Source organism: Curtobacterium sp. MCLR17_051 (genome assembly GCF_003234395.1).
Lineage (GTDB): Bacteria > Actinomycetota > Actinomycetes > Actinomycetales > Microbacteriaceae > Curtobacterium > Curtobacterium flaccumfaciens.
The window spans coordinates 1-57,671 of sequence record NZ_QKTA01000021.1; the positions used below are offsets into that span (position 1 = coordinate 1).

Annotated in this window: 49 protein-coding genes and 1 tRNA gene (1 of these 50 running past the window's edge); 31 read left to right on the plus strand and 19 right to left on the minus strand. The window is 72.1% G+C overall.

Annotated elements, in window-relative coordinates:
- A partial coding sequence (locus DEJ06_RS15315; RefSeq protein ID WP_220036966.1) for a hypothetical protein occupies nucleotides 1-2,561 on the plus strand: 2,561 nt, incomplete at its 5' end.
- A 117-nt stretch (nucleotides 2,562-2,678) separates the two neighbouring features.
- Here DEJ06_RS15315 and DEJ06_RS15320 read toward each other — a convergent pair.
- Complete coding sequence (locus DEJ06_RS15320; protein ID WP_181437347.1) at nucleotides 2,679-3,965, minus strand: glycosyltransferase; 1,287 nt, start codon at nucleotides 3,963-3,965, stop codon at nucleotides 2,679-2,681.
- A gap of 138 nt (nucleotides 3,966-4,103) precedes the next feature.
- Between DEJ06_RS15320 and DEJ06_RS15325 the strand changes: the two genes are divergently transcribed.
- Nucleotides 4,104-6,590: a glycosyltransferase gene (locus tag DEJ06_RS15325; protein WP_071405761.1), complete on the plus strand. Its 2,487-nt coding sequence runs from the start codon at nucleotides 4,104-4,106 to the stop codon at nucleotides 6,588-6,590.
- Nucleotides 6,587-7,333 carry a polyprenol monophosphomannose synthase gene (locus DEJ06_RS15330; RefSeq protein WP_111029478.1) on the plus strand — a complete coding sequence of 249 codons (747 nt, stop codon included), beginning with the start codon at nucleotides 6,587-6,589 and terminating at the stop codon, nucleotides 7,331-7,333. Before DEJ06_RS15325 ends, DEJ06_RS15330 begins: the two co-directional genes overlap by 4 nt.
- 168 nt (nucleotides 7,334-7,501) lie before the next feature.
- Here DEJ06_RS15330 and DEJ06_RS15335 read toward each other — a convergent pair whose 3' ends face one another.
- The gene (locus tag DEJ06_RS15335) at nucleotides 7,502-8,788 is read right to left on the minus strand and encodes an O-antigen ligase (RefSeq protein WP_128780653.1); all 1,287 of its coding nucleotides are present in this window, start codon (nucleotides 8,786-8,788) and stop codon (nucleotides 7,502-7,504) included.
- A 107-nt stretch (nucleotides 8,789-8,895) separates the two neighbouring features.
- Between DEJ06_RS15335 and DEJ06_RS15340 the strand changes: the two genes are divergently transcribed.
- The gene (locus DEJ06_RS15340) at nucleotides 8,896-10,248 is read left to right on the plus strand and encodes a hypothetical protein (RefSeq protein WP_111039889.1); all 1,353 of its coding nucleotides are present in this window, start codon (nucleotides 8,896-8,898) and stop codon (nucleotides 10,246-10,248) included.
- 13 nt (nucleotides 10,249-10,261) lie between these two features.
- On the opposite strand, the gene DEJ06_RS15345 is transcribed toward DEJ06_RS15340, so the two are convergent.
- Entirely contained in the window at nucleotides 10,262-11,641 is a 1,380-nt protein-coding gene (locus tag DEJ06_RS15345; protein WP_111039890.1) for an O-antigen ligase, read from the minus strand.
- A 66-nt stretch (nucleotides 11,642-11,707) separates the two neighbouring features.
- Here DEJ06_RS15345 and manA point away from each other — a divergent pair, with 66 nt between their 5' ends.
- The 5 genes from manA to DEJ06_RS15370 all read left to right on the plus strand — a co-directional run bounded on the left by manA (nucleotide 11,708) and on the right by DEJ06_RS15370 (nucleotide 18,922).
- Nucleotides 11,708-12,916, plus strand: a complete 1,209-nt coding sequence (gene manA / locus DEJ06_RS15350; protein WP_111039891.1) for a mannose-6-phosphate isomerase, class I — start codon at nucleotides 11,708-11,710, stop codon at nucleotides 12,914-12,916.
- Between the two features lie 100 nt (nucleotides 12,917-13,016).
- Nucleotides 13,017-13,979 (plus strand): UDP-glucose 4-epimerase GalE, encoded by a 963-nt coding sequence (gene galE / locus DEJ06_RS15355; RefSeq protein ID WP_071405789.1) that lies wholly within the window; start codon nucleotides 13,017-13,019, stop codon nucleotides 13,977-13,979.
- A 188-nt stretch (nucleotides 13,980-14,167) separates the two neighbouring features.
- Nucleotides 14,168-14,500, plus strand: a complete 333-nt coding sequence (locus DEJ06_RS15360) for a WhiB family transcriptional regulator (RefSeq protein WP_081827389.1) — start codon at nucleotides 14,168-14,170, stop codon at nucleotides 14,498-14,500.
- Between the two features lie 178 nt (nucleotides 14,501-14,678).
- Entirely contained in the window at nucleotides 14,679-17,516 is a 2,838-nt protein-coding gene (locus tag DEJ06_RS15365) for a glycosyltransferase family 2 protein (protein WP_111039892.1), read from the plus strand.
- Complete coding sequence (locus tag DEJ06_RS15370) at nucleotides 17,513-18,922, plus strand: DUF5719 family protein (protein WP_071405767.1); 1,410 nt, start codon at nucleotides 17,513-17,515, stop codon at nucleotides 18,920-18,922. Before DEJ06_RS15365 ends, DEJ06_RS15370 begins: the two co-directional genes overlap by 4 nt.
- 58 nt (nucleotides 18,923-18,980) lie before the next feature.
- Here DEJ06_RS15370 and DEJ06_RS15375 read toward each other — a convergent pair whose 3' ends face one another.
- Nucleotides 18,981-19,421, minus strand: coding sequence for a metallopeptidase family protein (locus DEJ06_RS15375; RefSeq protein ID WP_071405768.1), 441 nt, complete (start codon nucleotides 19,419-19,421; stop codon nucleotides 18,981-18,983).
- Between the two features lie 59 nt (nucleotides 19,422-19,480).
- Here DEJ06_RS15375 and DEJ06_RS15380 point away from each other — a divergent pair, with 59 nt between their 5' ends.
- Together DEJ06_RS15380 and ahcY are read left to right on the plus strand one after the other, a co-directional pair.
- Complete coding sequence (locus DEJ06_RS15380; RefSeq protein WP_111039893.1) at nucleotides 19,481-19,696, plus strand: DUF3499 family protein; 216 nt, start codon at nucleotides 19,481-19,483, stop codon at nucleotides 19,694-19,696.
- 105 nt (nucleotides 19,697-19,801) lie between these two features.
- A complete protein-coding gene (gene ahcY, locus DEJ06_RS15385) occupies nucleotides 19,802-21,280 on the plus strand; it encodes an adenosylhomocysteinase (RefSeq protein WP_111039912.1) in 1,479 nt (492 codons plus the stop codon).
- A 119-nt stretch (nucleotides 21,281-21,399) separates the two neighbouring features.
- Here ahcY and DEJ06_RS15390 read toward each other — a convergent pair whose 3' ends face one another.
- Nucleotides 21,400-22,269: an RDD family protein gene (locus DEJ06_RS15390; protein WP_111039894.1), complete on the minus strand. Its 870-nt coding sequence runs from the start codon at nucleotides 22,267-22,269 to the stop codon at nucleotides 21,400-21,402.
- 42 nt (nucleotides 22,270-22,311) lie between these two features.
- Between DEJ06_RS15390 and DEJ06_RS15395 the strand changes: the two genes are divergently transcribed.
- Nucleotides 22,312-23,310, plus strand: coding sequence for a stage II sporulation protein M (locus DEJ06_RS15395; protein WP_111039895.1), 999 nt, complete (start codon nucleotides 22,312-22,314; stop codon nucleotides 23,308-23,310).
- 13 nt (nucleotides 23,311-23,323) lie between these two features.
- Here DEJ06_RS15395 and DEJ06_RS15400 read toward each other — a convergent pair whose 3' ends face one another.
- Genes DEJ06_RS15400 through DEJ06_RS15420 form a run of 5 tightly spaced genes read right to left on the minus strand, consistent with a single transcriptional unit; the run spans nucleotide 23,324 to nucleotide 28,896 of the window.
- Nucleotides 23,324-24,676 (minus strand): DUF58 domain-containing protein, encoded by a 1,353-nt coding sequence (locus DEJ06_RS15400; RefSeq protein WP_071405772.1) that lies wholly within the window; start codon nucleotides 24,674-24,676, stop codon nucleotides 23,324-23,326.
- Nucleotides 24,676-25,683, minus strand: a complete 1,008-nt coding sequence (locus tag DEJ06_RS15405) for an AAA family ATPase (protein WP_372440167.1) — start codon at nucleotides 25,681-25,683, stop codon at nucleotides 24,676-24,678. The genes DEJ06_RS15400 and DEJ06_RS15405 overlap by 1 nt, the downstream gene beginning before the upstream one ends.
- Before the next feature lie 5 nt (nucleotides 25,684-25,688).
- Entirely contained in the window at nucleotides 25,689-26,942 is a 1,254-nt protein-coding gene (locus tag DEJ06_RS15410) for a DUF4350 domain-containing protein (RefSeq protein ID WP_111039896.1), read from the minus strand.
- The gene (locus DEJ06_RS15415; protein WP_111039897.1) at nucleotides 26,939-27,580 is read right to left on the minus strand and encodes a DUF4129 domain-containing protein; all 642 of its coding nucleotides are present in this window, start codon (nucleotides 27,578-27,580) and stop codon (nucleotides 26,939-26,941) included. The genes DEJ06_RS15410 and DEJ06_RS15415 overlap by 4 nt, the downstream gene beginning before the upstream one ends.
- A complete protein-coding gene (locus DEJ06_RS15420; protein WP_181436879.1) occupies nucleotides 27,577-28,896 on the minus strand; it encodes a glycerophosphoryl diester phosphodiesterase membrane domain-containing protein in 1,320 nt (439 codons plus the stop codon). The genes DEJ06_RS15415 and DEJ06_RS15420 overlap by 4 nt, the downstream gene beginning before the upstream one ends.
- A 329-nt stretch (nucleotides 28,897-29,225) precedes the next feature.
- Between DEJ06_RS15420 and mtrA the strand changes: the two genes are divergently transcribed.
- The 6 genes from mtrA (at nucleotide 29,226) to secA (ending at nucleotide 37,940) form a co-directional block, all read left to right on the plus strand.
- Nucleotides 29,226-29,900, plus strand: a complete 675-nt coding sequence (mtrA, locus tag DEJ06_RS15425; RefSeq protein WP_017888813.1) for an MtrAB system response regulator MtrA — start codon at nucleotides 29,226-29,228, stop codon at nucleotides 29,898-29,900.
- A 5-nt stretch (nucleotides 29,901-29,905) separates the two neighbouring features.
- Nucleotides 29,906-31,672, plus strand: a complete 1,767-nt coding sequence (gene mtrB / locus DEJ06_RS15430; protein WP_253183753.1) for an MtrAB system histidine kinase MtrB — start codon at nucleotides 29,906-29,908, stop codon at nucleotides 31,670-31,672.
- Complete coding sequence (locus DEJ06_RS15435) at nucleotides 31,672-33,354, plus strand: GerMN domain-containing protein (RefSeq protein ID WP_111039899.1); 1,683 nt, start codon at nucleotides 31,672-31,674, stop codon at nucleotides 33,352-33,354. Before mtrB ends, DEJ06_RS15435 begins: the two co-directional genes overlap by 1 nt.
- Before the next feature lie 97 nt (nucleotides 33,355-33,451).
- A complete protein-coding gene (locus tag DEJ06_RS15440) occupies nucleotides 33,452-34,114 on the plus strand; it encodes a ComF family protein (protein ID WP_146245884.1) in 663 nt (220 codons plus the stop codon).
- Nucleotides 34,115-34,272: 158 nt separating this feature from the next.
- A complete protein-coding gene (gene hpf / locus DEJ06_RS15445) occupies nucleotides 34,273-34,983 on the plus strand; it encodes a ribosome hibernation-promoting factor, HPF/YfiA family (protein WP_071405776.1) in 711 nt (236 codons plus the stop codon).
- 170 nt (nucleotides 34,984-35,153) lie between these two features.
- Complete coding sequence (secA, locus tag DEJ06_RS15450) at nucleotides 35,154-37,940, plus strand: preprotein translocase subunit SecA (RefSeq protein WP_110865380.1); 2,787 nt, start codon at nucleotides 35,154-35,156, stop codon at nucleotides 37,938-37,940.
- A 143-nt stretch (nucleotides 37,941-38,083) separates the two neighbouring features.
- Here the strand turns inward: secA and DEJ06_RS15455 are convergent, their stop codons facing one another.
- Nucleotides 38,084-38,524, minus strand: a complete 441-nt coding sequence (locus DEJ06_RS15455) for an Rv3235 family protein (protein ID WP_111039901.1) — start codon at nucleotides 38,522-38,524, stop codon at nucleotides 38,084-38,086.
- A 118-nt stretch (nucleotides 38,525-38,642) separates the two neighbouring features.
- Here DEJ06_RS15455 and DEJ06_RS15460 point away from each other — a divergent pair, with 118 nt between their 5' ends.
- On the plus strand, nucleotides 38,643-40,145 hold the full coding sequence (locus DEJ06_RS15460) for a sensor histidine kinase (RefSeq protein WP_111039902.1): 1,503 nt from the start codon (nucleotides 38,643-38,645) through the stop codon (nucleotides 40,143-40,145).
- A gap of 169 nt (nucleotides 40,146-40,314) precedes the next feature.
- On the opposite strand, the gene DEJ06_RS15465 is transcribed toward DEJ06_RS15460, so the two are convergent.
- A complete protein-coding gene (locus DEJ06_RS15465) occupies nucleotides 40,315-40,563 on the minus strand; it encodes a WhiB family transcriptional regulator (protein ID WP_017888820.1) in 249 nt (82 codons plus the stop codon).
- Nucleotides 40,564-40,824: 261 nt separating this feature from the next.
- Here DEJ06_RS15465 and DEJ06_RS15470 point away from each other — a divergent pair, with 261 nt between their 5' ends.
- The gene (locus tag DEJ06_RS15470) at nucleotides 40,825-41,256 is read left to right on the plus strand and encodes a hypothetical protein (protein WP_084741237.1); all 432 of its coding nucleotides are present in this window, start codon (nucleotides 40,825-40,827) and stop codon (nucleotides 41,254-41,256) included.
- Nucleotides 41,257-41,335: 79 nt separating this feature from the next.
- Here the strand turns inward: DEJ06_RS15470 and bcp are convergent, their stop codons facing one another.
- Nucleotides 41,336-41,806 carry a thioredoxin-dependent thiol peroxidase gene (gene bcp / locus DEJ06_RS15475; RefSeq protein WP_027466512.1) on the minus strand — a complete coding sequence of 157 codons (471 nt, stop codon included), beginning with the start codon at nucleotides 41,804-41,806 and terminating at the stop codon, nucleotides 41,336-41,338.
- Between the two features lie 95 nt (nucleotides 41,807-41,901).
- Here bcp and DEJ06_RS15480 point away from each other — a divergent pair.
- Nucleotides 41,902-41,974, plus strand: a tRNA-Lys gene (locus DEJ06_RS15480).
- Nucleotides 41,975-42,079: 105 nt separating this feature from the next.
- Here the strand turns inward: DEJ06_RS15480 and DEJ06_RS15485 are convergent.
- Nucleotides 42,080-42,730 (minus strand): YigZ family protein, encoded by a 651-nt coding sequence (locus DEJ06_RS15485; RefSeq protein WP_375537729.1) that lies wholly within the window; start codon nucleotides 42,728-42,730, stop codon nucleotides 42,080-42,082.
- A gap of 101 nt (nucleotides 42,731-42,831) precedes the next feature.
- On the opposite strand from DEJ06_RS15485, the gene DEJ06_RS15490 reads away from it, so the two are divergent.
- From DEJ06_RS15490 to DEJ06_RS15520, 7 genes are all read left to right on the plus strand, one after another.
- Entirely contained in the window at nucleotides 42,832-43,272 is a 441-nt protein-coding gene (locus tag DEJ06_RS15490; RefSeq protein WP_051596928.1) for a hypothetical protein, read from the plus strand.
- Entirely contained in the window at nucleotides 43,269-43,730 is a 462-nt protein-coding gene (locus DEJ06_RS15495; RefSeq protein WP_111024367.1) for an ImmA/IrrE family metallo-endopeptidase, read from the plus strand. The genes DEJ06_RS15490 and DEJ06_RS15495 overlap by 4 nt, the downstream gene beginning before the upstream one ends.
- A complete protein-coding gene (locus DEJ06_RS15500; protein ID WP_111039903.1) occupies nucleotides 43,727-44,653 on the plus strand; it encodes a hypothetical protein in 927 nt (308 codons plus the stop codon). Before DEJ06_RS15495 ends, DEJ06_RS15500 begins: the two co-directional genes overlap by 4 nt.
- A 148-nt stretch (nucleotides 44,654-44,801) precedes the next feature.
- Nucleotides 44,802-45,014, plus strand: a complete 213-nt coding sequence (locus DEJ06_RS15505) for an SCO4848 family membrane protein (RefSeq protein ID WP_027466517.1) — start codon at nucleotides 44,802-44,804, stop codon at nucleotides 45,012-45,014.
- Between the two features lie 157 nt (nucleotides 45,015-45,171).
- Nucleotides 45,172-45,849: a response regulator transcription factor gene (locus DEJ06_RS15510; protein ID WP_111039904.1), complete on the plus strand. Its 678-nt coding sequence runs from the start codon at nucleotides 45,172-45,174 to the stop codon at nucleotides 45,847-45,849.
- On the plus strand, nucleotides 45,842-47,239 hold the full coding sequence (locus DEJ06_RS15515; protein ID WP_111039905.1) for a cell wall metabolism sensor histidine kinase WalK: 1,398 nt from the start codon (nucleotides 45,842-45,844) through the stop codon (nucleotides 47,237-47,239). The genes DEJ06_RS15510 and DEJ06_RS15515 overlap by 8 nt, the downstream gene beginning before the upstream one ends.
- Nucleotides 47,240-47,288: 49 nt before the next feature.
- The gene (locus tag DEJ06_RS15520; protein WP_146245543.1) at nucleotides 47,289-47,948 is read left to right on the plus strand and encodes a PepSY domain-containing protein; all 660 of its coding nucleotides are present in this window, start codon (nucleotides 47,289-47,291) and stop codon (nucleotides 47,946-47,948) included.
- Between the two features lie 79 nt (nucleotides 47,949-48,027).
- Here DEJ06_RS15520 and DEJ06_RS15525 read toward each other — a convergent pair whose 3' ends face one another.
- On the minus strand, nucleotides 48,028-48,327 hold the full coding sequence (locus tag DEJ06_RS15525; protein WP_146245099.1) for a hypothetical protein: 300 nt from the start codon (nucleotides 48,325-48,327) through the stop codon (nucleotides 48,028-48,030).
- 76 nt (nucleotides 48,328-48,403) lie between these two features.
- The gene (locus DEJ06_RS15530) at nucleotides 48,404-49,936 is read right to left on the minus strand and encodes an amino acid permease (protein ID WP_111039906.1); all 1,533 of its coding nucleotides are present in this window, start codon (nucleotides 49,934-49,936) and stop codon (nucleotides 48,404-48,406) included.
- 138 nt (nucleotides 49,937-50,074) lie between these two features.
- On the opposite strand from DEJ06_RS15530, the gene DEJ06_RS15535 reads away from it, so the two are divergent.
- Entirely contained in the window at nucleotides 50,075-51,238 is a 1,164-nt protein-coding gene (locus DEJ06_RS15535) for a mechanosensitive ion channel family protein (RefSeq protein WP_111039907.1), read from the plus strand.
- A gap of 123 nt (nucleotides 51,239-51,361) precedes the next feature.
- Here DEJ06_RS15535 and DEJ06_RS15540 read toward each other — a convergent pair whose 3' ends face one another.
- The gene (locus tag DEJ06_RS15540; RefSeq protein WP_027466522.1) at nucleotides 51,362-51,550 is read right to left on the minus strand and encodes a hypothetical protein; all 189 of its coding nucleotides are present in this window, start codon (nucleotides 51,548-51,550) and stop codon (nucleotides 51,362-51,364) included.
- 93 nt (nucleotides 51,551-51,643) lie between these two features.
- Here DEJ06_RS15540 and DEJ06_RS15545 point away from each other — a divergent pair, with 93 nt between their 5' ends.
- Complete coding sequence (locus DEJ06_RS15545; protein ID WP_111039914.1) at nucleotides 51,644-52,795, plus strand: SLC13 family permease; 1,152 nt, start codon at nucleotides 51,644-51,646, stop codon at nucleotides 52,793-52,795.
- 51 nt (nucleotides 52,796-52,846) lie between these two features.
- On the opposite strand, the gene DEJ06_RS15550 is transcribed toward DEJ06_RS15545, so the two are convergent.
- Nucleotides 52,847-53,818, minus strand: a complete 972-nt coding sequence (locus tag DEJ06_RS15550) for a magnesium transporter CorA family protein (protein ID WP_071246402.1) — start codon at nucleotides 53,816-53,818, stop codon at nucleotides 52,847-52,849.
- A gap of 83 nt (nucleotides 53,819-53,901) precedes the next feature.
- Nucleotides 53,902-56,664, minus strand: a complete 2,763-nt coding sequence (locus tag DEJ06_RS15555; RefSeq protein ID WP_111039908.1) for a hypothetical protein — start codon at nucleotides 56,662-56,664, stop codon at nucleotides 53,902-53,904.
- A gap of 250 nt (nucleotides 56,665-56,914) precedes the next feature.
- Between DEJ06_RS15555 and otsA the strand changes: the two genes are divergently transcribed.
- On the plus strand, nucleotides 56,915-57,671 hold the 5' portion of the coding sequence (gene otsA, locus DEJ06_RS15560; protein WP_071405817.1) for an alpha,alpha-trehalose-phosphate synthase (UDP-forming). The gene runs 836 nt beyond the window's last position; the window shows 757 of its 1,593 coding nt (coding positions 1-757); the start codon lies at nucleotides 56,915-56,917; its stop codon lies off the right edge, out of view.

Genomic DNA, 57,671 nt, shown 5'->3' on the forward strand with positions numbered 1-57,671 from the left:
CCACCCGTTCCCCCCGTTCCCCCCGAGGAGCCCGCTCCCGTCGTTCCCTCCGGAGCTCCCTCGCCCTGGTGGCGGCCTTCGCCGTCGCGGTGAGCGGCTTGACCTTCGGCACGGTGCTCGCGGAGCAGACCACGACCCAGTCGGCCTCGGCCGCGGTCGCCTCGGACTTCGACCCGGGCAACATCATCAGCGACGCGAACTTCTACAACGGCTCGGCGATGAACGCCGCCGCCGTGCAGTCGTTCCTGACGAGCGTCGCGCCGAACTGCCGGAAGTCGTCGAGCGGCCCCGCCTGCCTCAAGGACTTCTCGCAGAAGATGAGCTCGATCGGTGCCGTCTCCGGCCGGTGCGCGGCCATCGCGGGTGGCACCAAGTCGGCCGCGACGATGATCGCCCAGGTCGGTGCCGCGTGCGGCATCAGCCAGAAGGTGCTCCTCGTGCTCCTGCAGAAGGAGCAGGGCATCGTCACGACGTCCTCGCCGACGTCCTACATGTACCTGCACGCCACCGGCTTCGCGTGCCCGGACACCGCCCCGTGCGACCCGGCGTACTTCGGCTTCGGCCAGCAGGTCTACGCAGCGGCCCTGCAGTTCAAGCGGTACCAGGCATCGCCGACCTCGTGGGCGTACCAGGCGGGCCGGACGAACTCGATCCTGCTCAACCCGAACGCGGCCTGCGGCCGGAAGTCCGTCTACATCCAGAACCAGGCCACCGCGAGCCTGTACATCTACACCCCGTACACCCCGAACGCCGCGGCCATGTCGAACCTCTACGGTTCCGGTGACAGCTGCTCCGCCTACGGCAACCGCAACTTCTGGCGCATGTACACCGACTGGTTCGGTGCTGCGGCCGGCGGCGGCAACCCCTACGGCGACGTCGACTCCGTGACCGCGACCTCCACCTCGTCGATCACGGTCACCGGCTGGGCGGCCGACCCGGACACCACCAACGCCCTGCGCGTCGCGTTCTACGTCGACGGTGCCGGCGCGAAGACCGTCACCGCGGACAAGACCCGGAGCGACCTGGCCGGCACCCTCGGCGCGAACAACACCCGGCACGGGTTCTCGGCCGAACTGACCGGGCTGAGCCTCGGCAAGCACTCCGTCTGCAGCTACGCCATCAACCAGGGCCGCGGGGCGAACACCCTGCTCGGCTGCTACACCCGCACCATCACGAGCGCGGCCCCCAAGGGCGTCCTCGACTCGGTGACCGGTGGCGTCGGCACGATCTCGGCCACCGGCTGGGTCCTCGACCCCGACTCGTCCAAGCCCGGCTCGTGGAAGATCCTCGTCGACGGCGTGAGCAAGGCGACCGGCACGGCGGACAAGACCCGCACCGACGTGGCGAAGGTCTACCCCGGCGTCGGCAGCACCCTCGGCTTCTCGAAGACGATCGGTGGCATCAGCGCGGGCTCGCGCGCCGTGACGCTGTACGTGATGGACAAGCCCGGCACGAAGTACGTGAAGGTCGCGTCGAAGTCGGTCGTCGTGGACGCCCCGACCACCGGCAAGACCGGCAAGACCGGTGCCGTGCGCGGGTCGTACGACTCCGTCACCGGCGGCGTCGGCACGGCCACCGTGCGCGGCTGGGCGATCGACCCGGACGTGTGGGACCCGGTCAAGTACAAGATCCACGTCGACGGCGTGAGCACGAACAGCGGGGTCGCGGACGCGACCCGCACCGACGTCGAGGCGACGCACCCCACGTGGGGCTCCGACGTCGGCTTGACGCTCCGGCTCACCGGCCTGAAGGCGGGCAAGCACACCGTGCGCGTCTACTTCCAGGACCTGCAGGGCGGCAAGTACGTCAGCTTCGGCACCAAGTCCGTGACCGTGACCGCCGCGTCGACCGCCGAACCCGACGCGTCGGGGACGACCGGCAAGACGGGCAAGACCGGCTCGGTCAAGGGTGCGTTCGAGTCCGTGGTCGGTGGCGTGAACAGCGCCACGGTGCGCGGCTGGGCGATCGACCCCGACGTCTGGGACCCCGTGGCCTACAAGATCCACGTCGACGGTGTCGCCATCGCCCCCGGGACCGCGAACGCGAAGCGGACCGACGTCGAGGCCGTGCACCCCGCGTGGGGCTCCGACGTCGGCCTCTCGCTGAAGATCCCCGGGCTGACCGCCGGTACGCACACCGTGCGCGTGTACTTCCGGGAGCTGCCGAGCGGCACGTACAAGAGCTTCGGCACGAAGAGCGTGACGGTCACCGACCCGCCGACCACCGGCAAGACGGGCAAGACCGGCTCGGTCAAGGGCCTGTACGAGTCCGTCACCGGCGGCACGGGCACCATCACCGTGGCCGGCTGGGCGATCGACCCGGACGTCTGGGACCCGGTCAGGTACAAGATCCACCTGGACGGCGTGGCCGTCTCGCCGGGCACCGTCAACGCGACCCGCACCGACGTGCAGGCCGTGCACCCGGACTGGGGTTCGGACGTCGGGCTGTCGCGGAAGCTCACCGGGGTGAAGAAGGGCACGCACACCGTGCGCGTCTACTTCCAGGACCTGCCGAGCGGCACCTACAAGAGCTTCGGCACGAAGACCGTCACCGTGCAGTAGACGGTCACCCTGCGGTAGACGGTCACCGTGCAGTAGACGGTCACCACACGACGGACGGGAGGCCCGGTACCAGCTGGTACCGGGCCTCCCGTCCGTCGTGGGTCGCGTCGACCGCCGTCAGCGGCGCACGCGCCGCGCCATCAGGCCCACGCCGTGCAGCAGCCGGTACTCGGGGGAGCGCGTGAGGCCCTCGAAGCGGGCCGCGATCTGGTCGCGCTCCGCCTCGGCCAGGCGGCGGGCGGTGTCGTACGCGCCGACCTTCTGCTCCGACGCGACCAGGCGCGCGTTGATGTCGTGCACGCCGGCCAGGTGGACGTCGCGGTCGTGCTCGGTCTGCCGGAGCGTCTCGCGCTGGGCGGTGGCCCACCGCAGGAACGCGCCACGCTCGCCGCTCCGGCCCGAGGCGGCGGCGACGGCGGCGTCGAGCGACGGACCGACCTGTTCGGCGCGGCTGCGGAACGAGTGCCGCTCGACCACGACGGCGCGGAGCCGGGCGACCAGGGCGGTGCGCTCGTCGCGGGGCATCGCGAGCACGCGCTCGAGCGAGTCGGCGTCGTCGAACACCGGCACGTCGGACAGGCCGAGCTCGTCGAGCCCGAGCGCGCAGTCGGTGACGGGCAGTGCACCGGACGCGAGCGACTCGTACAGGCGGGAGTTCAGGGTGCCGTACTCGGCGGCCGGCTCGATGACGTCGTCGACGACGAAGCCGGCGGCGCGGTAGACCTCGGGCAGGGCGAAGTAGGACACGGCCGGGCGGAGCTCGACGCCCGCGGAGGCCTCGACGTGGTCGACGTTCGCGGCGAACCAGACGATCGGTTCGGCCGGGGTGACCTCGGCGAGGACGTCCTGCACGCGGCGGCGGACGCCCCAGAAGTTGACCGTGGTCACGGCGCGGTCCGTGCGCTCGCGCGGTGCGGGGGCGTCGGTCGTGAACAGCTCGGTGTCGACGCCGATCGGCACCACCTCGACGGGGCCGGAGTACGCGGCCGCGATCGCGTCGCGGGCGATCCCGGACGACGTCCAGACCGCGTCGAACTCGTCGAGGTACGGCAGGGCTGCCCACTTGGCGGTCCAGTTCCGCACCCACGCCACCAGGGCGGTGCCGGCGGGGACGTACCCGGGCACGAAGGACTCGATCATGCTGACCACGACGGCGGTGTCGGCGGGGAGCTCCTCGCCCCAGCGCTCGAGCGGCCACATCGCGACGCCCCAGCCCTCGGCCCGGAGCGCCCGCGCCAGCCCGAGCGCGACGAACAGGTCGCCCTTGCCCTCGGACGGATCGGCGGTCGACACCGCGAAGCGGATCGTGCCGCGGGGGCCCTCGGCGTGCTCGTCGGCCGCGAGGGCCGCGTAGTCCTCGCGGAGGGGAGAGGACATGGGGGTGCTCGGGATCACTGCGGTCACGCACGCCATTCTGCACGAATCCGCAGCGGCGGCAGGGAGTCCCTGGGCGCGCCTTGTAGGGTGTCATCGGCCCGCGGCACCCCGTTGGCCGACCCATCGACCCGCGCCCGGTGCGCGGCAGCTGCTGGAGGAACTCGCGTGACAGAGCGCAAGCCGGGAGTCGTGTCCGTCATCCTCGTGAACTACAAGGGCACGGACGACACCCTGACGAGCATCGCGGAACTCCGCAAGCAGGACTGGCCGCAGGACAAGCTCGAGGTGATCGTCGTCGAGAACGGTTCGGGCCCCGAGCACCTCGGGCGTCTGAAGGCCTCGAGCCTCGACTTCACCCTGATCGACGCGGGTGCGAACCTCGGGTTCACCGGGGGGTGCAACCTCGGCGTCGAGAAGTCCTCCGGCGAGGTCGTGGCGTTCCTCAACAACGACGCCCGCCCGGACACCGGTTGGGTGCGCGAGGCGATGGCCACCTTCGCCTCCGGTGCCGACATCGGCGCCGTCGCCTCGAAGGTCCTCGACTGGGAAGGCGTCAACGTCGACTTCACCGAGGCCGCGATGACCTGGTACGGCATGGGCTACAAGCCCTTCGCCGGGTCGCCGGACACCGGCCGGTGGGAGAGCGAGACCGACGTCCTGTTCGGCACCGGCGCCGCGATGTTCATCCGCGCGGAGCTCTTCGAGCAGCTCGACGGCTTCGACGACCGCTACTTCATGTTCTACGAGGACGTCGACCTCGGCTGGCGGCTCAACCTGCTCGGCTGGCGCTTCCGGTACCAGCCGAAGTCGGTCGCGTTCCACAAGCACCACGCGTCGATGAACAAGTTCGGCGACTTCCGCGAGACTTACCTGCTCGAGCGGAACGCGCTGTTCACGCTCTACAAGAACCTCGGTGACGAGCAGCTCGCCGCGGCGCTGCCCGGTTCCCTGGCACTCGCCGTCCGCCGTGCGGTGGGCCGCGGGGAGCTCGACTCCACCGAGCTCGACCTGCGCAACCCCGGCGACGACAGCGTCCCGACGATCCCGGTGCCGAAGACGAGCATGGCGGGCATCTACGGCGTCGACCAGTTCGTCGAGCAGCTGCCGTCGATGACCGAGTCCCGCCGCCAGATCCAGGCGACCCGCGTCCGGTCCGACCGTGAGCTCCTCCGCCTGTTCGGCAACCGCGATGAGCCCGCGTACCCGATCGAGAACTACCTGGCCGGCTACGACAAGATCGTGCACTCCCTCGGCGTGCTCGAGGTCGGCACTCGTCGCCGCGTCCTCATCATCACGGGCGACTCGATCGGCGCGAAGATGGCCGGTCCGGCGATCCGTGCCACGCAGATGGCCAAGCAGCTGGCGTCCGAGCACGACGTCCGCGTGGTCAGCCTGACCCGTTCGTCGCCGATCGACCCGTCGTACGAGGTCGTCACAGTCCCGCACCGTCACCCGCGCCAGATGGTCGAGCACGAGGGCTGGGCCGACGTCATCATCGTGCAGGGCCACGCGCTCCGGCTGTTCCCGGTGCTCGAGTCGACCAGCAAGATCCTGGTCGTCGACGTCTACGACCCGCTGCACCTCGAGCAGCTCGAACAGGGCCGCAGCGACGACGTCGACAAGTGGAACCGCCAGATCCTCGACGCCTCGGACACGCTGAACCACCAGCTCGAGCTCGGCGACTACTTCATCTGCGCCTCCGAGCGCCAGCGGATGTTCTGGCTCGGGCAGCTCGCCGGCTCCGGCCGTGTGAACGCCCGCACGTACTCGCGCGACGCCGACCTGCGCTCGCTCATCGGCGTCGTGCCGTTCGGCCTGTCCTCGACGCCGCCGGTCCACGACCAGCAGCGCGTCAAGGGCGTCGTGCCGGGCATCGGCAAGAACGACAAGCTCGTCGTCTGGGGCGGTGGGATCTACGACTGGTTCGACCCGATCACCCTGGTCCGCTCGATCGCCCAGCTCGCCGAGCGCCGTCCGTCGGTGAAGCTCTTCTTCATGGGCGTGCAGCACCCGAACCCCGACGTCCCCGAGATGGACATCGTCGCGAAGGTCCGCGCCGAGGCCGACGCCCTCGGGCTCACCGGCAAGCACGTGTTCTTCAACGACCAGTGGATCCCGTACGAGGAGCGCGGCGCCTACCTGCTCGAGGCCGACGCCGGCGTCTCGACGCACTACGAGCACCTCGAGACCACCTTCTCGTTCCGGACCCGCATCCTCGACTACCTGTGGGCACGGCTGCCGATCGTCACGACGGCCGGCGACTCGTTCGGTGACCTCGTCGCAGAAGAGAAGCTCGGCATCGCGGTGCACGAGCAGGACATCGACGGTCTGGCCACCGCGCTCGAGACGGCGCTCTTCGACAAGAAGGCCCGCACCGAGTTCATCGGCAACGTCGACCGCGTGCGCGAGCAGTTCACGTGGGAGAACGTCCTCGCCCCGCTCGTCGAGTTCTGCCGGAACCCGATCCGCGCTGCGGACAAGTCGGTGCGCGACACCGCGTCGTCGATCGAGCCGCACAAGATGCGCGTCCGCGTCCCGGAGCGCAAGAAGCTCTCCGGCGTCCGCTACGACCTCGGCCGTGCCGTGCACTACCTGCGCACCGAGGGCCCCCGCAGCGTCGCCGGCAAGGTGAAGCGGCGCCTGAACCGGTGACCCCGGGGGAGACCACCGCCCTCGTCATCGTCCCGACGTACGACGAGGCGGAGAACATCCGTGCGATCACCGCCGCCGTGCTGGCGGCGGTGCCCGGTGCCCACCTGCTCGTCGTCGACGACGGCAGCCCGGACGGCACCGGGGACATCGTGCGGTCCCTGGCGGCCGCGGACGACCGGGTGCACCTGCTGCAGCGCTCCGGCAAGCTCGGGCTCGGCACGGCGTACGTCGCCGGTTTCCGGTGGGGTCTGGAGCGCGGGTACCCGCTGCTGGTCGAGATGGACGCCGACGGCTCGCACCCGGCCGACCGGTTGCCGGCCCTGGTCGACGCCGTGACCGCGTCCGACGACGTCCTGCTCGCCATCGGGTCCCGCTGGGTCCCCGGTGGGTCGGTCGTCGACTGGCCGCTCCGGCGCCAGGCGCTCAGCCGCGGGGCCAACACCTACGCCCGCCTGGTGCTCGGGCTCGACGTGCGGGACATCACCGCCGGCTACCGCGTGTACCGCTCGTCGGCGATCGCGCGGATGGACCTCGGGTCGGTGGACTCGAAGGGGTACTGCTTCCAGGTGGACATGACGCTGCGCGTGGACGCCCTCGGTGGCCGCATCGTCGAGGTGCCCATCCGCTTCCGTGACCGCGTGCACGGCGTCTCCAAGATGAGCCGGTCCATCGTCCTCGAGGCGATGCTCCGCGTCACCCAGTGGGGCGTGCAGCGCCGCCTCGGTCGCCGCACGCGCCCGTAGCGCGCTCGCGCGCTCGCTTCGTGAGCAGGAACGGTCGGGTCGCCTCCGCAGAAGCGACCGTTCCTGCTCACGATGCGCGGGCCCGGAACGCTGGGCGTGACGGCCTGGAGGCGCGGTGCGGGGCCGCCACGGGCCTCCCGGCCGTCGGTGGGTCGCGCCGTACCGCCGCTACACGCGCGGCAGGTGCCGGCGCCACGAGCGGCGCCGCGCGGCGATCACGAGGACCGTCACGAAGAACATCAGCCCCGCGCCGTGCAGCAGGTAGCTCTCCGCCGTGCTGGTGACGGCGAGCAGCACGAGCACGGCGGCCGGCCACACGTACGCCACCCCGGGGAACGTCGTCGCCGTCACCCAGGCACGCGCGAACGCGAGCAACGCGGTGATGCCGAGGATGAGCGTGCCCGCGAAGCCGATCTGCAGCCAGGCGTCCACGAAGGCGTTCAGGCCCGAGGTGAACCGGACGCCGGCAGGGTCGATGAGCGTGACGTAGGGCACCACGGGCTCGGTCGGCCACGTGCCCACCCAGCCCCAGCCCTGGATCGGGTAGCGCTCCACCAGGACCCGGATCTGCGACCACAGGTCCGTCCGGGTGGCCGTGCCGCCGGCCGCCCCGATCTCGGCGAGCAGACGGTGCCGGGCGAGCACCCCGACGGCGAGCGTCAGCAGGACGACCGCACCGAGGACGCCGTTGACCACCGGTCTGGTCGCCGGTCGTGCGTGCCGGAGTGACCAGAGCGCCAGCGCGGTGACGGCGAGCGCGATCATCGCGAGCCCGGTGATGGGCGACTGCACGAGCATCAGGGCGATGACGGCGAGCGAGGTCGAGGCGATCGCGCGCCAGACCGTGACCGAGCGGGTGAGGAACTCGACCACGAAGGTGACCAGGGCCATCGCGGCGATGAAGCCCATGAAGTTGCGCGTGCCGCCGATGCCCTGGATCGGGCCGCCGTACGCGATGTCGCCGCGGATGCCGAACGCCGGGAACGGGACGTCGAGGACCAGGCCGGACAGGACCTCGAGTCCGAGGGCCGTCACGAGCAGGATCCGGAAGGCGTCGCCCGAGGCCCGGATCACCTGCACCAGGTCGCGGCCGAGGGCCAGGTACAGCCCGAGGCCGATGAAGCACACGGTCTGCACCAGTCCGCGGAGCGCCACCCAGGAGTACTCGCTCCAGAGCACGCTCAACGCGCAGTACCCGACGAAGGCCAGCAGCGAGAGGGGGAGGACCCCGTGCCACTCGATCCGGTAGCGCTGGCCGAGCAGGCTCAGCCCCGCGAGCACGAACAGCGTCACGAGCACCGCCCAGGTCCCCGCCCGGCCGACGAGGGCCTCGACGGTGGGCTGGCCGAACCCGAACAGCACGATGACCGTCGCGAGCGCCTGGCTGAACCGTCCACCGGCCGAGAAGCCGATCCAGGCGGAGAGGTACCGGCGCCCGAGCACCTGTCTGCTCACCCGGCCGTCCGTCACGCGTCCATCTTGGCGCACGACCTTGTGACGAGCACACCGCATCGCGGTGTGGCTGTATCGACGATGCGCGATGACCGAACTATCCTCACCGGATGGACCTCGCGCGCAGGGTCGCCGGCGTCCCCCTCGTCGCGGTCGTCGTCGGCCTGCTCACGACCGCCCTGGCCTGGTACCGGCTCGGCCCGGTGCCGCGGAACACCGTCTGGGCCGAGGACGGCGGCGTGTTCCTGCGCGAACGGATCGCGATGGGTCCCGTCGACACCCTGCTGCACCCCTACGCCGGGTACGTGCACCTGCTGCCGCGGCTCATCGTCGACCTCGGGTACGCGCTGCCGCCCGAGCGGTACGCGCAGGTGGTGGCGCTCGCCGCGTGCACGGCCGTCGGCGGGGTCTGCGCCCTGGTGTTCGTGCTGTCCCGCGACGTCGTCCGCCCGTGGCCGTTGCGGCTGGTGCTCGCCGCCGTCCCCGTCGTCCTGCCGCTCGCCCCGTACGAGATCAGCGGCAACGCGGCGAACCTGCACTGGTTCCTGCTCGTCCTGGTGCCGTGGGTCTTCGCGTGGCGCGCGCGGTCGTGGTGGGCGGCCGGGGCACTCGCCGTGGTCGCGGGTGCGGCCGTGCTCACCGAACCGCTCACCGCGCTGTTCGCGCCCCTGCTGCTCCTCGCCTGGACGCCCCGTGGCCGGACGCCCGGACCGGCCGGCCGGTGGACCGCGCTGCCGGTCACGCTCGTCGTGGTCGTCGCCCTGGCGGTGCAGGGCATCACGACCCTGATGAGTCCGCGTGCCCTCGCCACGGGGTCGCCGGCGGCGCGCGACGCGCTCGCGGGGTACCTGCTGCGTCCCGTGGCGGGCGCCTGGGACCCGGACCTCGGTGCGGTGCTGACGGCGGTGGTCGAGCGCGGCTGGGCGGTGGTCGTGGTGCCCGCAGCCCTGCTGCTCGTCGTCCTGGTGGCGGCCGTCGTGGTCGGGCCGGCCCGCACCCGGTGGATGGTCACAGCCCTCGCCGTCGGCTCCGTCGCGGTGTGGTGGGTGGCCCTGCTCGCCAACGGCGGTGACGGTCTCCGCTGGTCGGCGCCGGTCGCCGCGATGGCCGCCGTGCCGCCGCAGCGCTACGCCGCGGCCGCCGGCCTGCTGCTGGTGAGCGCCGCGGTGGTCGCCGCAGCCGCGCTCGTGGACGCCGGCAGCTGGTCGCGTGCTGCCGGACGGACGGGAGGCCCTGGTCGCCTCGTCGGCGCGCTGGCCGGTTGGTGCGTGGTCACCGCCGTCGTCGCGTCGGCGGTCCTGCACGTCGCGCCGACGGACACGCGGCGGAGCGGCGGCCCGGTGTGGGCGGGGCAGCTGCCGGCGGCGGTGGCGGCGTGCGACGCGGACCCGACGCTCGAGGTCGCCCGGGTGAAGTCGAACCCGTGGTCGTCCCCGGTGTCGTGCTCGTGGCTGTCGCGCTGAGGGAGCGTCCGGGTCAGCGCGTGCCGGCCCAGCGGAACTCGCGCTTGGCGGGCGGCGTGCGCGGACCGTCGCCGGTGGACACCGGCTCCTCGCCGGTCAGCACGATGCGCGTCTTGATCGCGAGCAGGGCGAAGAGCACCCAGTTCCCCTGGTAGAGCAGGCGGGACTCGGCGACGGACTGCACGAGCAGGGCGACGACGACCAGGAGCGGCAGGAGTGACACCGGGTCGAACGACCGCGGACGCAGCGCGGCGTCGTACCCGATGCGGGTCGCGCAGGCCCACGAGCGGGACAGCGTCGTGACCACGTAGATCGCGAAGAGCACCAGGCCGATGATGCCGGTCTGCATCCAGACGTCCAGGTAGGCGTCGTGGGCCTGCAGGTACGTGACGCCCTTGCGCTGCGCCAGGTCGGCGAGCGTCGGGATGCCCGGCCACCAGTACCCGATCCAGCCCCAGCCGCCCACGGGGTGCTGGTCGATCAGGCCGAGGACCTTGGCCCAGATCTCCCCGCGTCCGGTGGCGTCCGAGCCCTTGCCGAGCAGCTCGGACACCGGGCCGCGCAGCACGAACGCGGCGGCGGCGACGACGACGGCACCCACCGCCAGCAGCAGGTAGCGCGGGGTGCGGCGCTCGGTCGGGACACGGCGCATCCAGACGGCGGCGAGTGCGACCACGGCGACCACGAGTGCGGCGGCGATGACCGTCGACGAGCGGGTGAGGACGAAACCGAGCGCCGCGACGACGAGCCAGCCGATCGCCTGGTTCCGGCGGATCCGACCCTCGGCGAACTGCACGGCGACCACGATCGCGACCAGCAGGGCCACCATCGCGAGCAGGTTGGCGTTGCCGGGCAGCCCCTGGATCCGGCCCCCGGTGAAGAGCTCGGCGCGCGAGAAGTAGAAGGCGTCGGGGACGTCGCGGTCGCCGTAGTCCGTCCAGATCGGGGCGATCGGGTGCCGGACGAACACCGCGACGGCGGCCTCGAACAGGAGCGAGAGCATGAGGACCCACCGGAGCGCGAGGCTCAGGGCGTCGGTGATCCGGCGCCACGTCAGGGTCGAGGCGATCGTGAACGCGACGGCCGCGCAGATCACCTGCACGGTCAGGCTCGAGATCGTCGCGAACCGCCAGTGCGACCAGACCAGGGTCACCAGGCACCAGCCGAGGAACGCCCAGAGCGCCCAGGGAGTGCGGACGAGCGGTGGCCTCGCCCGGACCAGGATCGTGATGCCCCATGCCGCGACGAGGGCCCAGAGGACGCCGGCCCCGACCCAGGTCAGGGTGTTCGGCACGGCGTCGCCCGCGAACAGCACGAACAGCGTCGTCGCCCCGAAGGCGAACGCCTCGCGCTCCGGTACGGTCCCGCGCGCCAGCGGCCAGGTGTTCGTCACGACGCCAGGCTACCGGCCGGCCGCCGTCCGCAGGACTCCGCTGGCAGCGCCGGTAGGCTCTGGCCCATGTTCCTCGGCATCACGAACACCCCCCGCGACTACGCCTGGGGCTCGGTCACCGCGATCCCGGAGCTCCTCGGCCGCACCGTCACGGGTGCCCCGCAGGCGGAGCTCTGGCTCGGCGCCCACGCCGGCAGCCCCAGTGTCGTCGTCAACCCGGCCATGGTCGGCGGGGCCGACACGCTCAGCGACTGGATCGCCGACGAGCCGGAGACCGCACTCGGTCCGGACCGCACCGGCCTGCCCTTCCTGCTCAAGGTGCTCGCGGCGGCGGCACCGCTCTCGCTGCAGGCGCACCCGACCCCGGAGCAGGCAGAAGAGGGCTTCGCCCGCGAGGAGCGCGAGGGGATCCCGCTCGACGACCCGGCCCGCAACTACAAGGACCCGTTCCCGAAGCCCGAGCTCGTCGTCGCGCTGAGCGAGCGGTTCGAGGCGCTGAGCGGCTTCCGCCCGGTCGAGGAGACCCTGGCCGAGGTCCGCGTGCTCGACGCCGGTACCGGCCGCCTCGGTCCGCTCGAAGTGCACCTGCTGCACGGGCTCGAGGACACCGTCCGCTGGCTCGAGACCGCCGACGAGTCCGCGCTCGCCGTGGTGCAGGCCGCGAGCGACCTGGCCGTCTCGCTCGACGACGACCTGCTCACCCCGAACACCGCGACCGTCCGCGACCTGGCGACCAGCTGGCCCGGCGACCCCGGCATCGTCGTCTCCCTGCTCATGCACCGGGTGACGCTCACCGCGGGGCAGGCCATGTACCTGCCCGCCGGCAACATCCACGCGTACCTCGACGGACTCGGCATCGAGCTGATGGCGCCGTCGGACAACGTGCTGCGCGGCGGGCTCACGCCGAAGCACGTCGACGTGCCGGAGCTCCTGCGGGTGCTCGACTTCACCGCGTACCCGGCACCGGTCCTCGAGCCCGAGCGCATCGCCCAGGGCGTCGACCGGTTCGCGCCGGACGGCGTCGGCTTCGCGCTGCTGCGGGTGGACGGTGACGGTCGCCCGGTGGGACTGAGCACCGGCGGGGTCGCCCCGCTCGTGGGGCCGTCGATCGCGATCTGCACCGAGGGCGTCGTCACGCTCGTCGGCGCGCAGTCGGCGACCCTGCTCCGCAAGGGCGAGTCGTGCTTCATCACGCCGGACGAGGGCGACGTGACGGTCGAGGCGGACTCCTCCGACGGCATCACGTCGACCGTGTTCATCGCCACCGGCGCCTAGGGGCGCGGACCGGCACCGGGACCAGCGCGGGGCCGCACGCCGTGGCGTGGACCCGCACACCGCCACCGGGGCGTCGCCGACGTCCGCTAGCGTGGCGAGCATGAGTTGGCTGGTCACCGGCGGTGCCGGGTACATCGGGTCCCACGTCGTCCGAGCACTGCGCTCGGCCGGCATCGACACGGTCGCGTTCGACGATCTGTCGAGCGGCTTCCGCGCGTTCGTCCCGGACGACGTGCCGTTCGTCGAGGGCACGATCCTCGACGGCGAGCTCGTCGCACGCACGCTGCGCGAGCACGAGGTCACCGGCGTGGTCCACGTCGCGGGGTTCAAGTACGCCGGCGTCTCGGTCGAGCGCCCGCTGCACACCTACGAGCAGAACGTCACCGGCATGGCGACCCTGCTGCGCGCGATGGCCGAGACCGGCGTCACCAAGGCGGTCTTCTCGTCCAGCGCGGCGGTCTACGGCACGCCGGACGTCGAGACCGTGGTCGAGTCCACCCCGAAGAACCCGGAGTCGCCGTACGGCGAGTCGAAGCTCATCGGCGAGTGGCTGCTGCGCGACATGGAGGTCGCCGCGGGCTTCACCACCACGTCGCTCCGGTACTTCAACGTCGTCGGTTCAGGGGAGCCCGACCTGTACGACGCCAGCCCGCACAACCTGTTCCCGCTGGTCTTCGACGCGCTGCTCGCCGGCCGGACCCCGCGGATCAACGGCGACGACTACGCCACCCCGGACGGCACCTGCGTCCGCGACTACGTGCACGTGGCCGACCTGGCGCACTCGCACGCGGTGGCCGCGCGGAAGCTCGAGGCGGGGGAGCCGCTCGAGCGTGCCTACAACCTCGGCAGCGGCGACGGCGTGAGCGTCCGGCAGATCATGGACGCGATGGCGTCGGGCACCGGGATCGCCTTCGACCCCGAGATCGCACCGCGGCGCCCCGGCGACCCGGCCCGCATCGTCGCGACCGGCGAAGCCGCCGCCCGTGACCTCGAGTGGGCCATGCGGCACTCCCTGGACGAGATGGTGTCGAGCGCCTGGGAGGCCCGTCGCAGCGCCTCCTGAGCGCCTGAGGACGAGTCAGTTGTCCCCCGGAAGGCCCACCCGAGCGCTGCGACACGCCCAAACGGGGGACATGACACGCTGGAGCGGTCAGTGCCTTCTATGATCCGCGACTTGACTCAGGCGAATGACACCGCTGTAATTACAGGCAACGGCCGCAAGAGTTGGGGTTCGTTGTCGAGGCGGCAGGGGTGATCAGGGTGAACGGTTCCGAGTTCCACGCCGGAGTTCCGGAGGACTGGCACGTCGATCCCGTGGCGCTCGGCGTCCCGGGTGTCCGACGTCCGGAGACCGACGACGAGGAGAACCCGCTCGCCTGGCAGGTCGACTCGCTCTGCGCGCAGACCGACCCCGAGGCGTTCTTCCCCGAGAAGGGCGGCTCCACGCGCGAGGCGAAGAAGATCTGCACCTCGTGCGAGGTCCGGGCACAGTGCCTCGAGTACGCGCTCGAGAACGACGAACGCTTCGGCATCTGGGGCGGCCTCTCCGAGCGTGAACGCCGCAAGTTGCGGAAAAGGGCGTAGGAGCGTTCACGGCGCGCCAGCGCCGTGCGACTGCGCCCCTGAGGAGCCTGCGACGAAGGCGCCGGAAGGCGACCACCTCCGCCCGTCCCGCACCGCGCAGTGAGCGCATCCAAAGGTTCACGGCGCGCCGCCGTCCGCAGCCGACACCGCGCCTCCAGACCGTAGAGTGACGCCCGTCATGCAGCCCAGAGTCACCGCGATCCTCGTCGCCGCCAACGGGGCGGCCCACCTCGACCGGACCCTGGACGCGCTCGCCGCCCAGACCCGCCACCCCGAGAACCTGGTGGTCGTCGACGTTGGCACGACCGACGGATCGACCGCCGAACTGTCCTTCGGCGGGTCCGCGCAGCTCGTCCGGCTTCCAGCCGGTACCGCGTTCGGTGACGCCGTCCGCCAGGGCGAGCGCAGCGCGCCGCCCGCCGCGACCGACGAGCCGGTCGACGAGTGGCTGTGGGTCCTCGGCCACGACAACGCGCCGGCACCGACCGCACTCGCCGACCTGCTGTCCGCCGTCGAGATCGCGCCCTCGGTCGTCGTCGCCGGTCCGAAGCTCGTCGCCGACGACGACCCCTCGCTCATCCGCGCCTTCGGCGAGAGCATGACCCGCTTCGGCCGGTCGATCGTGCTGGTGCAGGACGAGCTCGACCAGGGCCAGCACGACCGCAACACCGACGTGCTCGGTGTCGCCGCAGGTGGCATGCTCGTGCGCCGCTCGGTCTGGAACGAACTCGGCGGCTTCGACCCGGCGCTGCCGGACGTCGACGCGGCCCTCGACTTCTCGGTGCGGGTCCGCCTCGCCGGACACCGCGTCGCCCTCGTGCCGGAGGCCAAGGTCACCAGCGCCGGACCGATCGAGGAGTTCGGCCGCAAGCGCGTGTCCGAAGCGCGGCGCGTCCGGATGCACCGGCAGGCGCAGCTGCACCGCCGGATGACGTACGCGCCCGCCGCGCTGGTCTGGCTGCACTGGCTCACGCTCGTGCCGTTCGCGATCGGCCGCGCGCTCGGACACCTGGTCGCGAAGCACCCCGCCGCCGTGGTCCCCGAGCTCTCCGCCGCGTTCGCCGTCGCGTTCGGCGGCGGCACGGGGCGGGCGCGCAAGAACCTCGCCCGCACGAAGAAGCTCGGCTGGGCCGCCGTCGAACCGCTCCGCGTGAGCTGGCGTCGGGTGCACGAGCACCGCACCACCTCGCGGGACGTCGAACTCGCCCGGGCCGAGGACGCCCCGATCGCCCGGGCGTCGTTCCTGAGCGACGGCGGCATCTGGGTGGTCCTGGCCGCGGCGGTCCTCAGCGTCGTGACGCTCTACCCGCTGCTCGGGTCGCCGGCCCTGACCGGCGGGGGACTCCTGCCGCTCTCCGCGACGCCTGGACAGCTCTGGCAGAACGTCGGGTACGGCTTCCACTCGCTCGGCACGGGCTTCACCGGCCCGTCCGACCCCTTCGCCGCGGTGCTCGCCGTGCTCGGCTCGATCGTCTTCTGGTCGCCGTCCACCGCGGTCGTGCTCGTCATGCTCGTCGCGTTCCCGCTGTCCGCTCTCGGCGCCTGGTTCGCGGTCCGCAAGGTCACGACCCGCACCTGGGTGCCGGTCATCGGTGCGTCGCTCTACGCGATCGCCCCGTCGCTCGTCGGCGCGGTGACGACCGGACACCTCGGCGCCGTGATCGCGCACCTGGTGCTGCCGTGGCTGTTCGTCGCCGTGCTCGAGGCGCACCGCTCGTGGGCCTGGGCCTCGGGAGCGTCGCTCCTGTTCGCCGTCGTCGCCGCCTCGGCGCCGTCGCTGCTGCCGGTCCTGCTGGTCGGCTGGCTCGTCGCGCTCCTGGTCGGCTGGCGCCGGGCCCACCGTCGTCTGTTCATCCCGGTGCCGACCGCGGTGCTCTTCCTGCCGCTCATCCTGGCGCAGGCCGCACGCGGCAACCTGCTCGCGGTGTTCGCCGACCCGGGTGCGCCGTCCGCGACCCGGGCGCCGTCCGCGCTCCAGCTGGCCATCGGACAGCCCCTGCCCGACTGGAGCGGCTGGCTCCCCGCGACGTCCGGACTCGCGCTGGTCGCCACGGTCCTGCCGATCGTGATGGCCGTCCTCGCGCTCCCCGTGGCCGCCGCCGCGATCGGGGCGATGCTCGGCCACCGCTGGGCGGTCGCGGGCTCGGCGCTCGTCATCGCGCTCCTCGGCTTCGCCACGGCCTTCGCCGCCACCCACGTCACGGTCACCGGTGTCGGTTCGACCACCACCATCGTCTGGCCCGGCAGCGGTCTGTCCGTGTACTGGCTCGCCCTCGTGGTCGCGGCCTGCATCGGCATCGACGTGCTGCCGAAGGCCGCCCCGGTCACCGGGCTCGTCGCGACCGTGCTCGCCGGTGTGGCCGTGGCTCCGGCCTTCGCGGCGTTCTACCTCGGGACCGCCACGATCGAGCCGACCACCGGCCGGGTGCTCAGCGCGTACGTGAACGCCGAGGCCCAGGCGAACCCGGACGTCGGCACGCTCGTGGTCGTCCCGCAGGACGACGGTTCGCTCGCCGTCACGCTCGAGCGCGGGCAGGGTTCCACCCTCGACGACCAGTCGACGCTCGACGCCACCGCACTCCGGCTGAGCGAGTCCGGCGCACGGCTGACGACGCTCGCCGGCAACCTGGCGAGCCGCAGCGGGTACGACCCCCGGCCGGCGCTCCGCGAGCTCGGCGTGAGCTTCGTGCTCATCGACGACGCCGGTGACGACCCCGAGGCGCAGACGGTGCACGACCGGGCCGCCGGTGCGATCGGTCAGAACGCGCTCTTCACGAGCATCGGCGAGACCACGAACGGCCAGCTGTTCCACTACGAGGGCGAGGTCGACCGCACCCGCTCCGGCTCCGCGGCGACCCAGGCCACCCACGTGCTGTACCTCGTCGTGCTCGGCGTGGTCTTCGGCGCCGCAGCACTCCTCGCGGTCCCGACGGCCCCCCGCCGCCGCCGTGCCACCTCGAACGTCATCGAGGCCGAGGAACCCGCCACCACCTTCGACGAGGAGCGCGACGAATGAGCACCAACCCCTCCTCGGTCCGGCGCTGGATCGTCCGCGGCACCGCCACGGCCGTCGCCGTCGTCGTCGCCGCGGGTGCCGTCACCGCGGCCCACGCCATCGGCACCGAGTCCGAACCCGGTCGACCGGCCGGACGCACCGTCACGCCGGTCCCCGCGGCCGCCGAGCGTGTCTGCGCCGGCAGTGCGCTGCGCCTGTCCGACGACGCCGGCAACGACGCGACGCAGGCGAGCACCGTCGGCACCGCGACCGTCGCGACCGCGACGACCGGTTCGACGGTCGAGCGGTCCTCGCTCGACTCCTCGACCACCGGCGGCAGCGACCCCCGGCTCCTGACGGCGCCCGCTGGCGAGACGACGCCGCAGGTCGCGGGCAGCAGCTTCCAGAGTGTGTCGAGCGGCGACCTGGTGGGGGCGGGCGCGGCCTCGTGCGACGACCCGACCCAGTCCACGTGGCTCGTCGGCGGCTCGACGGAGACCGGTCGGACGAGCCTCGTCACGCTCTCGAACCCGACCGACGTGAACGCCACGGTCGACCTGACGATCTTCGACGGCTCGGGGACGGTCAGCGCGCCCGGGACCACCGGCATCGTCGTCGCGCCGAACACGCAGAAGGTCGTCCCGCTGTCGGGCTTCGTGTCCGACGCCGCCTCGACGGTCGTGCACGTCACGTCGTCCGGCGGCCAGATCGTCGCGCACATGCAGGAGTCCGTCGTCCGCACCCTCACCCCGGGCGGCTACGACATCGTCTCCGGTGGAGCGGCCCCGTCCCGCTCGCAGGTGATCCCCGCCGTCGCCCTCGCCGACGCGCAGGCCGCCCAGCGCGGCGACGACACGGCCGACGCGGCGCCGATCGTCCGGCTGTTCGTCCCCGGCACGAAGTCGGCGCGCGTCACCCTCGGCATCAGCACGGCCGACGGCGGCGGCACGACCGTCAACGCCACCGCCGAGCCCGGGGTCGTCACCGACGTCGCGCTCGACGACTTCCCGGACGGACGGTACTCGTTCACCGTCACCTCGACCGAGCCGGTCGTCACCGGTGCACGCACCACGACGCCGACCGACGGTGCCAGCAGCGGCACCGACCTCGGGTGGTTCGCCTCGGCCGAGCCGCTGGGCGACCGGACGATCACCGCCATCGCCCCGGGCGAGGGCGTGCGGCTGAACTTCGTGAACCCCACCCGCCAGGACCGCTCCGTCACGGTGCGGTCGGGTGACGAGCGGCGCACGCTGAAGATCCTGTCCGGTGCGACCGTGACGCTCCCGGTGCAGACCGCGAAGCAGCTCACGCTGACCGGCACGGAGGGCATCGTCGCGGGCGTGACCTACCGCGGGGCCGACGGCATCGCCGGCTTCCCGGTGCGCCCGGCGACCGACGTCTCCACCCCGGTCCGCGTCTACCCCTGACGCCGGGCGCGGTCAGCCCAGCGCCGGCGGCACGACGGGCCGGCGCGGTCCGCCCGGCTCACCAGTGTCGGTAGCGGTCCGGTGCCAGGTCCCAGGGGTCCTTGCCGATCAGCTCGCCGACCGCGCGGAACACCGCGGTCTCGATGATGATGCGGCGGTCCGAGTCGTCCTTCTCGGGGCTCCGGTTCACCCGCTCGACCGGGATCCGGAAGACGGTCACGCGGCGGGTGTCGCGGTCGATCCGCCAGCGCGGCATCTCGTCCGGCAGGGTCGTGTCGCTCGGCATGTCCGCCACCTGGAACACGACGCCGGAGAGCTCCTCGGGCCAGAGTCCGAGCAGGTAGTGCGCGCTGTCGCCGACGATCCGGTCGAACGCCTCGGCGCGGGTGATGATCGGCGCGAGCTCGGGCCCGGTGACGCTCGAGCGCCCACCGCGGCCGTGCCGGGAGCGCCCCCGACCGCGGTCGACCGGGGTGACGAGGCGAGGCTTCCGACGCATCCCCACATCGTACGCGGGGACGGGTGCGCGCCGGACGCTCCGCTAGGCTCCCTGTCGAGATGGACGTGCGGATCTGCAGCAAGGTGGCGTGTGCCAACAGCGCTTCGTCGACCCTGACGTACGACTACGGCGACTCCATGGTGGTCGTCGGTCCGCTGTCGACCCGGGTCGAGCCGCACGGCTACGACCTCTGCGCCCGGCACGCTGCCGCCCTGCGCGTCCCGCGCGGCTGGCAGGTGGTGCGGCGCGAGCCGCTCCCGCGCGACGCCGACTGACGGCTCACGTTCGCGACCTGGGTGCGGGGGTCGGTCTGGAGGCCCGGGGAACGTGACCGGGATCGGCTGGTGATCCGCGCCTCCCGGCATGGAAGACTGGTGGGCATGCCCACCGAAACCCGCACCGCTGCTGCGTTCCGCGTCGCCGACCTGTCCCTCGCCGAGGCCGGCCGGCACCAGATCCGCCTCGCCGAGAACGAGATGCCGGGCCTGATGTCCCTGCGTGACGAGTTCGCCGCGGCGCAGCCGCTCGCCGGCGCGCGCATCGCCGGGTCCCTGCACATGACGGTGCAGACCGCGGTGCTCATCGAGACGCTCGTCGCCCTCGGCGCGCAGGTGCGCTGGGCCAGCTGCAACATCTTCTCCACCCAGGACGAGGCGGCGGCCGCCGTCGCCGTCGGGCCCACCGGCACCCCGGACGCCCCCGCCGGCGTCCCGGTGTTCGCGTGGAAGGGCGAGACGCTCGAGGAGTACTGGTGGTGCACCAGCCGCATCTTCGACTGGAGCGACGAGGCCGCCGCGGCGGGTGCCGACTGGACCGGGCCGAACCTGATCCTCGACGACGGCGGCGACGCCACGATGCTCGTGCACACCGGCGCCGACGCCGAGGCGGCCGGTGCCGCTCCGGTCGCCGAGCCGGACGCGAGCACCGAGTGGAAGATCGTGCTCGACACCGTCGCGCGGTCGCTCGAGACGTCCTCCGACCGCTGGACCCGGATCGCGGCCGACATCCAGGGCGTCACCGAGGAGACCACCACGGGCGTCCACCGTCTGTACGAGCTGTTCCGGAACGGCGAGCTGAAGTTCCCAGCGATCAACGTGAACGACTCGGTGACGAAGTCGAAGTTCGACAACAAGTACGGCATCCGGCACTCGCTGCCCGACGGCCTGAACCGGGCCACCGACGTGCTCATCGGCGGCAAGGTCGCCTTCGTCGTCGGCTACGGCGACGTCGGCAAGGGTGCGGCCGAGGCGCTCCGCGGGCAGGGCGCCCGCGTCATCGTCAGCGAGGTCGACCCGATCTGCGCGCTGCAGGCGGCGATGGACGGCTACCAGGTCGCGCGCCTGGCGGACGTCGTCGACACCGTCGACATGGTCATCACGTGCACCGGCAACCTGGGCGTCGTCGGGGTCGACGAGATGCTCGGGCTGAAGCACCTGGCGATCGTGGCGAACGTGGGGCACTTCGACAACGAGATCGACATGGCGGGGCTCGAAGCGCTGCCCGGCGTCTCGAAGGTCGAGATCAAGCCGCAGGTGCACGAGTGGCGGCTGCCGACCGGGCGGTCGATCCTGGTGCTGTCCGAGGGCCGGCTCATGAACCTCGGCAACGCCACCGGGCACCCGTCGTTCGTGATGAGCAACTCGTTCACGAACCAGGTGCTCGCGCAGATCGAGCTGCACACCCGGCGCGAGGAGTACCCGACCGGCGTGTACGTGCTGCCGAAGCACCTGGACGAGAAGGTCGCGCGACTGCACCTCGACGCACTCGGGGTGCAGCTGACGTCGCTGCGTCCGGAGCAGGCGGCGTACATCGGTGTGCCGGTCGAGGGTCCCTTCAAGCCGGACTACTACCGCTACTGAGCGCGGCGGGGCTGCCCGCTTCCGCTGAACACCGGTGTTCGCACGTTGAACCCCCGCACGCGGGTGTTCGGAGTGCGAACACCGGTGTCTTGCGAGCAGTCCCGGCGCCGCGGTGCGCGTCAGCGCGGGAAGCCCGGCGGGGGCGCCGCCGCGGTCGCCCCCGCGGCGGTCAGCAGTTCGGCGCGAGCCCCCAGCGCCCGGACGTCCCGACGACGCCGCAGCACGACGACCCCGGCCAGGAAGACCTCGGGCGGGACGGGCGGCACCGGGTGCGCGAACGCGGACACCTCGGCCGCCAGGGTCTGCGCCGCCGCCTCGCGCAGTTCGGGGCGCATCAGTGCAGCCCCGCGGAAGAACGCACCGAGGCGGTTCTCCAACCGTTGCGGCAGCGCCGAGACGTCCGCGACGCCGGCCCAGGCCGTCAGCTCCGGGGGCAGCAGCACCTCGGGGTCCCGCTGCTTCGGCAGTCGCTCGTGCTGCACGATCGTGCCCGCCAGCAGATCCCCGAGGCGCCGCGGCCGACTGCCGAACAGCGCGACGAGCAGGGCGACCGAGCCGAACGTCATCCACAGCTCGAACAGGCCGACGAGCGACCGCGTGAAGGCGTGCCGGAAGCCGATCGCGCCGCCGTCGAGCCGGACGACGCGGGTGCCGGTGGCGAACCGTCCGACGCTCCGCCCCTTCGTCACGGTCTCGACCGCCGCGGGCACCAGCACGAGCACGACGACGAGCAGCACGATGTTGAGCGCAGCACCCCAGGCCGGCTCGAGTCCCCTCGGCCAGAGCCGCCAGACGCCGAACAGCGCGAGCACGAACAGGACGAGGACGCACAGGCCGTCCAGCAGCGCGGCCGCGAGCCGCAGCACGAGTCCGGCGGGCTGGACGTCGAGCGCGACGCCCTCGCCCACCACCAGCTCGTCGGCGGTCTCGTCGAGGTCGCGCGAGAACCGGGCGTCGGCGAGGTCACGCGGCGTGCGGGGCTTCGGCATGGGATCATTCTGTCGGAGATCGCGCGACCTGAGGGGGAACACGTGGACCTGGATGCCTACACCGGGGTGCACCGTGACCGGTGGCAGGAGCTCGACCGTCTGGCGCGTGCCCGGCACCGGTCCGGCGCGGACGTCGACCGGCTCGTCGCCGGCTACCAGGAGGCCGCGACCGACCTCGCCCGCATCCGGGGCGCCGCGCCGCGCACCGTGACCGGCGACCGGCTCTCGCTCACGCTGTTCCGCGCCCGCCTGCGCTTCACCGGCACGCCCGTCGACCCGTTGACCGCCGTCGCCCTGTTCTTCACGCGGCAGCTGCCCGCGGCGCTCTACCGGATCCGCTGGGTGACGATCTGGGTCGCGCTCGCGACGGTGGCGATCGGGGCGATCGTCGCCGTCTGGATCACCACCACCCCGGGTGCGACGGCGACGTTCGGCAGCGACGAGGCCCTGCGCCGGTACGCCACGCAGGACTTCGTCGACTACTACTCCGACCGTGGCCTCGGGGCCTTCACCGCGCAGGTCTGGACGAACAACGCCTACATCGCCGCGACGATGGTGGCGTTCGGCATCACCGGGGTCTTCGTGCCGTTCTCGATCATGCAGAACGCCGTCAGCCTCGGGGTCTCCGCGGCGATCATGCACTCCCAGGGGCGCCTGGCCGACTTCTTCCTCTACATCTCCCCGCACGGGCAGCTCGAGCTCTACTCGGTGTTCCTCGCTGGCGGTGCGGGGCTGATGATCTTCTGGTCGTGGGTGGCGCCGGGGCCCGGACGCACGCGCGCCCAGGCCCTCGCCGAGGACGGCCGTGCGCTCATCACCATCGCGATCGGTCTGACCCTGACCCTGCTGCTGTCCGGCATCGTCGAGGGCGTGGTGACGCGGCAGGACTGGCCGTGGCCGATCAAGATCGGCATCGGCACCCTCGCCCTGGTCGCGGTGCTCGCCTACCAGTGGGTGCTCGGCGGCCGCGCGTACCGAGCGGGGGAGCGCGGCGACCTCGAGGAGTTCGAGCGCGGCTCCACCGCCCTGGTGGCCGGCTGACGTCCGTCCCGGTTCAGAGCCGGCCGGTGGCCTTCGCCCGGATGTAGGCGTCGGCGACGAGCGGCGGGACGTCCGCCGGCGCGCCGCGCACGACCTCGGCGCCGGAGCGCCGTGCGACGTCGGCCGCACCGTCCGCGTCGAGCAGGGTGCGTTCGGCGGCGGCGCGTCGGTAGACGTCGCGCTCCGCGCCGGTCGGGAGGCCCGGCACCTTTCCGCCCCGCGCCGTGCGGATCGCCGTGGTCGGGTCCACCCCGCCGCGCGCCATCCGCTGGACGGCCGGGTCCTCGATGCTCGTCACGACGACGGCGTGCCGTCGGGACAGCCGGGGGAGCACGGCGAGCAGGTCGCCCGAGGCGCCGACGGAGTCGAGGCTCGAGGCGAGGACGACCATGGCGCGCGAGGTCGTGATCGAGTCGACGAGTGCGGGCACGGATGCCCAGTCGGTCGCGGCGAGCCCGGGTTCGGCCATCGCGAGTGCCTCGCCGAAGCGCTGCACGACGTCGGTGCGGGTGGCGCCGTGCACGCGGTCGTGTGCGGTGTCGTCGAGGACCACCAGGTCGACGCGGTCGCCGGCGGCTGCCGCGAGGGCGCCGAGGAGCAGCGCCGACTCGATGAACGTGTCGAGTCGGGGTTCGTCGGCGACCCGGCCGGCACCCGCCCGGCCCGCGTCGACCACGACGACGACGCGCCGGTCGCGTTCCGGCCGCCAGGTGCGGACGACGAGGTCCTGCCGCCGCGCGGTGGCGCGCCAGTCGATCGACCGCACGTCGTCGCCGCGCACGTAGTCGCGCAGCGAGTCGAACTCGGTGCCGTGCCCGCGGAGCTGCAGCGTGGTCTCGCCGTCGAGCTCGCGGAGCCGCGCCAACCGTGACGGCAGGTGCCGCCGGGAGCGGAACGGCGGCGTCACGACGAGTTCGCCCGGTGCTGCGACGACCCGCTGCCGTGCGGCGAGGCCCAGGGGACCGAAGGACCGCACGGCGACTCCGGTGGTGCGGCGTCGACCACGACGGAACGGTGTGAAGCGCATCCGGGCCGTCCGTCGCTCCCCGGCGGGGACCGTCATCCGGATCCGACGGGGACGGTGGCCGGCCGACGGCTCCCACATGTCACGGACCACACCGCGGACCGTCCGGGAGCCGTCGTTGGCGAGCACGAGGGTGCCGTCCGCGGTGCTGTCGCGTCGAGCGAGCCGGGGCATCCGCCGCTCCACGCGGACCCGTCGCAGGTCGGCGGCGAGCACGACGTCGAGCGCCGCGGCGAGCAGCACCACCCCGACCCACGCCAGACCGGCCCACCCGCTGCCGAGCAGCACGGTGGGCACGAGGGCGACGGCGAGGAGCGCGACGAACCGGCCGGAGACCGCCACTAGATCGGCACCCGCACCTGCTCGAGCACCTGCTGGAGCACGCCGTCGGCACCGACGCCCTCGAGCTCGGCGTCGGCGGCGACCCGCAGGCGGTGCCGCCAGACCGGCAGGGCCATGGCCTGCACGTGGTCCGGGGTGATCGCGTCGTAGCCGGTGAGCCAGGCCCAGGCCTTGGCGGCCGCGAGCAGTGCCGTCGCTCCGCGGGGGCTCACCCCGACGCGGACGGACGGTGCCTGCCGGGTGGCCCGGGCGAGGTCGACGATGTACGCGAGCACGTCGTCGCGGGCCCCGACGCCGCGGACGGCACGCTGCGCACGGACAACCTCGTCGACGCCGACCACCGGGGTGATGCCGGCCGACCGGACGTCGCGCGGGACGAACCCGTCGGCGTGGCGCCGGAGCACCTGCCACTCGACGTCGCGCGGCGGGATGTCGAGCGTCAGCTTCATCAGGAACCGGTCGAGCTGCGCCTCGGGCAGCGTGTAGGTGCCCTCGAACTCGATCGGGTTCATCGTCGCGGCGACGAAGAAGGGGTCGGGCAGGGCCCGGGCGTCGCCGTCGACGCTCACCTGGCGTTCCTCCATCGCCTCGAGCAGGGCCGACTGGGTCTTCGGCGGCGTGCGGTTGACCTCGTCGGCGAGCAGGACGTTCGTGAAGACGGGGCCCTCGCGGAACGGGAACGTGCCGGTCGAGGCGTCGTAGACGAGCGACCCGGTGACGTCGCCGGGCATCAGGTCCGGTGTGAACTGGATGCGCTTCGTGTCGAGCGTCATCGCGGCGGCGAGGCTGCGGACGAGCAGGGTCTTCGCGACACCGGGGACGCCCTCGAGCAGCACGTGCCCCTGTGCGAGGAGTCCGACGATCATGCCGGAGACCGCGCCCTCCTGGCCGACGACGGCCTTGGCGACCTCGGTGCGGACCCGGCCGAACGCGTCGCGCAGGTCGGAGCCGGCCGCGGTCGTGGGGTCGTGCTCCGGTGCGGTGTGCTCGGTGGTGGCAGGGGGCAGGTCGGTCACGGTCGTGCTCCTGGTCGGTCGGGGTCGGAGGTCGGTCGGTCACCGGAGGTCGCCCGGCGGACGGCGCGTTCGAGGTCGTCGAGCGCGGCGGTGCCGTCGACGAGTGCACGGTCGTCGTCGGTGGTCCCGCCGACGAGCACGGCGCCGACACGGGTGTGCGGGATGCCGGTGGCCTGGGCCGCGGTCCGGACGACCTCGTCGACGTGGGCCGATCGGGGAAGTCCGAGCATCCGGCCGATGCGGCGGACGGCGGCGACGCGCAGGGTGTCGAGGGCGTGGGTGCGGTCACGGGTGCGGGCGTACATGCGGGCGCGACCCTCGGTGGTCTCGGCAGCACGGACGACGACGGGCAACCGCTCGACGACGAGCGGGCCGAGCCGTAGGCCCCGCCAGACACCGGCCGCCACGGCGACGAGGGCGAGCAGCGCGAGGGCGCTCGGGACCCACGGCGGGGCGAGCTCGCCGAGGGTCGGTGCGGCGTCGGGGGTGCCGACGGCCGGGGTGTACCAGACGAGTCGCTCGTCGGCGCCGAGCAGCCCGAGGGCGAGCGCGGCGTTCCCGGCGGTGGCGATCGTGTCGTTCCGGAACGCCGAGGTCGTGCCGAGCAGGGTGACGTCACCGCCCGGGGTCGTGGTGCGCACGAGGCCCCAGACCCGGGAGGCGCCCTCGCCGGTGGGCGCACACCGTTCGGCGGTCGCGTCGTCCACGGTGAACCCGGAGCCGGCGGTCGTCACCCGCGTCGCCGAGGCCGCCGCCGGGATCCCGCACGAGGCCGTCGAGACGGTGGCGTCGCCGTCGATCTGGGCGGGCGGGTCGACCGGGAACCCGAGCAGCGCATCGAGGCCTGCGCCGCTCGTCCCGACGACCACGACGTGCCGGGCCGTGCGGGCGATGCGTTCCGCGACGGCGGGGTCGAGCGCCCCGTCGGCGTCGTCGATGAACACCGTGCCGCCGTCGATCCCGCCGACACCGTCGACGGTGTCGGTGACGGAGACCGCGGTGCCCCGCTGCTCGAGCACCCGGACGAGCGCGGCCGAGCCACTGGCCGTCGTCGAGGTCGGGTCGAGTGCGCGCGGTGCGTCCGGGTCGGTGCCCTGCACGAGGGCGGTCAGCGCGGCGAGCAGGACGCCGACCAGGACGATCGCGACCCAGAACCCGATGCGGAACCGGCGTCCCTCGGCCGGAGCCGGAGCCGGAGCCCGAGCAGGAGTCGGTCCGGCGCTCGTCCGCGTGGCGGTGTCGGTCGTCATGCCGGCACCACCGGTCCCTCGGCCCGGGCGGGCCGGGCCTGCCGGACGGTCCGCTCGGTGTCGAGCACGCGCAGGGCCGCGGCTTCGTCGGCTTCGGCACCGAGGTACCGGACCGAGTCGAAGGCGGTCGCTGCCGCGTCGAGTGCACCGGCGGACGCGGGGAACGGCACGGCGCCCCGTGCGGCGATCGTCCGCGCGGTGGCTCCGGGCACGTCGGGCACCAGGTCGCGCTCGCCGAGGCCCCTGGCGATCGCGCGGAACCCGTCGAGCACCGCTGCCGACCAGTCGGCGCGACGGACGGCGGCCTGGGCCGCTTCGAGGAGTTCCCGGGCGGAGCGCAGGTCGTCGGCGTCGAACACCCCGCCGGTGTCACCGTCACCGGCCCGAGCGCGTCGGCGGGGGAGTCCGCGGGCGACGACGACGAGCACGACGACCGCGATGAGCACCACGATCGCGATCACCAGCGCCGTGCTGGCCGCAGCGGGGGAGTCGATGCCGTCGGCGCGGAGCGACCCGAGCCAGTCGAGGAAGGAGCGCGAGGCACGGTCCCACCACGTCGGCCGGGCACCGTCGTAGGCGGACCGCTCGAGTTCGCGCTCGAGCAGGCGACGCGCTTCGTCCGGGTCGACCGCCGTCACGCGGAGCCGTTCGGCGGCGCCTGGCCCGGACCCTGCTGCCAGGGTTGCTGCTGCTGGCCGGGCTGCCAGGGTTGCTGCTGCTGGCCGGGCTGCCAGGGTTGCTGCTGCTGGCCGGGCTGCCAGGGTTGCTGCTGCTGGCCGGGCTGCCAGGGTTGCTGCTGCTGGCTGGGCTGCCAGGGTTGCTGCTGCTGGCTGGGCTGCCACGGTTGCTGCTGCCGACCGGGCTGCCACTGCTGCTGCCCCGGCCACGGCTGCTGCTGCGCCTGCCACTGCTGGCCACCCCACTGCTGCTGCGGCGGCCACGGCGGGCGTGCGACGGGCTCGGACGGTGCGAACGGGTCGGTCGGCTGCCCGGAGTCCAGGTGCGATGCGATCCGCTGGTCGAGGGCCTCGGTGCGGATCCGCCGGTCGATGGCGAGGAACGTGGTGATCGAGGCGCTCAGCACGTCGGTGATGCACTGCACCGCGATCGCGAGCAGGCTGCCGACGACGATGGCGATGACCGCACCGGTGCCGGCTCCCGACGTGCCACCCGTCTGCCCGAGCGGGTCGAACGTGCCCCCGACGAGCACGGCGCCGATGGTGAGCGGGATCGACGCGATGGACGCCGCGAACCCGAACATGAGCTGCACGAGCAGCAGGATGCCGAAGGTCCGCCAGAAGGCCCCGCGGGTCAGGCGCCACGACTGTGCGGCTGCGGCGAAGACCGGCCGGCCCTCGAGCGCGATGGTCGGGACGGTGAGCACGAAGCGTGTGGCGAGCCACACGACGACGACACCGATCCCGAGCACGAACAGCACGAGCGCCAGCACGAACCACCCGGTGCCGGAGTCGGCGGCGCCCATGGCCGCGAACACCCCGAAGAACACGAGTCCGGCCAGGATCGCGAGGACCACGCCGGCCCCGATCTGCACGAGCATCCACGCGACGACGGACCACCGGCGGCCGGCGAGCAGCGCCCACAGCCCCCGGAACGTGGCGCGACGGCCGAGCACCCGCTGCCCGGTGTCCGCGGCGACCGGCGCCACCAGGAACCCGCGACCGAGGTAGGCGAGGAACGGCAGCACGACCGAGAGCAGTGCCGTGAGCGTCAGCGTGCCCGCGACCACCGAGTCGGCACCGCTGCCGCCGTCGAGGGCCGAGAACATCCGCGACTGCAGCGCCTGCTGCCCGAAGGTGCTGGCCAGCGTCGAGAGCAGGCCGAGCACACCGCTCAGCAGCACGCTCCAGAGCAGCAGCACGCGGGCGTTCCGGCGGAAGACCGTGAACGCGCCGGCCAGGATGTCGCCGAGACCGAGCGGGCGCAGCGGGATCACCGGACGCGAGCCACCGGACGGACCGCCCGGTCGTCCCGGACCCGGCCCCGGGGCGGGCTGCGGCGGCACGGAGAAGCGGGGCGGCCCTCCAGGCTGGGGTCCTGGTCCCTGCGCCGGTCCGGACGCCGGCGGCGTCGGCGCACCCTGCTGCCCACCGCCCGGTGTGTGCCAATCGGACATGACTCCAGCCCCCTCGTCGTGTCGGACCGAGCCAGCGATGCACGGTCCACCCCCATCCTGGCGGAAAACCCGGCGCGGCGGGGCCTCGGCTATCGTGTGGGGACACGTGCCGACCACGGCACCCGCACGCCACCCGGAGTCCAGATCACATGACACCGCGCATCCTCGTCGTCGACGACGACCAGGCCCTCTCCGAGATGATCGGCATCGTGCTCCGCTCCGAGGGGTACGAACCCGAGTTCAGCGCCGACGGCAACGACGCCGTCGACGCGTTCCACGCCACCAAGCCGGACCTCGTCCTGCTCGACGTCATGCTGCCCGGCATCGACGGCATCGAGGTGTGCAAGCGCATCCGTGCCGAGAGCGGCACGCCGATCATCATGCTCACGGCGAAGAGCGACACCGCCGACGTCGTCCTCGGGCTCGAGAACGGTGCCGACGACTACGTCGTGAAGCCCTTCAACCCGAAGGAGCTCGTCGCGCGCATCCGGACCCGCCTGCGGCCGAGCGCGTCCGACGCCACCGTGCTGCACGTCGGCGACGTCACGGTCGACGTCGCCGGGCACGAGGTGCGCCGCGGTGACACCGTGATCGCGCTCACGCCGCTCGAGTTCGACCTGCTCCGGGCGCTCGCCGAGAAGCCGAACCAGGTGTTCACCCGCGAGATGCTGCTCGAGCAGGTCTGGGGCTACCACTACAAGGCGGACACCCGTCTGGTGAACGTGCACGTGCAGCGGCTCCGCGCGAAGATCGAGCACGACCCGGACAACCCGAAGACCGTCACCACGGTCCGCGGCGTCGGGTACCGCGCCGGAGGAGCCTGAGCACCGTGCCGCCCTCGACGCGCCCGCCGGGCTCGGCACGCTCGGGCCGGGTCGGCGGCGCCGGCCGGGCCACCGGCGCCGGTGGGTCCGGCGGTGCCGGTGGGGCCGGCAGCACCACCGTCTCGATCGGCGTCGTCGACCGCAGCCGTCGCCGGATGCGGCGCTGGCTCCGACGCGCCTGGCGTCCGATCGCCTACCTGTGGCGGCGCTCGCTCATGTTCCGCTCGGTCGCCATCACCGTGATGACGACCGGGCTCGCGGTGGGGATCATCGGCACCGCGGTCATGGTGAGCATCTCGACGAACGTCTACTCGCAGCGCCGCGACCAGATCGAGTCCGAGTCCGCACGGGCCACCATCGTCGCCCAGGGGATCTTCGACGCGGCGACGGCGGCCGAGGACAACAACCAGTCCGAGCTCGAGACCCTGCAGAACGAGGCGCAGCAGGCGATCCTGTCGAACACGACGAGCCCGGGCGGCACGAGCATCGCCATCGAGCGGAGCCCGGACCAGTCCACCCCGCAGACGCTGCAGACCATCGCCAGCCAGGACTTCCCGGACGCGGTGATCACCGATGCCCTGCGCAAGGAGGTCGCGCAGAACACCGGTCGGCTCAGCCTGCAGCCCGTCGAACTCGACGACGACGGGCGCCGGGTGCCGGGGCTCGCCGTCGGCTCCACGCTGCAGATCCCGAGCGCCGGCCAGTACGAGCTCTACCTGGTCTACGACCTCTCCGACGCGCAGCAGACCCTGGACTTCGTCTCCCAGACCCTCTCCATCGGCGGTGTGGCGCTCATGGTGCTCATCGCCCTGGTCACCTCGCTCGTCGTCCGGCTCGTCGTCGTGCCGATCCGCGGAGCCGCCGAGACGAGCCGGAAGATCGCCGCGGGGCGCCTCGACGAGCGCATCCCGGTGCGCGGCCAGGACGACCTGGCGACCCTGGCACGGAGCTTCAACGGGATGGCCGAGGCGGTCAGCCGCCAGATCACCCAGCTCGCCGAGCTCTCCCGCGTGCAGCAGCGGTTCGTCTCCGACGTGTCGCACGAGCTCCGTACCCCGCTCACCACGATCCGGCTCGCCGGCGACATGCTCTACGACTCCCGGCACGCGTTCGAACCGTCGGTCGGCCGGTCCGCCGAGCTCCTGCACGCGCAGGTGGAGCGCTTCGAGATGCTCCTCGCCGACCTGCTCGAGATCTCCCGGTACGACGCCCAGGCGGTGCAGCTCGACACCGCACCCGTCGTGCCGGCCTCCCTCGCCGCGGACATCGTCGAGGAGTTCCGCCCGCTGGCCGAACGCGCCGGCATCGACCTGCAGCTCGCGACCCCCGGCGGCCACACCACGATGCGGCTCGACGCCAAGCGGGTCCGACGGATCCTGCGCAACCTCGTCGGCAACGCCATCGAGCACGGCGACGCGAAGCCCGTGCAGGTCGTCGTCGACAGCGACGCACGCACCGTCGCCATCGCCGTCCGCGACCAGGGCGTCGGCATGCCGCCGGAGGACGCCGCACGGGTGTTCGACCGCTTCTGGCGGGCCGACCCGAGCCGCAAGCGCACCATCGGCGGCACCGGCCTCGGCCTCGCGATCAGCCTCGGCGACGCGAAGCTCCACGGCGGACGCATCGACGTGTGGTCCCGACCGGGCGCGGGATCGACGTTCGTGCTCACCCTGCCCCGCAACGAGCAGGGCACCACCGCCACCTCGGCCATCCCGCTGCCCGAGCTCGACGAGTCGTACGACGGCCCCCGCGCCGTGCGAGAGGAGTCCTGATGCGCCACCGGATCCGCCACGTCCTCGCCGTCGCGCTCGCCGCGGTCAGCCTGCTCGCGGTCACCGCCTGTGCGGCCATCCCGACCGACGGTGCCGTGCGCACCGGGCAGACCATCAAGGACGAGTCGCTCTCGGGCGTCGACTTCCGGCCGGACAAGCCGATCACCGGGTCCGACCAGACGGCGATCCTCCGCGGGTTCATCGCCGCCGCCACCGGCGCCCAGGACAACTACGCGATCGCCCGGCAGTTCCTGGCCGCCGACTTCGCCCAGCGGTGGAACCCCCGGCAGGGCGTCACGATCCGGGACGGCAGCGGTACCGTCGAGCGCGTCGACGACCGCGAGCTCACCTACACGATGACGGCCAGCGCCACGGTCGACTCCGACGGGGAGTACACCCAGGCGGTGCGCCCGACCTCGTCGACGCTGACGTTCCAGTTCGTCCGCGAGGACGGCGAGTGGCGCATCGCCTACGCCCCGGACGGCATCATCCTGTCGCCGGTCAGCTTCGAGTCGGTGTTCCAGTCGCACGCCCTGTACTTCTACGACCCGACCTACCGCTTCCTGGTGCCCGACCAGCGCTGGTTCCTCGCTCGGTCCTCCACCAGCACCCGCATCGCCAGCGCCCTGCTCGCCGGCCCCGCCGACTGGCTGAAGGGCGCCGTCGTCTCGTCGTTCCCGGAGGGCACCCAGCTGTCCCTCAACGCGGTGACGATCGACAGCGGCACCGCCCTGGTCGACCTGTCGAGCGACGCCCTCCGTGCGAGCACGGTCGACAAGGTCCGGATGCGCGAACAGCTCAGCAAGTCCCTCGCCTCGGTCGCCACCATCTCGTCGGTGTCGATGACGATCGAGGGCGCGACGCTGTCGGTGCCGGACTCCGGGGGAGCCGACGCCCAGCAGAACCCCGACGTCGACCCCCGACCCCTGGTCGACGAGGACGGCGTCGTCGGCTACGCCGCTTCGGGCACCGGCAAGGTCGCCGAACTCGGCAGCGGCGTCGGGGCCGCGATCGCCGGCCTGGACCCGACCTCGATCGCCCTGTCGGCGTCCGGCACCACCGCCGCCGTCGGCAACCGGGACGGCGTCGTCGTCGTGCGTGGCAAGGACCGCCTGCGCGTCGACGCCCGCGAGGGCCTCGTCGCCCCCGCCGTCGACGACCTCGGCTTCGTCTGGGTGGGGCAGCAGTCCGACACCCGTCACATCACCGCGTACGGCCTCGGCGGCGACCCCCACCAGGTGCGCACCACCCTGCCGCGCGGCGACCTCGTGTCGTTCCAGGTGTCCCGCGACTCCACCAGGGCACTCGCGCTCATCGAGACCGCGGACGGCCCCGGCCTGTACGTGATGGCGATCATCCGCGGGTCCGACCGGTCACCGACCTCGTTCGGCGCCCCGGTCCGCGTGCAGGCCGCCAGCGGCACCGCGGTCGACGCCACGTGGGTGAACGACACCGACGTCGCCTCGGTCGGGCAGACGCCGACCGGTCCGAACATCGTCCGCACCACCATCGGCGGCAAGTCGAGCACCCTGCCGAAGCCCGACGGGCGCGCCACCGCGATCAGCGGCGGCAGCGGCGGCGCCCTGCTGCTCCGGATGTTGAGCGGCGACGTCCTGCAGTCCACCGGGGGCGGCTGGGACTCGACGGGCGTCACCGCCGACGTGCTCGGCGTCCAGCGCTGACGCCACCGTCCTCCACACCCCGCCCTGCCTGGAGGCCCGTCCACCGTCCGGCACGCCGGCCCACCGCCGTCGTCCGGTCACCACCACAGTCGTGGGCATGCCCCCTGACGACGCCCCCACCCCGTGGCGTGACGCCCTGCTCGCCGTGCTCGGGCTCTTCCTGCCCGTCGCCTGCCTGGGCTGCGGCCGTCCGGACCGCGCGCTCTGCCCACCGTGCCGTGCGGGGCTCGACGCACGGCCCCGGCGGGTCCGGCTGGTCGCCGGCGTCCGGCTCGACGCGGCCTTCGAGTACGAGGGGCTGGTCCGCACCCTGGTGCTCGAACTCAAGCTCCGGGGCCGGGTCGACGTCGCCCGTCCGCTCGGCGTCCGCTTCGGTGCCCTCGTCCGCGCGGCGCTCGCCGCGGCCCCGGACGGCACCGTGGTGCTCCGGGTGCCGCCGTCCCGGGCGGGTGCCCGACGCCGTGGGTTCGACCCGGTGGTGCTGCTGCTCGCCCGCGGCGGTGTCCGGCACACGGGGCGCCTCGGCCGGACCCCTGCCGGACGACGGCGATCCGGACCGGGGCAGAAGGAGCGGTCGGCGGTGGAACGCGTCGCCGCGACCGTCGGGAGCCTGCGGGCGACCGGTGTCGACGGCCGCGACGTCGTGCTCGTCGACGACGTCGTGACGACGGGCGTCACGATGGCCGAGGGCGTTCGAGCGGTGCGGGCCGCGGGCGGTCGGGTGGTGCGCTGCGTCGCCGTGGCGAGCGTCGACGACTGATGCTCGGTGAACACCCGGTGGCCGCTGTGTGTCCGGTGAGTGTCCGACGGACTCGCCGCCTCCCCGTGACGCCGAGGGTGCGCCGGGTCTAGCCTCGCGACAAGGCGTTCGGGTCGCCGGACGGAGGCGACGCGCCGACACTGGATGGGAGCCGCCACATGGACGTGACGATCACGGGCCGGAACGTCGGGGTCACCGACCGTTTCCGCACCTACGTCGAACAGAAGTCCGAGAAGATCGACGTGCTCGCCGACCGCGCCCTCGCCTTCGAGGTGCGCATCAGCCGCCACCACGAGAAGTCGAGCGGCAGCCAGGGCGAGGACCGCGTGGAGCTCACGCTGATCGGACCGGGGCCGCTCGTACGGGCCGAGTCCGCGGCGTCGGACAAGTACGCCGCCTTCGACCTCGCCTTCGCGCGGATCATGGAACGCCTCCGTCGGGCGCGTGACCGCCGCAAGGTGCACCACGGCCGGCACCGCCCCACCTCGGTCGCCGAGGCCGCAGGCAGCGGCTTCGACGGCATGGGCGTCGTCCCGGCCGACGGCAAGCTCATCGAGGACGTCGCGACCGGTGCCGTCCCGGTCGTCGATCAAGAGGCCGCCGAGGACGAGAACGAGGTCTACAGCCCGGTCGTCATCCGGCACAAGGTCTTCGAGGCCGCCCCGATGACGGTCGACGACGCCCTGTACTACATGGAGCTCGTCGGGCACGACTTCTACCTGTTCCTCGACGCCGAGACCCGCCGTCCGAGTGTCGTCTACCGACGCAAGGGCTGGGACTACGGCGTGATCGGCATCGACGAGGTGCCCGCAGGCCAGGCGCCGGCCGCGGTCGACACCGACGCGGAGCGCGCAGCCGCGATCGCCTGATCCGACTCGGGGCCTCCGGCCCCCCACCGTGTGCGCGGTCCGTTCGCGGGCCGCGCACACCCGTGTCCGCGACAGCCGCGCCGCTCACAGCGCCGTGGGTTCGCGGGTTGATAGCATGACTGGTCGATCGGGCGTGCAGGTCGCGCGCGACGACCTCGTAAGGAGTTCACGTGGCAAACGTGCTGGAGAAGGTCCTCCGCATCGGCGAAGGACGAACCCTCCGCCGGCTGAAGGCGTACGCCTCGGCCATCAACGACCTCGAGGACGACTTCTCGAGCCTCACCGACGAGGAACTCCACGACGAGACCAAGGAGCTGCGCGAGCGGTACGCCAACGGCGAGACCCTCGACGACCTCCTGCCCGAGGCGTTCGCCGCCGTGCGTGAAGCCGCGAAGCGGACCCTGGGCATGCGGCACTTCGACGTGCAGCTCATGGGTGGCGCGGCACTGCACCTCGGCAACATCGCCGAGATGAAGACCGGTGAGGGCAAGACCCTCGTCGCGACGACCGCCGCCTACCTCAACGCGATCCCGTCGCGCGGTGTGCACGTCATCACGGTCAACGACTACCTGGCGTCGTACCAGTCCGAGATCATGGGCCGCGTCTTCCGCGCGCTGGGCATGACCACCGGCTGCATCATCGCGAACCAGACCCCGGCCGAGCGCCGCGAGCAGTACGCCGCCGACATCACGTACGGCACCAACAACGAGTTCGGCTTCGACTACCTGCGCGACAACATGGCGTGGCAGGCGTCCGACATGGTGCAGCGCGGTCACTTCTTCGCCGTCGTGGACGAGGTCGACTCGATCCTCATCGACGAGGCCCGCACGCCGCTCATCATCTCCGGTCCGTCCTCGGGCGAGGCCAACCGCTGGTTCACCGAGTTCGCCTCGATCGCCAAGCGCCTCACCCCGGGCGAGGACTACGAGGTCGACGAGAAGAAGCGCACCGTCGGTGTCCTCGAGCCCGGGATCGAGAAGGTCGAGGACTACCTCGGCATCGAGAACCTGTACGAGTCGGCGAACACCCCGCTCATCTCGTTCCTGAACAACTCCATCAAGGCCGTCGCCCTGTTCAAGAAGGACAAGGACTACGTCGTGATGAACGGCGAGGTGCTCATCGTCGACGAGCACACCGGCCGCATCCTGATGGGCCGCCGCTACAACGAGGGCATCCACCAGGCGATCGAGGCGAAGGAAGGTGTCGAGGTCAAGGCCGAGAACCAGACCCTCGCAACCGTCACGCTGCAGAACTACTTCCGCCTCTACCAGAAGCTCTCCGGCATGACCGGTACCGCCGAGACCGAGGCGGCCGAGTTCATGTCGACCTACAAGCTCGGCGTCGTGCCCATCCCGACGAACAAGCCGATGCAGCGCATCGACCAGACCGACCTCGTCTACAAGAACGAGAAGGCGAAGTTCGAGCAGGTCGCCGAGGACATCGCGGAGCGCCACGAGAAGGGCCAGCCCGTCCTCGTCGGCACCACGAGCGTCGAGAAGTCCGAGTACCTGTCGAAGCTCCTCGCCAAGCAGGGCGTCAAGCACGAGGTCCTCAACGCGAAGAACCACGCACGTGAAGCCGCGATCGTCGCCCAGGCCGGTCGCTTCGGCGCCGTGACCGTCGCGACGAACATGGCCGGTCGTGGTACCGACATCATGCTCGGTGGCAACGCGGAGTTCCTCGCCGTGCAGGAGATGCACGCCAAGGGCCTGTCGCCGACCGAGACCCCCGACGAGTACGAGGCCGAGTGGGACGACGTGTTCGCCCGCGTCAAGGCCGAGGTCGAGGAAGAGGGCGACAAGGTCCGCGCCGTCGGCGGCCTGTACGTGCTCGGCACCGAGCGCCACGAGTCGCGCCGCATCGACAACCAGCTGCGTGGTCGTTCCGGCCGCCAGGGTGACCCGGGCGAGAGCCGCTTCTACCTGTCGCTGACCGACGACCTGATGCGCCTGTTCAACTCCGGTGCCGCCGAGAGCCTCATGGGCCGCTCGAACGTGCCGGACGACCTGGCGATCGAGAACAAGCTCGTCGGCCGTGCGATCCGGTCCGCCCAGGCGCAGGTCGAGGGCCGCAACGCCGAGATCCGCAAGAACGTCCTGAAGTACGACGACGTCCTGAACCGCCAGCGCGAAGCGATCTACAGCGACCGCCGCCACATCCTCGAGGGCGACGACCTGCACGACCGCGCGCAGTCGTTCCTCAAGGCCGTCATCGACGACGTGATCGACAGCCACACCGGCGAAGGCTCCCCGGACGACTGGGACCTCGACGCCATGTGGACCGAGCTCGGCACGCTCTACCCGATCTCGATCTCCATCGACGAGGTCATCACCGAGGCCGGCTCGAAGGGCAAGGCGTCGCGTGACTTCCTGGCCCGCGAGATCCTCTCCGACGCCAAGCTGGCCTACCAGCAGCGCGAGGAACTCCTCGGCGACGAGGCGATGCGTGAGCTCGAGCGTCGCGTGGTGCTCTCGGTGATCGACCGCCGCTGGCGCGACCACCTGTACGAGATGGACTACCTCAAGGACGGCATCGGCCTCCGCGCGATGGCGCAGCGCGACCCGCTGGTCGAGTACCAGCGCGAGGGCTACGCCCTGTTCCAGACGATGATGGGGCAGATCCGCGAAGAGTCCGTGGGCTACCTCTTCAACCTCGAGGTCCAGGTGCAGTCCGACGGCGAGAACGCGGTGATCGAGGCCAAGGGTCTCGGCGAGGACGAGGTCTCCGGCCTCGAGTACTCGGCACCGTCGATCGACGGCGAGGTCGAGGTCCGCGACGAGAAGGGTCGCCTCGAGCAGGCCGCGACCGCTCGTGCGCAGCGCGCCCAGGCCGAGGCTGAGGCCGAAGCGGTCGCCGAGCCGGAGCAGGGCTCCGCGTTCGGCAACGCGGCCACCGCCTCCGGTCAGGCCGCGGCGAGCAACCGCGCCGAGCGTCGCCAGGCGGCCAAGAAGAACTAGCGACCGCGCGCGAGCGCATCGTGAGCAGGAATGGTCGGGTCCCACGTCGGGACCCGACCATTCCTGCTCACCGAGCGTGACCGCCGACGGACGGGAGGCCCGGTGCCAGCTGGCACCGGGCCTCCCGTCCGTCCTTACCCCGGCTACAGGACCCCGATCGCGGTCGCCTGCCACCGTCCGTGTCGCTCTTCGAGCCGCATGGCGACCGCTCGGGCGTGACTGCGCGCGTGCACGATCACCGTCGCCTCGGCGACGCCCGCCGCGGGGCGGCAGACCAGGACGCTGCCGACCCGGAGCACCGGGCGCCCGCGTGCCCGCCGACCGGAGCCCCGGGCGTGCGCGGCCACCGCGGCGCGCTGCTGCAGGTGGCGCTGCACGTCGTCGCTGATCCAGCGGGCGATGCTGTCGACCTCCCGCGCGCCGGTGAGCACCTCGGCGACGCAGAGCCCGAGCGCCCGTGCGGTCGTCGCCGGGTCCGGGGGACCGGTCACCGTGGCGGGCTCCGGCGCCGGTTCGACGATCCGCAGCGGCGGTGGGTGCGCCGTCGTCGTCTCGTGATCGATGCGGCGTGCCTGCTCTGCCACCCCTGCCCCTTCCGTCGTTGGAGCGAGCGTATGGGGCGTGCGACATACGAAATACACACCGGTCTACCCTGTGGAGAGGGCGACGTTCTCCACAAGGCAGCGGACCTAGACTGGCTGGGTGTCGACCCTCAGTGACCTCGTCCTCGCGCAAGGCCGTTCCTCGGAAGCAGACGTGGAGTGGCTCCACCTGCTCGTGGGGGACTGGCAGCTCCTCGCTGACCTGTCCTTCGCCGACATGGTGCTCTGGGTCCCGACCGCCGAGGACGGCTCGTTCGTGGCCGTCGCCCACGCCCGGCCGAGCTCCGCGGCGACGCTGTTCTACCGGGACATCGTCGGCCAGGAGATCCGCGAGGAGTGGCGCGGCCAGGTGACCGAGAGCTTCGCCGGGTCACGGGTCGTCGACTCCGCCGAGCCGGACTGGTACGAGGACACCCCGACCCGCGTCCGCGCGATCCCGGTGCTCCGCCGCCTGAGCCCGAAGAGCGCCGAGACCACCGAGCGGCCGATCGCCGTCGTCACCCGGCACTCCAACCAGGACGAGATGCGGACCCCGAGCCGTCAGGAACTCAACTTCACCGCGAGCGCGAACGACCTGTTCGGCATGATCGCCACCGGTGACTTCCCCGACCTCGGTGCACCGGCGGGCCCCCGTCGTGGTGCGCCCCGTGCCAGCGACGGCCTGCTGCGTCTCGACACCGCCGGCATCGTCACGTTCGCGAGCCCGAACGGCCTGAGCGCGTTCAACCGCATGGGCTTCGAGGGCGAGCTCGAGCGGAAGTCCCTCGCCGAGGTCACCACCGAGCTCATCGGCGCCCAGCTCGACGTCGACGAGTCCCTGCCGCTCGTCGTCACCGGTCGCGCACCGTGGCGGGCCGACATCGAGTCGAAGGGCGTCACGGTGTCGCTCCGCTCGATCCCGCTCCGCGACCACGGTGAGCGCATCGGTGCCATCGTGCTCTGCCGCGACGTGTCCGAGCTGCGGCACCAAGAGCGTGAGCTCATCACCAAGGACGCCACGATCCGCGAGATCCACCACCGCGTGAAGAACAACCTGCAGACGGTGGCGTCCCTGCTGCGGATCCAGGCGCGTCGCACGCACTCGGACGAAGCGCGGACCTCGCTGCAGAACGCCATGCGTCGCGTCGCCGCCATCGCCGTCGTGCACGACACCCTGTCGAGCGGCCTCAGCCAGACGGTGGACTTCGACGAGGTGTTCGACTCGGTGCTCAAGCTCGTGACCGAGGTCGCCGCGTCGCACAACACCACGGTGCACCCGAAGAAGACCGGCGAGTTCGGGGTGCTGCCGTCGGAGGCTGCGACGCCGCTCGCCCTCGGCCTCACCGAGCTCGTGACGAACGCCGTCGAGCACGGGCTGGACGGCCGTGACGGCGAGGTCGAGATCGTCGCCCGCCGCTTCGACGACCACCTGGAGATCGAGGTCCGCGACAACGGCGTGGGGCTCCCCGAGGGCAAGGTCGGCTCGGGCCTCGGCACGCAGATCGTCCGCACGCTCATCCAGGGCGAGCTCGGCGGCACCATCGACTGGCACACCCTGACCGGCAGCGGCACCGAGGTGACGATCACCATCCCGTTCCGCTGGCTGACCGCCCCCGCCGCCTGACGCCGCCCGGCGGTTCGAGATCGCAAAACACCGGTGTTCACCGGTCGAACACCCGCGTTCCGGTGTTCGATCCGTGAACACCGGTGTTTTGCAGAACCCGCCCCGCGCGCACGACGACGCCCGCCGCCCCCGAGGGGACGACGGGCGTCGTGGTGTCAGACGACCGGGGTCAGGACGCGCGGCGAGCGCGGGCGGCGCGACGCTTCAGCGCACGACGCTCGTCCTCGCTGAGACCACCCCAGACACCCGAGTCCTGGTTGTTCTCGAGTGCGTACTGCAGGCACATCTCGGTGACCGTGCAACGCGCACAGACCGACTTGGCCTTCTCGATCTGGTCGACGGCGGGCCCGGTGTTCCCGACGGGGAAGAAGAGCTCGGGGTCTGCGGTGAGGCAGGCAGCCTTGTCACGCCAGTCCATGTGTGGTGCTCCTTGATGTCGATGCTCGAACGGCAGGCCGGGGCCGTGGTTCGGGGGATCGGACCGCTGACCATGCATGCGGCATGGAGGGGACAACTGTGGGGAGGAGTCCGCAGGAAGCGTGTCTGACGCCCGCGAGACGCTCGGGGGAGGAGCGATGAACCACGGGAGACGCACACCACATCGTGCCGTCCAAACGACCTCCAATATCGTTCCATACTGGTAGGGCCAAATCAAGGGTTCCGATGCTGGAGGATCACTGTGCACGACGACACCCCGAACGACACCGAACCCTCCGCACCCGTCGCGCGCCGGTCGCCGGCGATGCTGGGGCTGCTCGCCGTGGTCGGCCTCGAGTTCCTCGCGCTGGTGGTCGTGACCGTCGTCCTGGTCGTCGAACTGGTCGTCGCCCCGGCCACGAGCATCGCCTCCGGCATCGCCCTCACGGTCCTCGTCGCCATCGCTGCGCTCTGGCTCGGTGCGCTGCTGAACGGCCTGTGGCAGGGCCGGGCGTGGGTGCGCTCCGGCATCATCGTCTGGCAGGTCCTGCAGGGCGCCATCGCGATCGGGGCGTTCCAGGGCGTCTTCCGGGTCGCCGCGGTCGGCTGGGTGCTGCTCGTCCCGGCCCTGCTCGGCATCACGCTGGTGCTGTCGCGGTCGGTGACGGCCGCGCTCGCGCGTCCGGCCGAGTAGACGGTCTGGTCCGCCACGCACTGGAGGCCCGGTGCCGGTTCTCGGAACCGGCACCGGGCCTCCAGTGCGTGGCCGGCCCTCAGACCAGGCCGAGCTTCTTCCGCAGGCTCGCCACGTGCCCGGTGGCCTTGACGTTGTAGAGCGGCAGCTGGACGGTGCCGTCCTCGTCGACCACGATCGTGGACCGGATCGTGCCGGTGACGATCTTGCCGTAGTTGTTCTTCTCGCCCCAGGCCGCGTAGGCCTTGTGCACGGCGAGGTCGGGGTCGCTCAGCAGCGGGAAGGTCAGCGCCTGCTCGTGCTGGAACGTCTTGAGCTTCGCCTGCTCGTCCTTCGAGACGCCGAGGACCTCGTAGCCGGCTGCCTGCAGGGAGGACATGTTGTCGCGGAAGTCGCAGGCCTCGGTGGTGCAGCCCGGGGTGGACGCCGCCGGGTAGAAGTACACGATGACCTTCTTGCCACGGAGGGCAGCGAGGGAGTGCTCGACGCCGTCCTGGTCGGGCAGCGTGAAGTCGGGGGCGGTGTCGCCGGGGACGAGACGGTCGGTCATGGTGCTCCTGTTCGCGTCGTGCGCCCGCGAGTGGTCGTGGGCGCGCGAAACCCATGCTATTGTTGATTCCCGTTGCGGCACGGAAGTCGGAACATGCACCTCTAGCTCAATTGGCAGAGCAACTGACTCTTAATCAGTGGGTTCTCGGTTCAAGTCCGAGGGGGTGCACCGCAGGACGAACGCCCCGGCTCATCGAGTCGGGGCGTTCGTGCGTTCGCGGCAGGTTCCTGCGCCGACGCGGAGACACGCCCGAGGTGTGCAGGAACTGCGAATTCAGTCGGCGCGGACGTCGACGATCCGCTCCTCGCCGATGACGGGTTCGAGCGAACCGGCCGACGCGGCGGCGAGGTCGGCCGTCAGGGCCCCGAGCGCCTCGTGGGGGACCCACACCTCGAAGGTCGCCGCCTGCCCGTAGTCGGTCGGGCCGAGCGTCGCGTGGTGGTGCCGGACCCAGTCGCGCAGCACGTTGTCGAGCCGCCCGGCGTCGGCGTGGTCGACGTCGAAGCGCACCTGCGTCAGGGCCTCGCGACGGACGAGGACCGCCGTGTCGAGCGCCTCGGACACCGAGGTCGAGTAGGCCCGGACCAGTCCGCCGGCACCGAGCTTGACCCCGCCGAAGTACCGCGTGACGACCGCGACGACGTCGGTCAGCCCGCGGCGTCGCAGGACCTCGAGCATCGGGACGCCCGCGGTGCCGGAGGGCTCCCCGTCGTCCGAGGAACGGGCCTGGTCGCCGAGCACGCCGGTGACCATCGCCGTGCAGTTGTGCCGGGCGTCCCAGTACCGACGGCGGACCTCGGCGATCACGCGGTCGGCGTCCTCGACCCCGGACACCGGCGCGACGGTCGTGATGAACCGCGACTTCGTGATCACGATCTCATGCTCGACCGGTGCCGCGACGGTGGCGGGGAAGCGGCGGGGCATGCCCACGAGGGTAGCGGCGCGCGTGCCGGGCACCCGCGCTAGCATGGCGTCCACGCGCCGGACCCACAGGTCGCGCGGACACGGCTGGGGAGGAGTCCGAGATGGACACGGGTGATCTGAAGGGCGGGGCGCTCGACGCCGCCGAGCTCGCGCGCCGCCTCAACCTGCTCCTCGACTTCGAGGAGTCGCAGCGTGGTGCTCCGGTGCCGTTCTCCTCGATCGAGGAGTACGTCGCGGCGCACGGCGGGTCGCTGTCGCGGGCGAAGTGGACCTACATGCTCTCCGGCGACGGCCGCCGCAACCGCGACACCGAGCTCCTGCGCCTGCTGGCCGGGTACTTCGAGGTCGACGAACGCTTCCTGCTCGAGGACAGCGAGGTGCCGGAACGGATCGGTGCCCAGCTCGCCCTCGTCCGGTCCCTGCGGTCCGCCCGCGTGAGCGGCTTCGCGGCCCGGACCTTCCCCGGTGAGCTCTCACCCGACGCGCTGCGGCGCATCGCCGAGGTGCTCGAGGAGGAATCGCAGCGGGGGAGCGTCGCATGACCGACGCCCTCGTCGAGGCGTTCTGGGCTCGTGGTGCAGCCGAGGGGTGGTCGGACGTCGACCAGGCCGTCGCCGCCGCCGCTGACGTCGTCGGCAAGCCGATCGTGGTGCGCGAGGAGTCGTTCCTGGCCGCCGAACCCGTGTGCGGCTTCGTGGCCACCCTCGAGCACGCGCACCTCGTGATGATCTCCCCGACGACCTCGCCGACGTTCCGGTCGTTCGTGATCGGGCACGAGCTCGGACACGTCCTGCACCGGCACCAGGAGCACGCCCCGCAGAGCGCCTACATCCGTGACGTCATCCCCGACCTGCCCGAGTACAAGGTCGAGCGGGCACTCGCCCGTGGGCTGTTCTCGAACACCTACGAGCACGAGGCCGAGGTCTTCGCCGACCGCCTGGCCACCGTGATCCGCCAGCACCGCGGCCGCCCGAGCGCCTTCCGCGGGGTCTTCGGGTGATCATCGCCGTCGTCCAGGCGGTGCTGCTCATCGTCGGGACGATCGTGCTGTTGGTCCTGCAACGCGGGCAGGACCGCACCCTGGCGTTCACGTTCCTGCTCTTCGCCGCCACCATCGTGACGAACGTCGACCCGCTGTACCGGTGGCTCGACCCGCTGCTCGGCGGGTTCAACGTCGTGACCGTCATCAGCGACTGCCTCATGGTGGCCGGCACGAGCACGCTGCTGTGGGGCGTGGCGAAGGCGGTCGGCGCGGCGCGGCCCTGGCTCCGGAACGCGGTCGTGGTGTCCTTCGCCGCGGTCGTCGTGGTGGTCGTCGTCGCGTTCACCGTGCTCGACAAGCCCGCGACCACGACGACCTTCATGCTCGACGCCGGCTCGCACCCGGCTGCCACCGTCTACTCGATCGCGCAGACCGTCTACCTCGGAGTGGCGCTCGGCGCGACGGGGTTCATCTGCGTGCTCCGGCTGCGCGAAGCCCGGACGACCACCGACCTGGTGGGGCTGTGGGTCCTGGTCCTCGGCGGGGTGCTCGGGGTCGTCCGCATGGTCGTGGTCGTCGTGATGGACGTCGCCCACGTCGCCGGCGACCTGGACGTCACGCACGCGCTCTCGCTGCCCTACGACGTCACCACGCCGGGAGCCGTGCTGTGCGTGGCGTCCGGCATGCTCCTGCTCGTCGTCGGGCACCGGATCTCCCGCCGCCGCCGTGCCCGCCGTGTGGACGATGCGCTCCGCCGCCTGGCACCGCTGCACGAACGGATCGGCGTGGACAACGCCTACCCGCCGACCGACGACCCCGCGACCCGGCTCAGCCGCCGCATCGTCGAGATCAACGACGGCGTCCGGGGTGCACGGGCGTCCCTGACCGACGCCGAGCGTGCCGCCCTCGCCGACGCCGAGGCCGCGCTCGACACCGTGTAGTCCCTCGACGCTGCCGAACAGGCCGTGTACAGTCTGTAGCAAGTGCTACAGATTCTGTGGCCTGCCGGGTCGGGACTCGGCCGCGTTGGGGGCGGCCGAGCACCACCCGCCCGGCATCGTCGTCGCCGACGTTCACTAGGATCGTCCCGTGCTCGTCTTCGCCGCAGTCGTCCTGTTCATCGGCGCCGTCTTCAACGTCGTCACCTGGCCGCGCTTCTTCCAGCGCGTCGCGAAGGACTCCCGTGCCCGCGACGCCGCAGGCAAGCCGACGACGTTCTACACGGTGCACCTCGTGCTCCTGCTCATCGCGCTCGCGATCGCCGTCGCGTCCGTGATCGCCGGGATCCTGCTGCTGGTCTGAGCCCGCCGGGTCGGCGCGGCGCTGGTCCGGACCACCGCCGGACGGGAGGCCCGTGGCGGCGCCGCCACGGGCCTCCCGTCCGCCCCGGGCACCGTCGCGAGCCGCGCTGGCGGGCCGCTTCAGCCCTGCTTCAGCGGGGCACGGCAGGATCGACCCCATGCGTGTGCTGGTGGTCGACGACGAGGTCCGGCTCGCCGACGGCGTGCGCCGCGGCCTCGAGGCCGAGGGGTGGGCGGTCGACGTCGCGAACGACGGCGTGGACGGTCTGTGGCACGCGCGTGAGTTCCGCTACGACGCGATCGTGCTCGACCTGATGATGCCCGGCCTGAGCGGCTGGGCCGTGTGCGCGCAGCTCCGCGCCGACGGCGACTGGACCCCCGTGCTCATGCTGACGGCCAAGGACGGCGAGTGGGACCAGGTCGAGGCGCTCGACGCGGGGGCCGACGACTACGTCACCAAGCCGTTCTCGCACCCGGTGCTCGTCGCACGGTTGCGGGCGCTCGTCCGACGGGGTGCCCGCGAGCGCCCCACCGTGCTGACGCTCGGCGACCTGGTGGTCGACCCCGCGGCGCGCACCGTGGTCCGCGGCGACACCCCTGTCGAGCTGACCAGCCGCGAGTTCGCCGTGCTCGAGTACCTCGCACGGCACCCGGGACAGGTCCGGTCGAAGCGCGACGTCATCGAGAACGTCTGGGACGTCGACTTCGAGGGCGACCCGAACATCGTCGAGGTGTACGTCGGGCACCTGCGCCGGAAGCTCGACCGACCGTTCGGGCGCACCGCGATCGAGACGGTCCGTGGCGCCGGGTACCGCTTGGCGGCGGACGGTGGCTGAGCGGCCGAAGCCCGGTGCGAGCGGAGCCGCACGAAGCAGGCCACGGCGCGCCCGGTCGGTCCGGGCCCGCACCACGCTCGGCGCCGGTGCCGTCGTCCTCGCGGCCCTGGTCATCGGTGCCGTCGCCTTCGTCGTCGTGCTGCGGCTCGTGCTGCTCGACGGCGTGCGGACCTCCGCCGAGGCGGGTCTCGAGCAGGTGTCCTCCCGGGTCGAGGCGGACGGTGCGGCTGCAGTGACCGGCTACGAGGACGTCCTGGTGCAGGTGATCGGCGACGGCGGGGTGGTCCTGGCGCACGGCGAGGACGCCGACGGGGACGCCCTCCCGACCACCGACGAGTCCCGGTGGACGCACGACGGCGAACGCTGGCTGCTCGTGGCGGACGACGTGGACCTGCCCGGCGGCGGTGAGGCGACGCTCGTCTACGGCGCCACGCTCGACCAGGCCGACACCGCGGTCCGCACCGCCGTCGTGCTCCTCGCCGTGGGGGTGCCCGTGCTGGTGCTCCTGCTGGTCGCGGTCACCTGGGCCGTCACCGGGCGCTCACTGCGGCCGGTGGAACGGATGCGCACCGAGGTCGAGACGATCCGGGCGGCCCGTCCCGACGCCCGGGTGGAGGTCCCGGACACCGGCGACGAGGTCGCCCGGCTCGCGAGCACCATGAACGCCATGCTCGACCGCCTCGAACGCTCCGCCGAGAGCCAGCGGCGCTTCGTGTCCGATGCCTCCCACGAACTCCGGTCGCCGATCGCGTCGATCCGGCAGCACGCCGAGGTCGCCGTCGCGCACCCGGAGCGGACCGAGGTGGCGGACCTCGCCGACGTCGTGCGGTCCGAGGCGGTGCGGCTGCAGGACCTGGTCACCGGGCTGCTCGAGCTCTCCCGCCTCGACGAGGGCGGGATCCGCACGCGGCGCCCCGTCGACCTGGACGACCTCGCGCTCGACGCGGTGGCCCGCGCGCGGGCACGGTCGACGGCGGGTGTCGTGCCCGAGCGGCACGGCGACGCCCCGGTGGTGCGGGTGGACGGCTCGGCGATCTCGGCAGCGCGGGTCCTCGGCGACGAGCGCGTGTTGGCTGGGGTGGTCCGGAACCTCGTCGACAACGCCGTCCGGCACGCGAGCACACGCGTCGCCGTGTCGCTCACCGAGCACGACGGGTCCGCGGTGCTCACGGTCGACGACGACGGCACCGGCGTCCCCGAGGACGAGCGCGAGCGCGTCTTCGAGCGGTTCGTCCGTCTCGACGAGGCCCGCAGCCGGGACGCCGGCGGCGCGGGGCTCGGCCTCGCCATCGTCCGCGACGCCGTACGGGCGCACGGCGGGGACACGACCGTGGTCACGTCCCCGCTCGGCGGCGCGCGGTTCGTCGTCCGCATCGCACTCGGCGGCTGAACAGGCGGCTTCAGGGCTGCTTCAGCACCCCGACGCGATGCTCGTCCACATGAACTTCCGTACCCAGCACCAGAAGCCCTCCGCCCGCCGCATCGCCGCGTTCGCCGCCCTGCCGATCGTCGCGGCGCTCGCACTCACCGGGTGCGCCAGCGACGACTCCGACGACGACACCGGCTCGGCCGGCTCCGGCTCGGTCGGTTCGTCGGCGACGGACTCGGCCGGCACCGGCACCGGCACCGGCTCGTCATCGTCCGGCTCGGCGTCCTCCGGCTCGAACAAGGCCCTGCTCGCCGCCGTCGCGACCGCACGCGGTGAGGTCGGCTCGGGCACCGTCATCTCGGTCGAGCAGGAGCAGGGCGCCTCTGCCTACGAGGTCCTCGTCGTGACGAAGGACGGCACCGAGCACGAGGTGCACACGAACGCCGACGGTTCCACGGTCGCCGGCACCCCGCAGACCGAGGCCGCCGACGCCGACGACAAGGCCGAGCACGAGCGCTTCGTCGCCGCCGCCGACCTGAGCGTCAAGCAGGCCGTCGACGCCTTCCAGGACCTGCACGCGGGGACCGTGACCGAGCTCGGGCTCGACGACCACGTCGGCACGGTCGTCTGGGAGGGCGACGTGCTCGACTCGTCCGGCACCAAGCACAGCGTGCGCATCGACGCCGGCTCCGGTGACGTCGTCACCGACCGCGTCGACACCGACGACTGAGCCGGGCACCCGGGCACCCGGGCACCCGGCCAACGGGGCAGCGGGCCCCGGCCCGGGCCCGGGCCCGGCACCGGCGTCCTCAGGACTCCAGCGGCGGGCCGAGCACCTTCCGGATCGCCAGCGCAGCGAGCTGCTCGTCCGTGGTGTCGAGCAGCACCCGGTAGGTGTCCTGTCCGGCGAGGAACTCCACGCAGACGGCGTCCTCGTCGCACGGTCCGAGGCGCCACCCCTGCACCGCGTCCATCGGCACCACGGTGCGGGTCTCGCGCTGGTAGTCGGTCTCGGCCTCGAGACGATCCGCGAACACCCGGAGGCGTCCGTAGGCACCTCGCCAGCTGAGCTGCAGGTCGAGGGTGGGAGAAGGAGAGCGGTCCGGCACCCGCTGATGGTAGCGACGGGTGCCGGACCGCTCGTGTTCGGCGCTGGGGCCTTGCGTTCCGGGGACAAGCGGAGCGCTAGCTCCCGTCGCCGTCGCGTCGCACCGAGGCGGCGGGGTCGCGGACGCCGATCGGGTAGGGGCCGGTGACGCCCTCGCGCAGGGCGGCGATGCGCAGGATGCGGTCACGCTGCAGGAACCAGCCGACGACGAGCAGCGGGATGATGATGACGAGGGACGCGATGGTGTACGTGCCGACGGGGTAGTCGATCGCCATCAGGACGATGACCGAGGCGAGGAACGCCAGGGTCAGCCAGGCGGTGACCGGAGCACCGGGCAGCTTGAACGAGGGTTCCTTCGCGAGCCCTTGCTTGGCCCACTGGCGCAGCCGCATCTGGCACAGGATGATCGTGCCCCACGCGGTGATGATGCCGAGGCTGGCGATGTTCAGGGCGATCTCGAACGCCTGCTTCGGGACGAAGTAGTTCAGCACGACGCCCGCGACGGTGAAGGCCGCCGTGAGCAGGATGCCGGCGTAGGGGACGCCGCCCTTCGACATCTTCGTGGTCCACTTCGGCGCCGAACCGTTCATGCCCATCGAGTGGAGCGCGCGTCCGGTGGAGTACAGGCCGGCGTTCAGTGACGACAGGGCGGCGGTGAGCACGACGAAGTTCATGATGCCGCCGACGATCGCGCCGACGTGCGGGTTGCCGAGCGACGAGAAGAACGTCACGAAGGGGCTCTCGCCCTCCTTGTAGGCCGTGTACGGCAGCAGCAGGGAGAGCAGGACGATCGACCCGACGTAGAAGACCGCGATGCGGAAGACGACGGAGTTGATCGCGCGCGGGATGACCTTCTCGGCGTTCTGCGTCTCACCCGATGCCGTGCCGACGAGCTCGATCGCGGCGTAGGCGAAGACGACACCCTGGATCACGATGACCGCGGGGAGCAGCCCGTTCGGGAACAGCCCGCCGTTGTCGCCCCAGATCGTGAAGCCGGTCCGGACGGCCTCGCCACCGGCCTCGACGGGGAACGCGAAGACGAGCCAGATGATCGCGACGACGAGGAACGCCACGAGCGCGGCGACCTTGATCAGGGCGAACCAGAACTCGAGCTCGCCGAACACCTTCACGGCGACCATGTTCGCCGCGAGGACGACGATCAGGGCGATCAGCGCCAGCAGCCACTGCGGCGCCGCGGTGAAGGCCGACCAGTACTGCAGGTAGATCGCGACCGCGGTGGTGTCCACGATCGAGGTCATCGCCCAGTTCAGGAAGTACATCCAGCCGGCGGCGTACGCGAACTTCTCGCCGTAGAACTCGCGGGCGTACGAGATGAACGACCCCGAGGACGGGCGGTGCAGCACCAGCTCGCCCAGGGCCCGCAGGATGAAGAAGGCGAAGATCCCGGCGACCAGGTAGGTCAGCGCGAGCGCGGGGCCCGCGGTGTGCAGGCGTCCACCGGCACCGAGGAAGAGGCCGGTGCCGATCGCGCCGCCGATCGCGATCATCTGCAGTTGCCGGGGCTTCAGACCGTGCTGGTAGCCCTCCTGCTCGTGCGAGAAGTCGTTCGCCGGCGCTCGGTTGCCACCCGTGTCGTTCTGCGCTGTCATGCGAGAGAACCTACATGCGCACCGGACCGGGGCGTCACGCAAAACCCGGTTCGGTCGAACCGCAGCGACTGAACGTCCGCACAGCCGACGGCGGCCCGAACCTGAACGACGGCCGTCGTCCGTTGCTTGCATGGAGGGATGGACATCCTCCTCCGACTCCTCGTCGCGATCGGGTTCGCCCTGCTCGTCACCGCCGTCGTCGCCCTCGTCCTGCACCTGGTCCTCCGGGCGATCGCGCGCCGGGAACGCTGGGCCGGCGTGCTCTCGCGACGGACGAAGCACCCCTTCCGCACCGTGCTGCTGGTCGTCCTGCTCTGGATCGCGTTCACGTCGAGCATCCCGCGGAACCCCGACGCCTACCCGTGGCGCGACGAGGTCGCGCACGCCTTCCTGATCGTCACGATCGCGACCGGTTGCTGGCTCGCGTGCCAGGTCGCGATCTTCCTCGAGGACCTCGGGCTCCACCGCTTCCGCATCGACGTGCCCGACAACCGGCAGGCGCGTCGCATCCGCACCCAGGTGCTCATCATCCGGCGGCTCACCGTCGCCGTGCTCGTCATCATCGCGGTCGGCGCGATCCTGCTGACCTTCGACGGGGTCGAGGCCGCGGGCGCGAGCGTGCTCGCCAGCGCCGGCCTCATCTCCGTGGTCGCGGGCCTCGCCGCGCAGTCCACGCTCGGCAACGTGTTCGCCGGCATGCAGCTGGCGTTCTCCGGGTCGATCCGCGTCGACGACGTCGTCGTGGTCGAGCAGCAGTGGGGACGGATCGAGGAGATCACGCTGACCTACGTCGTCGTGCACCTGTGGGACGACCGTCGGTTCGTGCTGCCGTCGACGTACTTCACGAGCACGCCGTTCGAGAACTGGACCCGGACCGGCAGCGAACTGCTCGGTGCCGTCGAGTTCGACCTCGACTGGCGGGTGAGCCCGGCCGACATGCGGGCGGAGCTCGACCGGATCCTCGACACCTCGACGATCTGGGACCGCCGGGTCAAGGTGCTCCAGGTCACGGACGCCGTCGGGGGACTGGTCCGGGTCCGCATCCTCGTGACGGCACCCGACGCCGGAGGCCTGTTCGACCTCCGCTGCTACGTCCGCGAGGAGATGGTCGAGTGGATCCAGCGCACCCACCCGGACGCCCTGCCGGTCCAGCGGGTGCAGCTCACCGAGCCGGGTGCGGCGGCACCGCGCCGCCGCGGACGCCCGGCAGAGGGGGACTCGCAGCTGTTCGGTGACGACGAGCGCGGCGCGCTCTTCACCGGACCGATCCAGACGTCCGGCATCCCGGAGTCCGAGCGTTGACCCGGTGACGTGACCGCGTGCCGTGCACGGGACGGACGACGGACGGGAGGCCCGGTGCCAGCTGGCACCGGGCCTCCCGTCCGTCAGTCCGGTCGCGTCCGCGACCCCCTGCCGCGTCTCGAGCTACTGGCGCGCCTTGACCGCGCGGTCGTCCTCGACGACCGTGCCGATCGCCACGATCGTCGTGGCGAGCCACGCGACCCAGGTCAGCGCGAGCCGCCAGTCACGCGGTCCCTGGCGGGTGGTCTGCAGCACGCTGTAGCCGCTGATGAGCGAACTCCACACCGCACCGTTGAACATGAACTTGCGCACAGAGGCCTCCTGTCGTCGTGCTGACAACGCTACCGGCCCGTACATTGGAGCGCCGCCGGTCACCCTGCCGCGGTGTCTGCCGGAGGAGTGTTCGTGCGTCAAGCGGTCATCGGAGCGGCCCTGCTCGTGGTCGGCGCGGTCTGCGTCGTGTTCGGGCTGCTGCCCCTCGACGACCTCGCCGTCCTCGCCGACCGGGTCCTGCCGGTCCTCGGGTTCGTGCTCGGGCTGACCGTCGTCGCCGAGCTCGCCGCGGACGCCGGGGTGTTCGACCGCCTCGCCGACGTCGCCGCCCGGGTCGGTGGCGGGCGCACCATCGGCCTCTGGGGCGCGGTCGTCGTGCTCGCCGTGCTCTGCACCGTCTTCCTGTCGATCGACACCACCGCGGTGCTCCTCACCCCCATCGTCATCTCGCTCGCACGGCGCGTGGGGCTGCCCCCGATGCCGTTCGCCCTGACCACGGTCTGGCTCGCGAACACGGCCTCGATGCTGCTGCCGGTGTCGAACCTGACGAACCTGCTCGCCGTCGACCGGATGGGGCTCGGCGGTCCGCTGCCGTTCGCCGGGCTGATGGCCTGGCCCGCGGTCGCCGGGGTGGTCGTGCCGTGCGTCGTCCTGCTCGTGGTGTTCCGCGGCAAGCTGTTCGGCCGCTACTCGCCGGTGTCCGTCCGCACGCCGAAGGACCCGGTGTTCTTCTGGGCGGCCTCCGCCGTGCTCGTCGCGCTCGTCGTCGCCCTGACGGCCGGGGTGACCGTGTGGATCGCCGCGGTCCTGGCCGCCGTGGTGCTCGTCGTGGTCGCGGCGTTCCGGTCACCGTCCGAACTCCGGGTGTCCCGCGTGCCGTGGTCGACCCTGCTGTTCGCCGCCGGGCTCTTCGTGGTGGTCGAGGCGCTGCACACGACGGGCATCACCGACCCGATCGTGCACGCGCTGCAGGGCGGCACCGGGACCGGCCCGCTGCTGCTGCTCGGCGGTGCGGGCGCGGTCGCCGCGAACGGCATCGACAACCTGCCGGCGTACCTGGTGCTCGAACCGGCCGCCGGGCACGAGGCCGTCCGGTACGCGGCGCTGCTCATCGGCGTCAACGCCGGCTGCCTCATCACGCCGTGGGCCTCACTCGCGACGCTGCTGTGGCACGCACGGCTGTCGGCCGAGGGCGTGCACCTGTCCTGGGGCCGGTACATGGCGCTCGGGTGCGTCGTCGCGCCGCTCACCGTCCTCGCCGGGGTCCTGGCGCTCGCGCTCTGACGCCGGCAGAGCCCGGTGCCGAGGCGGTGCCGGTGCCGGTGCCGTGCGCGGTCAGAGCCAGTCGCGGGTCTTGAAGACGCGGTAGAGCACGAGCGACGACGCGGTGATGATCGCGAGCGAGGCCCAGAGACCACTCCAGGCGCCCTCGCCCGGGAACTCCACGTTCTGCCCGAAGAAGCTCGTCACACCGGTCGGGATCGCGATGATCGCCGCCCAGCTCGTGACCTTCTTCATGACGGTGTTCTGCCGGTTCGACGCCAGGTTCAGAGTCGTGTCGAGCACGCTCGACACGGCGTCACGGAGCTGTTCGACGGAGTCGGCGATCGAGACCAGGTGGTCCTCGACGTCGCGGAAGTACGGCCGGATGCCGTTCGAGATCGTCTCCGCGTCACCGTGCAGCAACGAGGCGACGCTGTCCCGCGTCGGGACGACCAGCCGCCGGAGCACCCCGAGGGTCTTGCGGAGCCGGAACGACCGCCGCTGGATCTGCTGCTCGCGGGGGTCTCCCGGTTCGAACAGGTCGTCCTCGAGCGCATCGATCTGCCGCTCGAGGTCCTCGACGGTGTCGGTGGCACGGTCGACGACCGCGTCGAGCAGCGCCCAGACGAGCCAGGGCACGCCGTGTTCGGCGATGTCGGAGTTCGCCGTGAGCCGGTGTTCCATCGGGGTGGTGTCGACGTCGGACCCGTGGATGGTGACGAGCGCCCGTTCGGTGACGAAGGCCTTGACCTCGTGCGTGATCAGGTCACCCTCGTCGTCCGTGCCGCCCACGTCGTAGACGACCAGGAACAGGCTGTCCCGGTACCGGTCGAGCTTCGGCCGCTGTCCGTGCTCGACGGCGTCCTCGACCGCGAGTGCGTGGATGCCGAGCTCCTCCTCGATCTGCTCGAGGTCGGCCGACGTCGGGTCGGTGTAGTCGATCCAGACGAAGGTGTCCGGATCGGCGACGAGGTCGGAGATCCGGTCGACGGGGAAGTCCCGCTCGACCGTGTCGCCCTTGCACCACGCCCGTGTCCTGACCATGCTCGTCAGCCTACTGAGACGGCCGACCCGGGAGATCCGGGTCGGCCGTCGTGGTGCTGCGGAGCCGCTCGGTCGGCTCCTGCTCAGTAGGCGGAGACGAGCTTGCCGTCCTGCACCTTCAGGTACTGGTTCACACTGAACGAGTCCTCGCCGCGCTTCTTGTCGCCGAGGTACGAGGTGTAGCCGTACGAGACGCTCCCGTCCTTCGTGCTCGTCACCATCACGGTGCCGGCGCGCGACGCCTCGACCTCCAGCTCGGGCATCGACGTGACGTCGTACTGCACGCCGCCGTCGGCGTCGTAGGGCCCGTACCAGGGGCAGCCGCTCAGGGCCCGGAGCTCGGTCTTCTCGGCGCAGTCGTCGATGAGGTCGGTCACGTACTGCTCGGCGTCCTGCTCGAGTGCCTTGGTCGCCTTCGGCGCGAAGTCGACGTAGCCCGACGTGACCGCACCCACGGCGACCTTCTCGGTGCCGCCGGTGAAGTACTTCGTCCCGCCGACCGAGACCTGGTAGGTGCCGGGGTAGGCGAGGGACGTGAACTTGCCGTCGCTGATCTCCCCGATCTCCTTGCCGCCGACGGTCACCGGAGCGCCCTCGAGGACGTCCGAGGCCGTCAGGGTGACCTGCTGGGCCAGCGGCTGGGTGACACGCCACTCGTCCTTCACCAGGAACGAGGTGCCCGTGCGCCGCAGCGACACCTGGCCGGAGCGGTTCTTGCCGTCCTGGGTGTAGCTCAGGGTGGCGATGGCGGTGTCACCGGTCCGGGCGACCCGGCCGACGCGGATGTCCGACGGGCGGTCCTTCGCGCTCCCGAGCACCTTCGAGTCGAGCATCGCCGCGTCGTCGGGGATCTCGCTCAGGTCGGCGGCGGAGTCGGCGTCACCGCTGGCGATGGCCTGCACGTAGGACTTCACGGTCGGCGCCGGACCCCAGACGTTGGCGCGGAGGACGCTCGTCGTGACCGCACCGGCGATGACGACGACGATCACGGCGCCACCGGCGATGAGCGAACGGACCAGGATCTTCTTTGCCCGCGGGGACATCGGTGCCGGAGCGGGGGCACCACCGCCGATGAACGGCTGCGACCCGTCGGCCGGTTGTGCGCCGTACGGGGGCAGCGTGCCGTAGGGCGGCTGCGACCCGGCAGCCGGCTGCGTGCCGGAGATCGACTGCACTCCGTACGCGGGCTCCTGGGCAGGCGCGGCCGACGGGTACGGCACGTGCTGGTCAGCGGCCGGGGGAGTGTTCCACGCGGCGGCAGCCGGCGCGTCCGCGGCGACAGGCGCGCCGGGCGCAACGGGAGCGCCGGGCGCGACGGGAGCACCGGGCGCGGCCGGGTCGACGGGCGCGACGGGCGCACCCTGGCCGGCAGCGGGCCCGGCCGGGAACGCCGGCGGCACGACGGGGCGGGGGTCCGCTCCGACCAGGCGGGACGTCCGGAGCACCACGGCTCCGCCGAGGCGGGGCAGGAGCACCGGGGCGAGGTACCGGGCGACGACCTCGATCGCGCCGCCCCACAGGGCGAAGACGATCGGCGTCCACGGCGCGATGCCGATCGACCCCGAGCCGTCCACGGAGCTCGTGCTGCTCACCTGGTACGAGACGACGCCGGTGCCGAGGACGAAGCAGAGCAGACCGAGTGCGAACCACACCAGCGGCGTGACGACCCAGTCGAGCGTGGTGCGGATCCGGTCGTTGCGGCGGACGGCGAGGGCGAGCCCGGCCGCGACCGAGGTGACGACGACGAACAGCACGACGAGCCAGGTCCAACCACCGGCTCCGCCGAACACCGAGGCGGTGTCGCTGGCGGACCCGAAGCCGGACGTCCCCACACCACCGAAGAACCCGAGCGCGGTCAGCCCGATCGCGACGTTGCCGAGCAGGAGCGGCAACGCGGAGCCGTAGGACGGCTGGGCGATCAGGGCGACGACGATGACGACGAGGGCGACCAGCACGACGAGGACCGTGAGCTGCGACGCGGCGACCCGGAGCGTGCCGAGCAGGCGGGCGGTGAAGACGTTGCGCCCGGCGAGGACGGAGGGCCGGGCGAGGAGTGCCGCCAGGGCCCCGATGACGAACGCACCGATGATGCTGCCGAAACCGACGGCGTGCACCGGCTCGATGACCGCGCCGGACACCGACGGGAACCGGATCGCGAAGAGGCCGGCGGCGACGTTCGTGAGCACGGTGGTGACGAGGCCGGAGACCACCGCGGTGACGAGCACCTGCGTGCGGCCGAGGCCACGCGTGCGGATCCGGCGGGTGAGCACGACGGCCAGGACGACCTGCGCGGCGAGCACCAGCGCGGGCACCACGGCGAGCGAGCCCGAGCCGGAACCGAGGAACCCGATCGACCCGGACAGGTGCAGTCGGCCGAGGTCGGCGAGGGCCACGAGCTGCGCCGGCGCGCCGAGCAGGACGCTCACGCCGGACAGCAGGGACTCCACGTCGGGAGCCGAGCCCGCGCCGAGGTCGGTGCCGGACCCGGTGGACGGAGCGGCCGACCCGCTGCCGCCCGACGCGAGCAGTCCGACGGTGATGAGCAGCGAGAGCCCGGCGACGACGTACGCCGCGACCCAGCCGCCGACGGCGGCGAGCACGGCCGCCAGCCAGTCGCGACCGGACACGGACCGCAGGAAGCGACCGAACGCATCGGACGGCTGCGCGGCGGGGGCGGGCTGACCCGACCACTGCTGCGGGCCTCCAGGCTGCTGCTGCCAGGCGGGCTGGCCGTTCCAGGCGGGCTGGCCGGAAGCGGGCTGGCCCGATCCGGGCTGGCCGGTACCGGGCTGGCCCGGACCGGGCTGCGACGGCGGGACGGGCTGGTTGGGCGGGTTCTCGCTCACGGCTGGGGGTCCTCTCCGACCGGGAGGCCGGCGCCGCACTCCAGCACCCGTGTCCCCCCGACACGTGCCTGCAGCGTAGCGGACCCGCCGATCCGCCGTGAATACGCTGTCCCCACGCTGGTAACTTCGGCAGCGCACCCGGCGCAGCACGCCGGACCACCCGGCGCACCACGCCGGCCGTCGCACCCGACGCACCGACGCACCCGACGCACCCGGCCCCGGCCGGGCGGAACGGAGATCACACCACCCCATGCCTGCAGACCGCACCGAACAGACCCGCTACTCGTTCGTCGTCGCCTCCAACCGACTCCCGGTGGACCGCGTCGTCGACCAGGACGGCAACGAGGGCTGGCGGCACTCGCCGGGTGGCCTCGTGACCGCCCTCGAACCCGTGATGCGCGCGAACGACGGAGCCTGGGTCGGCTGGGTGGGGCAGGCCGAGGTCGAGGTCGCACCGTTCGACAACGAGGGCATCCACATCGTCCCCGTCCCGCTCTCCGACGACGACGTCGAGGAGTACTACGAGGGCTTCAGCAACGACACGCTCTGGCCGCTGTACCACGACGTCATCGAGCACCCGAGCTACCACCGTGACTGGTGGAACGCGTACAAGCGCGTGAACGAGCGCTTCGCCGCGCAGATCGCCGAGATCGTCGAGCAGGACGGCATCGTCTGGGTGCAGGACTACCAGCTGCAGCTCGTGCCGGCCCTGCTCCGCGCCAAGCGCCCCGACCTGACGATCGGCTTCTTCAACCACATCCCGTTCCCGCCGGTCGGCATCTACGCGCAGCTGCCGTGGCGTGCGCAGATCCTCGACGGGCTGCTCGGCGCCGACGTCATCGGCTTCCAGCGCCACGACGACGCCAGCGACTTCCTCCGAGCGGTCCGCCACATCAAGGGCTACACGACCAAGGGCACCACGATCGACGTCCCGGTGGACGACCCGGCAGCCCCGCGCAGCCGCAAGGGCATCACGGTCCGCCACGTCGAGGCCAGGCACTTCCCGA

Coding starts and splice junctions, on each gene's coding strand:
- DEJ06_RS15340 (WP_111039889.1), top strand. CDS start 8,896: ATGGACCTCGCGCGCAGGGTCGCCGGCGTCCCCCTCGTCGCGGTCGTC.
- manA (WP_111039891.1), top strand. CDS start 11,708: ATGTTCCTCGGCATCACGAACACCCCCCGCGACTACGCCTGGGGCTCG.
- galE (WP_071405789.1), top strand. CDS start 13,017: ATGAGTTGGCTGGTCACCGGCGGTGCCGGGTACATCGGGTCCCACGTC.
- DEJ06_RS15365 (WP_111039892.1), top strand. CDS start 14,679: ATGCAGCCCAGAGTCACCGCGATCCTCGTCGCCGCCAACGGGGCGGCC.
- DEJ06_RS15370 (WP_071405767.1), top strand. CDS start 17,513: ATGAGCACCAACCCCTCCTCGGTCCGGCGCTGGATCGTCCGCGGCACC.
- DEJ06_RS15375 (WP_071405768.1), bottom strand. CDS start 19,421: ATGCGTCGGAAGCCTCGCCTCGTCACCCCGGTCGACCGCGGTCGGGGG.
- DEJ06_RS15380 (WP_111039893.1), top strand. CDS start 19,481: ATGGACGTGCGGATCTGCAGCAAGGTGGCGTGTGCCAACAGCGCTTCG.
- ahcY (WP_111039912.1), top strand. CDS start 19,802: ATGCCCACCGAAACCCGCACCGCTGCTGCGTTCCGCGTCGCCGACCTG.
- DEJ06_RS15390 (WP_111039894.1), bottom strand. CDS start 22,269: ATGCCGAAGCCCCGCACGCCGCGTGACCTCGCCGACGCCCGGTTCTCG.
- DEJ06_RS15410 (WP_111039896.1), bottom strand. CDS start 26,942: ATGACGACCGACACCGCCACGCGGACGAGCGCCGGACCGACTCCTGCT.
- mtrA (WP_017888813.1), top strand. CDS start 29,226: ATGACACCGCGCATCCTCGTCGTCGACGACGACCAGGCCCTCTCCGAG.
- DEJ06_RS15435 (WP_111039899.1), top strand. CDS start 31,672: ATGCGCCACCGGATCCGCCACGTCCTCGCCGTCGCGCTCGCCGCGGTC.
- DEJ06_RS15440 (WP_146245884.1), top strand. CDS start 33,452: ATGCCCCCTGACGACGCCCCCACCCCGTGGCGTGACGCCCTGCTCGCC.
- hpf (WP_071405776.1), top strand. CDS start 34,273: ATGGACGTGACGATCACGGGCCGGAACGTCGGGGTCACCGACCGTTTC.
- DEJ06_RS15465 (WP_017888820.1), bottom strand. CDS start 40,563: ATGGACTGGCGTGACAAGGCTGCCTGCCTCACCGCAGACCCCGAGCTC.
- bcp (WP_027466512.1), bottom strand. CDS start 41,806: ATGACCGACCGTCTCGTCCCCGGCGACACCGCCCCCGACTTCACGCTG.
- DEJ06_RS15485 (WP_375537729.1), bottom strand. CDS start 42,730: ATGCCCCGCCGCTTCCCCGCCACCGTCGCGGCACCGGTCGAGCATGAG.
- DEJ06_RS15490 (WP_051596928.1), top strand. CDS start 42,832: ATGGACACGGGTGATCTGAAGGGCGGGGCGCTCGACGCCGCCGAGCTC.
- DEJ06_RS15495 (WP_111024367.1), top strand. CDS start 43,269: ATGACCGACGCCCTCGTCGAGGCGTTCTGGGCTCGTGGTGCAGCCGAG.
- DEJ06_RS15510 (WP_111039904.1), top strand. CDS start 45,172: ATGCGTGTGCTGGTGGTCGACGACGAGGTCCGGCTCGCCGACGGCGTG.
- DEJ06_RS15520 (WP_146245543.1), top strand. CDS start 47,289: ATGAACTTCCGTACCCAGCACCAGAAGCCCTCCGCCCGCCGCATCGCC.
- DEJ06_RS15530 (WP_111039906.1), bottom strand. CDS start 49,936: ATGACAGCGCAGAACGACACGGGTGGCAACCGAGCGCCGGCGAACGAC.
- DEJ06_RS15535 (WP_111039907.1), top strand. CDS start 50,075: ATGGACATCCTCCTCCGACTCCTCGTCGCGATCGGGTTCGCCCTGCTC.
- DEJ06_RS15550 (WP_071246402.1), bottom strand. CDS start 53,818: ATGGTCAGGACACGGGCGTGGTGCAAGGGCGACACGGTCGAGCGGGAC.